The organism is Pantoea sp. GCM10028869, from assembly GCF_042666835.1.
GTDB lineage: Bacteria > Pseudomonadota > Gammaproteobacteria > Enterobacterales > Enterobacteriaceae > Pantoea > Pantoea leporis.
In genome coordinates this window covers 230,687-277,458 of record NZ_JBHTGO010000007.1, presented here as the reverse complement: position 1 = coordinate 277,458, position 46,772 = coordinate 230,687, and the positions used below count along the sequence as shown (strand labels likewise).

Below are 46,772 nucleotides of genomic sequence, written 5' to 3'. Positions count from 1 at the left end.
GTCAAACACTTTTTTCAGCGTTTTCATCCGGCGGGATGAATTTCTTCACTCCCTGCTGAGCCGTCTGCGTTGCCGCTTTGCCGTCTCAGTGGTGGCGCATTATAGGGAGTTATTCGGAGCTGACAAGGGTTAATTGCAAAAAAATGACTGAGCGCCTCTTTTTTAAACGAACGCGTTAAAAACGGACATTTCCCGGCGAAGAATCAGTCAAAATCGCCGCTTCATCGGCATAAATCAGCGCCATCACCTTAAACACCAATGCTATTCTCTTTAACCAAACGTAATTTCTTTGTCGCAGGCTGACAATTATTCGAGAAGGACTTTCAATGATTCGCTCCGCGCGCAGCATGGCCGGCTTGCCCTGGATCGCCGCCATGGCGTTTTTCATGCAAGCACTTGATGCCACCATCCTGAATACTGCGCTCCCTGCTATCGCCACCAGCCTTGAACGTTCCCCTCTTGCCATGCAATCCGCCATCATCAGTTACACGCTAACGGTAGCGATGCTGATTCCGGTGAGTGGCTGGTTAGCCGATCGCTACGGCACACGCAAAATCTTCATTCTTGCGGTATCGCTATTTACGCTGGGTTCGCTGGCCTGCGCCTTATCCGGCTCGCTGAGCATGTTGGTGGTCTCGCGCGTGGTACAAGGGATTGGCGGGGCGATGATGATGCCCGTCGCGCGCCTGGCGTTGTTACGCGCTTATCCACGCAGTGAACTGCTGCCGGTGCTGAACTTCGTTACCATGCCGGGTTTAGTGGGCCCGATTCTGGGCCCAATGCTGGGCGGATTGTTAGTAACCTACGCCAGCTGGCACTGGATATTCCTCCTCAACATTCCCATCGGTATCGCCGGCATCTTCTACGCACGCAAATATATGCCGGACTTCACTACTCCAAAACGCCGCTTCGACTTTTCAGGCTTCCTGCTGTTTGGTTTAGGTCTGGTGCTGATCTCGGTTGGTATCGAGTTGTTTGGTGAGCGCGTGGTATTGCCGTGGCAAGCATTGTTGGTGCTGTTTAGCGGCATTGCGTTACTTCTTCTCTATATAGTGCACGCGCGTCGCCATCCGGCACCGCTGATTAATCTGCCAATGTTTAAAACCCGCACCTTCTCGGTCGGCATCATTGGCAACATAGCTTCGCGCCTGGGTACCGGCTGCATTCCGTTCCTGATGCCGCTAATGTTGCAGGTGGGCTTTGGTTATCCCGCACTGATTGCCGGTTGCATGATGGGTCCAACGGCGATTGGCGCGCTGCTGGCGAAATCCACGGTGACGCAAGTGCTACGCCGCTTTGGTTATCGCCATACGCTGGTAGGTATCACCATTATTATTGGCATATTGATCGCCACCTTCTCACTGCAATCGCCGGGTGGCAGCGTGGTGATGTTGCTGGCGGCACTGTTGATTCTGGGGATGGCGATGTCAACGCAGTTCACCGCGATGAACACCATCACGCTGGCAGATTTAAATGATGAGAACGCCAGCGGCGGGAACAGTGTGCTAGCGGTAACGCAGCAGCTGTCGATCAGCTTTGGCGTGGCGGTGAGTGCCGCAGTGCTGCGTTTCTATCAGGATGTCGAGGCCACAACCGTCGCGCAATTCCACGCCACCTTCCTGACGATGGGCGTCGTCACGGTGTTGTCTGCCTTTACCTTTATGATGTTACGTCCGAGCGATGGGCGTAATCTGATCGCCAACCGTGAGAAAAAGAAGAAAGCGACTTAGACCGAACCGCGCTCCACCAGCTCCGGCGTCAGCACCAGCGTTTGCTGACTGGCGTCGGGATCGCCCATACGATGAATCAAGGTATCAATCGCCAGTTCACCTAACTCATCTTTCGGCTGATGGATGGTACTAAGCGGCGGAGTCAGGTAACGCGCCAGCTCAATGTTGTCATAGCCCATCACCGCAATATCCTGCGGCACGCGCAATCCGGCCTGGAACAAGGCGTGATAGACGCCAACCGCCATCGCATCGTTGCTGGTAAATATCGCTTCTGGCAGCGTATCCAGCGTCAGCAGTTGATTCATGGCGTTGAAGCCGCCCTGAAACTCGAAATCACCATCAACCACAAAACCCGGCAGAACCGATAATCCGCTGTTGGCCATCGCTTTATGGAAACCTTCAAGACGCAAACGCGCGGGGGTTTTATCCTGCGGCCCGGCAATACAGGCAATGCGCGTGTAGCCACGATCAATCAGATGCTGGGTTGCCAGTTCGCCGCCGAGCAGCGCGTTGTCCTGAATAATGTCGCCGCGTCCTTCAAATGGCGCCCAGTCCATCATCACCATCGGTACCGAGGGATAACGATTGAGGATCTCCGCCGACGGCAGATGGGTTTCGGTGCACATCATCAGTAAACCATCGACGCGCTTTTGCATCAGCGTTTCGAGGCTGCGATTCATACGCTCTTCATCGCCTTCGGTATTACACAGAATCAGGCTGTAGCCGCGTTCGTAGCAGCTGTTTTCTACGCCGCGCACCACTTCGGAATAGAACGGGTTACTGCTGGCGGTCAGCAGCATGCCGATGGTGCGGGTTTGTTTGATCTTCAGGCTACGTGCCAGCGCGGACGGCGCATAGTTCAGCTCACGAATTGCCTGTTCCACCTTTTCACGCACCTGCTCGCTGACAAAGCGATTGTTATTGATGACGTGTGAAACGGTGGAGGTAGAGACGCCCGCCAGGCGGGCGACATCTTTCATGGTAGCCAAGCGCTTAGCCCTGTTGTTGCAGGAAGGCGTCAATCTCAGTGCGCCACGGCACTGAGGGCTGCGCGCCCGGACGCGTCACCGCAATCGCAGCGGCGGCATGGGCGAAACGTACAGCATCATGCATCGCCACACCTTCCAGACGTGCGGTAATAAATGCCCCGTTGAAGGTATCGCCCGCTGCGATAGTATCGATGGCCTGCACGCTGAAGCCCGGAATGCGCACGCCGTTGCCTTGCTCACTCAGCCACACACCGCGACGGCCTAGCGTGATCAACACGGTAGCAATACCTTTCGCATGCAATGCCGCAGCAGCACGCGCGGCATCTTCATCGCTCTTTACCGCAATGCCGGTGAGAATTTCAGCTTCGGTTTCATTTGGCGTGATGATGTCGATAAGCGCGAGCAGCTCATCAGAGAGCGCCGTGGCCGGTGCGGGATTCAGGATCACTTGCGTCTGCTGCGCGCGAGCAATCTTCGCGGCGGCCAGAACGCTTTCCAGCGGAGATTCCAGCTGCATCAGCAACGCATCAGCATCGGCAATCACCTGCTGATGCTGCGCAACGCGAGCCGGCGTCAGCGCGGCATTGGCACCGGAATAGATGCCGATATTATTTTCGCCTTCGCCATTCACGAAGATCATCGCTACACCGGTCGATTCATCTGCGACAGTTTCAACCGGTGCGGTATCAATGCGGTCTTGCTGCAACTGCTGACGAATACGCTCGCCAATATCATCAGCGCCTACACAGGCAATAAAAGCAATGTCTGCACCGGCACGGCCCGCAGCCACAGCCTGATTGGCCCCTTTGCCGCCAAAAGCAATTTGATACTGTTTCCCGATCACCGTTTCGCCCGGACGTGGAAAATGGGCGAGGTTAAGGATGTGATCGGCATTGATGCTGCCGAGAACGGCCAGTTTTGCGCTTGTGGTCATTGGAATTCATCCAGAAAGATGCGCCACCAGGACGGTGGCGCGTTGCCCTGCTTTTCTTTACTTATTATTTGGTCACCAGCTTCAGGTCAACCGGATTAACCGCCTGCACCTTCTCGCCTTTCAATACTTTATCGGCAGTCTGCACGCCAATCACACCAATCTTGTCTGGCATCTGCGCCACAGTCGCGGTCAGTTTACCCGATTCTACGGCTTTCACACCGTCAGCGGTGCCGTCAAAACCCACCACCAGCACGTCGGTTTTACCCGCGGTTTGCAGCGCACGCAGCGCGCCCAGCGCCATTTCATCGTTCTGAGCGAAGACGGCCTGCACATCCGGATGTCCCTGCAGCAGGTTCTGCATGACGTTCAGACCTTTAGTACGGTCGAAGTCAGCAGGCTGGCTCGCCAGGATGTTGAATTTGTGGGCATCGGCTGCCTGTTTGAAGCCTTCGCCGCGCTCACGCGCCGCAGAGGTACCGGCAATGCCTTGCAGTTCAATAATTTTCGCGCCATCGCCCAGTTTTTTGGCGATGAAGTCACCGGCCATTTTGCCGCCGAAGCGGTTGTCAGAAGCTACGTGGCTCACCACGGTGCCTTGTGCTGCTACGCGGTCCAGCGTGATCACCGGAATATTTGCCTGGTTCGCCATCTTCACGGCGTTACCCACCGCATCAGAATCAGTTGGGTTGATCAGCAGCAGCTTGGTGCCGCGCACCGTCAGATCCTGCACGTTCGCCAGCTCTTTCGCCGGGTTGTTCTGCGAATCCAGCACTACGAGGTTATAACCCAGTTGGTCAGCTTCTTTCTGTGCGCCATCTTTCAGTGACACAAAGAACGGATTATTCAGCGTAGATACCACCAGAGCAATGGTGTCCTTTGCCATCGCGCCAGCACTGAGGGTGGCGCCAAGAATGACGGCCAATGCAGTTAACTTTTTCATTTTTAAATCCTGTGTGAAGGTCAGAGTTATTTACTGCTTTTGTTATCCACCAGCACCGCTAGCAGAATGACGACGGCTTTAACAATCATTTGGTAGTAAGACGATACGCCCATCAGATTCAGGCCGTTATTCAGGAAACCGAGGATCAACGCACCAATCAGCGTGCCCATGATGCGACCTTTACCGCCCGCCAGGCTGGTACCGCCCAGCACCACCGCAGCAATCGCATCCAGTTCATAACCGGTGCCCGCTGTAGGTTGTGCGGACGAGAGACGCGCCACTTCGATGGTGCCCGCCAATGCCGCCAGCAGGCCGCACAGCGAATAGACGATGATTTTAACGCGATTAACGTTGATGCCCGACAAACGCGTGGCCGCTTCGTTGCCACCCAGCGCATAGATGTAACGACCAAGGCGCGTGTGATGCAGCATGTACCACGCCAGCCCGAACACCGCGACCATCAGCCACACCGGCGTTGGAATGCCCAACGGGCGACCGATACCGAACCAGCCGAACAGATCGGCGTTATCGTTAAAACCGGTATTGATTGGGCTGCCGTTGGTGTAAACCATGGTGACGCCGCGCAGCAGCAACATCATCACCAGCGTGGCGATGAAAGCCTGCACCTTGCCGCGCGCTACAATCACGCCGGTAATACCGCCAATCGCCGCCCCCAGCGCCAGCGAAGCCGCAACGGCCACCAGCGCATTCACCTCTAATCCGACAATCGATGCCGCCACCGCGCCGGTCAGCGCCAGCAGCGATCCCACCGACAGATCAATGCCCGAGGTCAGAATCACCAGCGTCATGCCGACCGCCATGATGGCGTTGACCGACGTCTGCTGCAGAATGTTGAACATGTTGGCCAGCGTGAAGAAGTTCGGGCTCTGGCTGGCAACCACGGCGATCAGCACGATCAATGCAATCAGTGATTTCTGCTCCAGCAGCCAGGCTTTGCTGAACCAACGACGGCTGGCGGGTAAGGTTTGGGTGCTCATACTACTAACTCCTCGCTGTGTTGCTTACCGACTGCCGCCGCCATCAGGGATTCCTGGGTAGCTTGCTCACGGGAAAATTCGCCACTCAGATGGCCTTCATGCATCACCACGATGCGATCGCTCATGCCCAGCACTTCCGGCATTTCCGACGACACCAAAATGATGCTCAGCCCTTCGGCTTTAAACTGGTTTATTAACTGATAAATTTCTTTTTTTGCCCCGACATCGACGCCGCGTGTCGGCTCATCAAGAATCAGCACATCAGGGCGCGTCATCAGGCCACGCGCAATCGCCACTTTTTGCTGATTACCGCCAGACAGCAGACCAATCGGCTGCTCCATTGATGGGGTTTTAACGTTGAACAGGCGGATAAAATCGCCCACCGCCAGCTGCTCGTCGCTGTGGCGCAGGTTGCCCGCGCCAGTGCTGAAATAGCGCAGCGCGGTCAACGACATGTTCTCTTTCACCGACATGCCGAGCACCAGACCATCGCGCTTGCGATCTTCCGAGATATACACAATGCCGCTGGCGAGGCCATCCTGCGGAGAGCGGGTCACGATCTCGCGGCCGTTCAGCGTCACTTTGCCTTTGCTGCGCGGCAGCGCGCCGTACAGCACTTTCATCAGTTCAGTACGTCCTGCGCCCATCAGACCCGACACGCCAAGGATTTCCCCTTTGCGCAGCGTAAAGCTGACGTTATCAACGCCCGGACCGCTGAGATTTTCGACTTTTAAGCGGATCTCGCCCGGCTGTTGATCGATACGCGGATATTGATCTTCCAGCTTGCGGCCGACCATCATCTCGATCAGGCTCTCTTCGCTGAGATCGCACACCGCGCGTTCGGCAATAAACTGCCCATCGCGGAACACAGTGACGTCATCGCAAATCTCGAAGATCTCTTTCATGCGGTGCGAGATATAGACGATGCCGCAGCCCTGCGCTTTCAGTTCATTGATGACGCGGAACAGCGACAACGTTTCGGTATCTGTCAGCGCATCAGTCGGTTCATCCATAATGATGACTTTCGACTCGAAGCTGAGCACTTTGGCGATCTCGACCATCTGCTGATCGCCAATCGACAAATCGCCCACCAGCTTGTGGCTGTCGAAACGCAGATTGAGGCGCTTTAATAGCGCATCCGCTTCGGCATACATCTTTTTCCATTCGATGCGACCAAAGCGGTTAACACATTCGCGGCCAAGGAAGATATTCTCGGCAACAGTCAGCTGGGGAATCAGGTTCAGTTCCTGATGGATAATGCCAATGCCTGCTTCCTGCGACGCCTTTGGACCGGAGAACGCCACATCCTTACCCAGCCACTGCAGGGAACCGGCATCCATGCTGTAAATGCCGGTCAGCACTTTCATCATGGTGGATTTGCCCGCGCCGTTTTCACCCACCAGCGCCATCACGCGTCCCGGATAAACGGCCAGCGATGCGCCATTCAACGCCTTCACGCCAGGAAACGACTTTTCAATTCCTTTGAGTTGCAATAACGGTTGCATAGCGGCCTCAGAAGGTCACGCCGGCGCTCAGGATGACATTCGCATACGGAGAACACTCTCCGCTGCGAATGACCGCCTGACTACGCTGCGTATGTTGTTTGAATTGTTCATGGCTGGTGTAACGGATGGTGATGACATTCCCCTGGTGCTGTTGCAAGGCTTCGAGCACGGCGAGCAGTGCGCTGTGGAGCTGCGGATTGTGCTGCTTAATCTCCTCCGCCATCAGGGCGCTTTCGACCTGCATCTCCTGCGTGACAACGTCAACTACCTGTAGAAATTCGGGCGTACCCGGCGTTAACGCCAGATCGATGCGCTGTGGACCGGCCGGAATCGGCAAGCCTGCATCTGCAATCGTCAGCGTATCGGTGTGCCCCAGGCGAGCAATCACATGTGAGACTTCAGCGTTTAACAAGCGACCTTTTTTCATTTATTCCACTCCACAGCGAAACGTTTCGCTGATCGGGAGTGTATAAAATGCGCACGGCAACTCAATGACAGCATCACGGAAATGTGATCGCCATCGAAACGTTTCGCTTGTGCCAGAGAGAATTTGAGTTTGGTGGGATTTTGGAGCCGCTGCTGCGGCCCCGAAGATGGCATTACGGCAGTTTACGTACTTGTTTCACGTCCAGTTCGATGGAGTTGAAATCTTTATCCAGTTCGCCGGTCAGTTCTACCTGATCCTTCGGCGTGATGGTCAAACCGTTCCAGCGTTTATGATCGATTTCAACTTTCATGGTGCCGGTGGCATCACGGAACTGATAATCCTCATCACCGATTTGCTTCTCAAGCGTACCGCGCACGGTAATCCAGCTATCGTCTTTCATCTCTTCGGCCTGTTTCACCGTGACAACGCTGGTGTTATCGGCTTTGAACCCACCGGACTTCACCTGCGCGGATGGCGCATTGGGATCAACAAAGCCACCTTGCTGAGCGGCAAGAACCGGCGTGGCGGCCAGGGCGACAATCGCTAACAGAGCTGCAGACTTTTTCATAATTCACCTCTTTTCCATGAATGTGTCGGTTTACGGGAGCTATTTCACCATAAGGTTCTTAACAGGATCTTAAGAGAATCCGTTTGGCTAACATTCATGAAAAATAGTCTATTTGCCGGGATTTTCGCTGTACAAGAGCAATTGTGCTTCGTATAACTCCGCTTAACAGAAGGAGAGTTGATGCGCATTTTATTGATTGAAGATGACACGCTGATTGGCGACGGTTTGAAAGTCGGGTTGACCAAACTCGGTTTCAGCGTGGATTGGTTTGTCTCCGGCGAAGCCGGATTTCAGGCGTTGACCGCCGCGCCCTGGGACGCAGTGGTGCTGGATCTGTCGCTGCCCGAACGCGATGGTCTGGATATCCTGCGTCAGTGGCGCCAGCAAGGACACGATGTGCCGGTGCTGATTCTCACCGCGCGCGATGCGCTCGATCAGCGCGTACAGGGATTGCAACTCGGCGCCGACGATTACCTGTGCAAGCCGTTTGCATTAACAGAAGTGGCGGCACGCTTGCAGGCGTTGATCCGTCGCCGTCATGGGCAACTGCAGCCGGAACTGAAACACGGCAACGTGGTAATGGCGCCCGGCAGCCACAGCGTGCTGTGCGATGGCGAAGCCGTCAGCCTGAAGAGCCGCGAACTGGCGCTGCTGGAACTGTTTCTGCGTAATCCTGGCCGCGTGCTGACGCGCAGTCAGCTGGAGGAGAAGCTCTACAGCTGGGATGAAGATGTCTCCAGCAATGCGGTGGAAGTGCACATTCATCATCTGCGCAAGAAACTCGGCAGCCAGTTTATTCGTACCGTACACGGCGTCGGTTATACGCTGGGAGCGGCGGAATGAGTCTGTTTCTGCGCCTCGCCATCGGCTTTGTGCTGCTGATTATAGTGTGCGGCGGCCTGGCCGGCCTCAGCGCCTGGCATCAAACCCGCGATACAGTGAACGAGCTGTTTGATACTCAGCAAATGCTGTTCGCCAAACGGCTGATAGCGCTTGATCCCACCTCACTGCAGGACGTGACGTTGCCGAAAACCAAAGCGATCCTGCGCCATCACCGCGGCGATCAGGATGATGATGCGCTGGCATTTGCCATTTTCAGCGCGGCAGGCCAACCATTGTTGAACGACGGCGAAAACGGCCGCGATCTGCAATTCGATCATCAGCGCGATGGCTTTGTTGATGGACGACTGCGCGGCGATAAAGACAGCTGGCGCCTGGTGTGGCTCACCTCCGAGGATAAGCGCTATCGCGTGGTGGTCGGGCAAGAATGGGAATACCGCGAAGATATGACGCGCGATCTGGCGCTCAGCAGCCTGCTGCCGTGGCTGATTGCCATGCCCTTTATGTTGCTGCTGCTGCTGGCGCTGGTGTGGTTCGAGCTGCGCCCGTTGAAACGCCTCACGCTTTCCCTGCATCAGCGTGCGCCGGATGATGCCACGCCATTGCCGGACACGCGCTTGCCTAAAGAGGTGAAGCCGCTGGTGGTGGCACTTAACGGTTTGTTCAGTCGTATGGCGCATCTGGTGCAGCGTGAACGTCGTTTTACCTCCGATGCCGCCCATGAATTGCGCAGCCCGCTGGCGGCGCTGCGCGTGCAGAGTGAAGTGATTCAGTTGGCTGATGATGATGAGGCGATGCGCAAACGCGCCATTCAGCAACTGGATAGCGGCATCGTGCGCGCCACGCGTCTGGTGGATCAGCTCTTAACGCTGTCACGCGTGGAAGCAGACGATCTGCGCAGCGAGTTTCAACCGGTGGCGCTGGCGCCGCTGCTGCAAAACCTGCTGGCGGAGCACTTCCCGCAGGCAGAACAACAAACCACAGCTTTGCAGTTCACCAGCCATGCCGAACCGGTGATGAACGGTCATCCGCTGTTACTGGGGTTGATGGTGCGCAATCTGCTGGATAACGCGCTGCGCTATTCGCCGTCGGGCAGCACTATTGATGTGCAGCTCAATGCTCGCGCCATTACCGTTGATGATAACGGGCCTGGCGTCAGTGATGAGCAGTTGGCAAGGTTGGGTGAACGCTTCTGGCGACCGCCGGGTCAGGCGCAAACCGGCAGCGGATTAGGGCTTTCCATCGTGAAGAATATTGCCCAGCTGCACGGCGTAAGATTACAGTTCAGCCAGCGCGCCAGCGGAGGATTGCGCGTCACCTTGAGTTGGTGACGCGCACAACATTAAATCTCGACCTGGGTTCCCAACTCGATCACGCGGTTCGGTGGGATTTCAAACTGATCCGGCGCGCGCAGCGCATTGCGTTGCAGCGCGAGGAACAGCTTGCCACGCAGGCGCAGATACCACGGACGATCGCCGATAATCAGCGATTCATGCGACATAAAGAAGGAGGTTTCCATCATGCGGCAGTTCAGGCCTTCAAGACCGCAGCGGTGGAAAATCTCTTCGACGTTTGGCGTTTCGCGCCAGCCGTAACTCGCCACCACGCGCCAGAAAGTCGGCGACAACTGTTCGATGGTCACACGACGGACGTTGTGCACGTAAGGCGCATCTTCCGTACGCAGCGTCAGCAGCACTACGCGCTCGTGCAACACTTTGTTGTGCTTGAGGTTATGCAGCATGGCAAACGGAATCACATTCAGCGCACGCGACATATACACCGCGGTGCCCGGCACGCGTACCGGCGGCGATTTCTCCAGCGACGCAATCATCGCTTCCAGTGAATTGCCGTGCTCATGCATACGACGCAGCAGACGGAAACGCTCGCTTTTCCAGGTAGTCATGATGATGAACATCATCAGCGCCAGCGTCAGCGGCAGCCAACCGCCGGAGAACACCTTGATCAGGTTGGCGGAGAACAGCGACACGTCGATGATCAGCATGGCAATCAGAATCAGCACCACCAGATAGCGGTTCCAGTGCCAGTTTTGAATCGCTACGGTAGAACAGAGAATGGCGGTCAGCACCATGGTGCCGGTGACCGCGATGCCATAAGCCGCCGCCAGATTGCTGGAGTGCTCGAAGCCGACAATCACAATCACCACCGAGAAGTAGAGCAGCCAGTTAATCACCGGAATGTAGATCTGCCCGGACTCCTCTTCTGAGGTGTGCACAATGCGCATCGGCGGCAAATAGCCGAGACGCACTGCCTGACGCGTTAATGAGAACACGCCGGAAATCACCGCTTGCGAGGCGATCACTGTGGCTAAGGTGGCGAGAATCAACATCGGGATCAGCATCCAATCCGGCGCAAGCAGGAAGAACGGGTTTTTGATCGCTTCAGGATGTTTGAGCAGCAGCGCGCCCTGACCAAAGTAGTTGAGCACCAGTGAAGGCAGCACCACGATAAACCAGGCGAGACGAATCGGAAATTTACCGAAGTGGCCCATATCGGCATACAGCGCTTCCACGCCGGTAATCGCCAGCACCACCGCGCCCAGCGCGAAGAAAGAGACACTTTTGTATTGAATAAAGAAGTGCAGCGCCCAGTAAGGATTCATGGCGTGCAGCACGTCAGGATTATTAATGATGCTACGCGCACCCAATACGGCGAGGATGATAAACCACAGCAGCATCACCGGCGCGAACAGCTTACCGACAATGCCGGTGCCGTGCTTCTGGATGACAAACAGCAACGTCAGCACCGCAATCGCCAACGGCACGATGTAGGTATCGAGGCTCGGCGCGGCAATTTCCAGACCTTCTATCGCCGATAGCACCGACACCGCTGGCGTGATCACCACTTCCCCGTAGAAGAAGCTGCCGCCGATCAGGCCCATGATCACCAGTATCGCGGTGGCTCTGGCGCCGGTATTTCGTCCGGCCAGCGACATCAGCGTTAAAATCCCGCCTTCACCGGCGTTATCTGCACGCATCACGTAGCTGATGTACTTCAGCGACACCACCAGAATCAGCAGCCAGAAAATCAGCGACAGGAAGCCAAAAACCGCTTCGCGCTCCACGCCAAATCCAAACTGACCAGAGAGGCATTCACGCAATGTATAGAGTGGGCTGGTACCGATATCGCCATACACCACGCCAATTGCCGCCAGCGTGACTGCCCCAAGGGACTGTTTCTTATCCGAGCTCATAAGTTGTCTTTTGTTGGAGCCGGAGGCGCTTGCCTTCCGCTCAAGCCATCAAAAAGCGCACAGTATGCACATATTCCCAAAAAAACCTACTCTTACAAAGTGTCACCATCGCGTCGGTGACGCGGTTTTTCGCCGAAAATAGCGCCAAAAAACCGTTGGAAGCGGCGAGTTTTCTCGCATCAACCTTCTGAAACAAAAAAGCTGACGGCTATCAACGCAATCGCGCATGATAATCAGTAGAGTATTGCGCTCGCCAGACTATGACGGCACCAGTATCAAAAGGATAATGATGTGATTATGGCTCAACCCCATCTTTTGGCAGAAAGAATTTCTCGCCTGAGCAACGCTCTGGAAAAAGGGCTGTATGAACGCCATCATGCGATCCGCCTCTGTTTGCTGGCTGCCTTAAGTGGCGAAAGTGTGTTTCTGCTCGGGCCGCCGGGCATCGCCAAGAGTCTGATTGCCCGCCGATTGAAATATGCCTTCCAGCACGCCCGCGCATTTGAATACCTGATGACCCGTTTTTCCACCCCCGAAGAGGTGTTTGGCCCGCTGTCGATTCAGGCATTGAAAGATGAAGGGCGTTATCAGCGTCTGACCAAAGGTTATTTGCCGGATGCCGAAATTGTCTTCCTCGACGAAATCTGGAAAGCCGGCCCGGCGATTCTTAATACCTTGCTGACCGCCATCAACGAACGCCGCTTCCGCAATGGCGACAGCGAAGAAAAAATCCCAATGCGCCTGCTGGTTACCGCTTCCAACGAATTGCCGGAAGCCGATAGTGGCCTCGAAGCGCTGTATGACCGCATGTTGATTCGCCTGTGGCTGGATAACGTGCATGAGAAGCAGAACTTCCGCAGCATGCTCACCCACCAGCAGGATGAAAACGACAATCCAGTGGCGGAATCGTTGCGCATCAGCGACGAAGAGTATGAGCAGTGGCAGAAAGGCATCAGCCAGGTCAGTTTGCCGGATCATGTGTTTGAACTGATTTATCAGCTTCGTCAGCAGTTAGAAACGCTGCCGGACGCGCCGTACATTTCCGATCGTCGCTGGAAGAAAGCCATTCACCTGTTGCAGGCTAGCGCCTTTTACAGCGGTCGCGTGGCCATCGCGCCCATCGACTTAGTGCTGCTGAAAGATTGCCTGTGGCATGACGTGGCGTCGATGAAAATGCTGGATCGCGAAATCGATACGCTAATGTCGCAACATGCGTGGCAGCAACAGGCGCTGCTACATAAGCTGCAGCAGATCAAAAGCCGCCGGCTGGCGCTGCAACAGCAGCAAAGCGTGGCGCAAGCGCTGACGCTGGAGAAACACAGCGGCATGTTCAGCCGCAAACCGCACTACGAATTACCCGCTGCCATCACCGATGATCAACTGACGCTAATGCTGCAACAACCGTTGATGCTGCACGACATGCAGGTGACGCACATTCTGATTGGCCGCGAAGCGTTGGATCAGTGGCTGCTGAAGGGCGGTGAAATCCGTGGCAAGCTGAACGGCATCGGCTTTGGTCAGACGCTGGATATGCTGGTGGATACCCATCACTGTTTGACGCTGCGCGATGTCAGCCTGCAATCCACGCGTCTGACGCTGCCGGGCGCCAGCAGCAGCAGCGAGATGCCGCAGGAGATCGCTGATGAATATGACGCGCTGGAAACCCAGCTGCGCGCGCAGCGCACGCTGTTCAGCCAGCATCAGCGCTGTCTGTTCATTAGCGATGACTGGCTGGCTCGCATCGAAACCAGCCTGCAGGATGTCGCGGAACAGCTGAAACAGGCGAGAAAATGATCTCACTGGAGACGCTGAGTGCGCTGTTGTCGATTGGCGAAACCGAGTTAATCGAAGAGCTGATTATCGCGCTGCTCGCCTCGCCGCAACTGGCGCTGTTCTTTGAGAAATTTCCCCGCCTGAAACAAGCCATGATGCGCGATCTGCCGCGCTGGCGATTGGAGATCGCCGAGCAGATCAAAGTCACGCCGGTGCCAGAAGCGCTGGCGCAGGAATTTCAGCTGTTTCAACAGATGCAGCTACTCAGCACGCAACATTTCACCCAGCAGTTACCCAACATCATGGCGCAGCTGAAAAGCCTGCCGTCGCCGTTCATCGAAGAAGCCAGAAAACTGCTGCTGAATGCTGAAAGCGACCAGCTCAGCAACGCGCAACACACCTTGTTCCTGCAACGCTGGCGCCTCAGCCTGACGCTGCAAACGCTGACGCTGAATGAAACCCTTCTGGAAGAGCAGCGCGAACGCTTGATGGCCGAGCTGCAGCAGCGCATGGCGATCAGCGGTCAGCTGGCGCCGATCCTGACCGATGACGATGAAGCTGCCGCCGGACGCCTATGGGATTTAAGCAAAGCGCCGCTGCAGCACGGCGATTATGAACTTATCGTGCAGTACGGCGATTTCCTCGCCCAGCAGCCGGAATTGATGAAGCTGGCACAGCAGCTGGGTCGCAGCCGCGAGGCCAAATCGGTGCCGTCGCAGGATGCGCCGCTGGAAGCGTTTCACCAGCTGGTGCGCGAACCGGATAACGTGCCGGAAGAAGTCAGCGGCATTCATCAAAGCGATGATGTGCTGCGTCTGTTGCCACCTGAGCTAGCGGCATTGAGCATAAGCGAGTTAGAGCTGGAGTTTTATCGGCGTTTAGTCGAGAAACGCTTGCTGACTTATCGTCTACAGGGCGATGCGTGGCACGAAAAAATCACCATGAGTCCGGTCAGCCACCAGCAGCATGAAGAGCAACCGCGCGGCCCGTTTATCGTCTGCGTTGATACGTCCGGATCGATGGGCGGTTTCAATGAACGCTGCGCCAAAGCCTTTTGCCTGGCGCTGCTGAAAGTGGCGCTGGCGGATAAGCGCCGCTGCTATATCATGCTGTTCGCTCATGAAGTGATCGGTTATGAACTCACCGCTGATAACGGCATTGAGCAGGCGATCCGTTTCCTCAGCCAGCGTTTTCGCGGCGGTACCGATCTCGCTGCCTGCCTTGCGGCGGTGGTGAAACACATGGAAGGCAGCGCGTGGCAGGAAGCGGATGCGGTGATCGTTTCGGATTTTATTGCCCAGCGTTTGCCGGACGACATCGTCAGCACCATTAAGCAGCGTCAGCGCCAACATCAACAGCGCTTCCACGCGGTAGCAATGTCGCTGCATGGCAAACCCGGCATTCTGCGCATCTTCGATCACATCTGGCGCTTCGATACCGGCCTGAAAAGCCGTCTGCTGCGCCGCTGGCAGCGCTAATTCATCTGGCGGAAATGCTAATTTGCTATATTGATAAGTTCGAGCATTTAGCAAACTGGAGCACCTTGTGACGACCGCCCAACTTCCCGCACCGACCCGTACGCTGAAACTTTCCGGCCAACACTCCGAACAAAAACGGGCCGAGCTGCTGGCGTACTTCACCCAAACCTGGGAACTGTATGAAAGCCTGTTTGATTGCCTGGCGGACGAGCGCGCCTGGTTTAACAAAGCCATTTCGCTGCGCCATCCGCTGATCTTCTATTTTGGCCACACCGCAACCTTCTACATTAATAAGCTGATGGCGGGCCGCTACCTCGATCAACGCGTTGACGATCGTATTGAGGCGATGATGGCGATCGGCGTGGATGAGATGAGTTGGGACGATCTCAACGACAGCCATTACGACTGGCCGACCATCGCAGAAGTGCGCGACTATCGTGGCAAAGTGAAAAGCCTGGTGAGTGAGTTTATTCGCACCATGCCGCTGGAACTGCCGATCGACTGGAACAGCCCGGCGTGGGTGATTTTGATGGGCATCGAACACGAACGTATTCATCTGGAAACCTCCAGCGTGCTGATGCGCCAGTTGCCGATTGAATGGGTTAAACCGCAGCCGCACTGGCCAGTCTGCCCGCAGGCGCGTCACGATCGTCGATCGGTACCGGAAAATTCTCTGATCGCGATGCCCGGCGGCCGTGTGCAGCAGGGCAAAACCGACGACACTTATGGCTGGGATAACGAATACGGTAGCCAGCAAACCGAACTTAAGCCGTTTAAGGCCAGCAAAATGCTGGTCAGCAATGCCGAGTTTTATCGTTTTATTGCGGCGGACGGTTATAACGATCGCCGCTGGTGGGATGACGAAGGTTGGGGCTGGCGTGAATTTTCCGGTGCGCAGATGCCGACATTCTGGGTCGGTGACGAAAAGCTGCCCGATCAGCTAAAACTGCGCGTGCTGGCCGAAGAAGTGGCGATGCCGTGGGATTGGCCGGCGGAAGTGAATCAACTGGAAGCCGCCGCGTTCTGTCGCTGGCTGGCGGAAGAGACCGGTAAATCTGTTCAGCTTCCCTGCGAAGCCGAATGGGCGCAGCTGCGTGAGCAAGTTGGCGGCGATCAGCCGGACTGGACTGAAGCGCCGGGCAACATCAATCTGGCATACTGGGCTTCCTCCAGCCCGGTCGATCGCTTCGTACAAGGTGAGTTTTACGACATCGTCGGCAACGTCTGGCAGTGGACCACGACGCCAACCAACGGTTTCGAAGGCTTTAAGGTGCATCCGCTCTACGACGATTTCTCCACACCCACCTTTGATGGCAAACATGCGCTAATCAAAGGTGGCAGCTGGATTTCCACCGGCAATGAAGCGTTGAAATCTGCGCGCTACGCTTTCCGTCGTCACTTTTTCCAGCACGCCGGTTTCCGCTATGTCGTTTCTTCCCATGAAGAGAGCATGACGCTCAATCCTTATGAAACCGACAGCATGGTGTCGCAGTATCTCGATTTCCAGTACGGGCCGAGCTACTACAACGTACCCAACTACGCAGCTGCGCTGGTGGAAAAGCTGCTGCCGCACTGTACTGCGCGGGGTCAGGCGCTGGATATCGGCTGCGCCACCGGGCGGGCCAGCTTTGAACTGGCGCGACACTTCGAGTCAGTAACGGGCATGGATTACTCGGCGCGCTTTATTGATGTTGCGCTGCAGCTGACCTCCGGTGAGGATTTCCGCTATGTGGTGCCCGAAGAGGGCGATCTGGTGGAGTATCGTCAGGTGCGGCTGAAAGAGTTTGGTCTGGAAGCTGAGCAAGCGCAGCGTATTCAGTTTGTGCAGGGCGATGCCTGTAACCTGAAGCCGCAGCCGGACCGTTACGATCTGGTGCTGGCCTCTAACCTGATCGATCGTCTGCGTCAGCCAAAACGTTTCCTGCAGGATGTCACGCCGATGATCCGCGCCGGTGGTTTGCTGGTGCTGTCATCGCCGTATACCTGGCTGGAAGATTTCACGCCGAAAGAGAACTGGCTGGGCGGTGTTCGCGAAAATGGTGAAGCGCTGACAACCTATCAGGCGCTGCAGCGTCTGTTACGTGATGCCTTTGACGAAGTGGCACCGCCACAGGATGTCCCCTTTGTGATCCGCGAAACGGCGCGCAAATTCCAGCACACGCAGGCGCAAGTGACCTTCTGGCGTAAGCGCTAAAAAGCAGGCAGACAACGGCATGGCTGTTGTCTGCACCTTGCCTGCACCGCTAATTTGCTGCACATTCTCCTCTATTCATAGAAGAAGAACTCAACGAGGATGGACAATGGCGGAACACCTTCAGCTGGATAACCTGGATCGCGGCATTCTGAATGCGCTGCTACAGAATGCGCGTACCGCCTATGCCGAGCTCGCCAAGCAGTTCAACGTCAGCCCCGGCACCATTCATGTGCGGGTGGAGAAGATGCGTCAGGCGGGCATTATTTTGGGCACGCGCGTGGAGATCGATCCACGTCAGCTCGGCTTCGATGTGTGCTGCTTTATCGGCATTATCCTTAAAAGCGCGCGCGATTATCCGGCGGCTCTGAGCAAACTCGACGCGCTGGATGAAGTGGTGGAAGCCTGGTACACCACCGGTCATTACAGCATCTTTATCAAAGTGATGTGCCGATCAATCGATGCCTTGCAACAGGTGTTGATCAATAAGATCCAGACCATCGACGAAATTCAGTCCACCGAAACCCTGATCTCCCTGCAAAACCCGATCATGCGCACCATTAAGCCGTGATCCCTCTCTAATCTGTGCACAAACTTATCCCCGGCAGATCGCGCGTATAGCGCGACTTGCCGCCTGATGCTTTCTACTGTTAACCCTGTTTTCCACAGGTGGATCACGGCTTGATCACAGCGTACAATGCTCGCCTTTAGTGCGGGAGAGCATCATGGCCGATATTACGTTAATCAGTGGAAGTACCCTTGGCAGCGCCGAATATGTTGCTGAACATCTGGAAGAAAAACTGCAGGAAGCGGGCTTCTCAACCGAGGTGCTGCATGGCCCAGAGCTGGATGAGCTGCTACCGGAAGGGATTTGGCTGATCGTTACCTCCACGCACGGTGCCGGTGAACTGCCTGATAATTTGCTTCCTTTATATGAAGCACTGCAGGAAACAAAACCGGACCTCTCTGGCTTACGTTATGGCGCAGTCGGCATCGGTAATCATGAATACGATCTTTTCTGCGGCGCGATCAAGCTGCTGGAAGAGCAATTGAACCAACTGGGCGCCAAACGCATTGGCGATCGACTGGAGATCGACGTGCTGGAGCATGAGATCCCGGAAGACGCGGCCGAAGTGTGGGTCGCCACATGGAAAACGCAGATTTAAAACGATCTTTAGTGGCTAGGGATCGGGAAAATAGAATGATCCCCAGTTGATTGCGCTGTTTTTTTACCTTAAACCCGCGATCGACTGTGGATAACATGGCCTGTTTCATGCGTATAACCAGTAGTTATCCAAAGAACAACGCCTGTTTCTTTTTTAGTCTGTGCATAAGTAGCCATTTTGATCCCAGCTTATACGGATCAGGATCACCGATCATTCACAGCTAATGATCCTCGCTAATTTGCTGTTTAGCATGAACTTTTTGGGGTTATCAACAGCCGGATGCGATCCTAATAGTAGATCTAACAGAAAGATCATATAAAAGACTTAAGATCCTTTCTTTTAAACCTCGGGATCCCGCGACTTTCGCCGCCGACATTATTTCAGTAGAATCCACCGCCCAGGGCAACGATCCCTGTCCGAAACACTAACGAGGACCCACTTCATGTTTTATCCAGATCCTTTTGACGTCATCGTAATCGGTGGTGGTCATGCGGGCACAGAGGCCGCGATGGCCGCAGCCCGAATGGGTCAGCAAACCCTGTTACTCACCCATAACATTGATACGCTTGGACAAATGTCCTGTAACCCGGCGATCGGTGGCATCGGGAAAGGACATCTGGTGAAGGAAGTGGATGCCTTAGGCGGTTTGATGGCCACGGCAATTGACCAGGCAGGTATCCAGTTTAGGATACTAAACGCGAGTAAAGGCCCCGCCGTTCGCGCCACTCGTGCTCAGGCTGACCGTGTACTGTATCGCCAGGCGGTACGCACCGCATTAGAGAACCAGCCAAACCTGATGATCTTCCAGCAGGCGGTTGACGATCTGATTGTGGAAAACGATCGTGTCGTCGGTGCTGTGACGCAAATGGGCCTGAAGTTCCGCGCCAAAACCGTGGTGCTGACCGTCGGGACCTTCCTCGATGGCAAAATCCACATCGGGCTGGATAACTACAGCGGTGGCCGTGCAGGCGATCCGCCATCAATCCCATTGGCAAAACGCCTGCGTGCACTGCCGCTGCGCGTAAACCGTCTGAAAACCGGTACGCCGCCACGTATCGACGCACGCTCGATTGATTTTTCGGTGCTGACACCGCAGCACGGTGATAATCCGATGCCGGTGTTCTCGTTCATGGGCAAGGTTTCACAGCATCCACAACAAGTACCATGCTGGATCACCTACACCAACGAACAGACGCATGACGTGATCCGCAATAACCTCGATCGCAGCCCGATGTATGCCGGGATCATCGAAGGTATTGGTCCACGTTATTGCCCATCGATCGAAGACAAAGTGATGCGTTTTGCCGATCGTAATGCGCACCAGATCTTCCTGGAGCCGGAAGGCCTGACCAGCAACGAGATCTACCCGAATGGTATCTCCACCAGCCTGCCGTTTGACGTACAGATGCAGATTGTACGTTCGATGAAAGGACTGGAAAACGCGAAGATCATCCGTCCGGGTTACGCCATCGAGTATGATTTCTTCGATCCACGCGATCTCAAACCGACGCTGGAAAGCAAATTTATTCACGGCCTATTCTTTGCCGGCCAGATCAACGGCACCACTGGCTACGAAGAAGCGGCAGCGCAAGGTTTGCTGGCCGGCCTCAACGCAGCACGCGCTTCCGCCGACAAAGAGGGCTGGGCGCCACGTCGCGATCAGGCTTACCTTGGTGTGCTGGTTGATGATTTGTGCACATTGGGCACGAAAGAGCCGTACCGCATGTTTACATCACGCGCTGAATACCGCCTGATGCTGCGCGAAGACAACGCCGATCTACGTTTGACCGAAGCCGGTCGCGAACTCGGTCTGGTTGATGATGACCGCTGGGCGCGCTACAACCAGAAACTGGAGGCGATTGAGCAGGAGCGTCAACGCCTGCGCGATCTGTGGGTGCATCCAAAATCGGATAACGTGGCGGAAGTGAACGCGGTGATCAGTGCGCCGCTCACCAAAGAAGCCAGCGGTGAAGATCTGCTGCGTCGTCCAGAGATGACCTATCCGCTGCTGACGTCAATCGCCAGCTACGGTCCGGCACTGTCAGATGAGCAAGCTGCTGAGCAGGTGGAGATTCAGGTGAAATATGAAGGGTACATTGCGCGTCAGCAGGAAGAGATTGATCGCCAGCTGCGCAATGAAAACACCTTGTTGCCTGTCGAGCTCGACTATCGCCAGGTAAATGGCTTGTCGAATGAAGTGATCGCCAAACTCAACGATCACAAACCGACTTCCATCGGCCAGGCTTCTCGTATTTCGGGCATCACGCCTGCGGCCATCTCAATTCTGCTGATTTACCTGAAAAAACAGGGCTTGCTGCGTAAAAGCGCCTGATCGACTTTGGGGCGAGGCAACTCGCCCCCGTTAATGGAATTCTCGTTGTGATCAACAAACTCTCCTCGCTGCTAAAAGCGGCAAACATTTCCCTTACCGATCAACAAAAACAGCAGTTGGTTGGCTATGTTGAGTTGCTGCATAAGTGGAATAAGGCCTATAACCTGACATCAGTGCGCGACCCGCAGCAGATGCTGGTACGCCATATTCTCGACAGCGTGGTGGTTGAGCCACATTTGCAGGGCGAACGCTTTATTGATGTCGGCACCGGTCCGGGCTTGCCAGGCATTCCGCTGGCCATTGTGCGCCCGCAATCGCATTTCACCTTGCTGGATAGCCTCGGCAAACGCGTGCGATTCCTGCGTCAGGTACAACATGAGTTAGGACTTACTAACGTCACGCCGGTGCAGAGCCGCGTTGAAGAGTACCCGTCTGAGCCGCCATTCGACGGTGTTATCAGTCGTGCATTTGCTTCACTCGAGGATATGCTGACCTGGTGTCATCATCTGCCGGGTCCTGAAGGTCGCTTTTATGCCCTGAAAGGTGTGCGTCCGGATGATGAGATTGCTGCATTACCCGCTGGCTTTAGGGTGGAAAAAATTCAACCGCTGCAGGTACCCGAGCTGGATGGTGAACGTCATCTGGTGGTGATTACACACCAATAGCCATTAAAACGGTATGGATTTAAGCCGGTTCATGCCGTTTGTCTTAGTTATTGCCCTGAACGAAAAAGCAGCGATTGAACACTTTTAGGTAAAAGCTTTTATTTCGCAGGGCAGGGCGCGCGAGTTAACATCCCCGGCGGAAATTATCCGAAAAGCTCTGTTACATTTAACGAATAATTCACATTCTATTATCACTTAGATCACTTTATCGCGTGTATTTACCCAACCAAATAATCACTGGTGAAAATATAACTTTGCAATAAATTGGCGTACGTAATCTCAGTTTTGCGTTTTTATTGCAGCGCATGATGTCAATAGAGTGTTTTTCTCGAAAATCGTAGCGCAACTGTTAAATAATAAAATTAAAACTCTGATTTATAAGTGCTTAATGAAATTTAGAAATCTTATAAATCTTGTCTGAAACAAATTCAGTCAGGCATTCCTTGTTTATTATGTGATCTAAAGCACGCTTTAAAAGCAAGTCGGTCGGGCATTTTCAGACTTAAAGTCAGACATTGCCTGAAGACGATGTTTTGAAAAATAGCCCTTCAGAAAGAAATTTAAATAATTGTTCACCTTTTCGCTACTTACCGATTGAAATCGCAGGTGGCGCCCGTATAATTTGCACGGCTTTTGCTGCTTGACTCAAATGAGTAAAGGCAGTCTTATACGACACGCGACATACCCCGTTCGGGGCAGGAGAGTTCAGCGTCATGTCAGTGTCTCTTTACAGTGTGAAATTAGCCCGGGCCGTGCTGATCATTCAGCTGGTGACCTTTGTCATCATCGGTGCGCTCTTTACCCTGAAAGAGGTTACCTGGGGCGCCTCCGCCATCGCGGGTGGCGTGGCAGCCTGGCTGCCGAACGTGTTGTTTATGTTTTTGGCCTGGCGCCTGCAGGATCAAACGCCTGCGAAAGGACGTGTTGCCTGGAGCTTCGCCCTTGGTGAAGTGTTGAAGGTGTTCACAACCGTCATTTTCCTCGCGGTGGCGTTGGGTGTGTTTGGAGCGGTCTTCTGGCCACTCGCAATCACGTGGTTATCGGTGCTGGTGGTGCAGATCGTCGCTCCGGCTGTAATTAACAACAAAGGGTAAGAGGCATCATGGCTGCTGGAGAAATCTCTACTCCGCAAGAATACATAGGTCACCACCTGAATAACCTTCAGTTGGACCTGCGTACTTTCGAGTTGGTGAATCCGCACGACGCTCCCGCGACGTTCTGGGTATTAAATATCGATTCCATGTTTTTCTCTGTGGTGCTGGGACTGATTTTCCTGGTGTTGTTCCGCAAAGTGGCGAAAAGCGCTACCAGCGGTGTTCCAGGGAAATTACAAGCGGCTATCGAACTGGTTGTCGGCTTCGTTGATAACAACGTGCGCGACATGTACCACGGTAAAAGCAAACTTATCGCCCCGCTGGCTCTGACGATTTTCGTCTGGGTCTTCCTGATGAACTTCATGGATCTGCTGCCTATCGATTTGCTGCCGTTTATCGGCGAGCACTATTTAGGCCTGCCGGCGCTGCGCGTCGTGCCGTCTGCAGACGTGAACATCACGCTGTCTATGGCGCTGGGCGTATTTATTTTGATTCTGTTCTACAGCATCAAAATGAAAGGCATTGGCGGCTTCACCAAAGAGTTGACGCTGCAGCCTTTTAATCACCCGATCTTCATCCCCATTAACCTGATTCTTGAAGGTGTTAGCCTGCTGTCCAAGCCTGTTTCACTGGGTCTGCGACTGTTCGGCAACATGTATGCGGGTGAGTTGATCTTTATCCTGATTGCCGGCTTGCTGCCGTGGTGGTCGCAGTGGTTGTTGAATGTGCCTTGGGCCATTTTCCACATCCTGATCATTTCGCTGCAGGCTTTCATTTTCATGGTCCTCACGATCGTCTATCTGTCGATGGCATCTGAAGAACATTGATTTTTATCTCAACACTTAAGCTTTTAACTGAAACAAACTGGAGACTGTCATGGAAAACCTGAATATGGATCTGCTGTACATGGCTGCCGCTGTGATGATGGGCCTGGCGGCAATCGGTGCTGCGATCGGTATCGGCATCCTCGGAGGTAAATTCCTGGAAGGCGCCGCGCGTCAACCGGATCTGATCCCTCTGCTGCGTACGCAGTTCTTTGTTGTAATGGGTCTGGTGGATGCAATCCCGATGATCGCTGTAGGTCTGGGTCTCTACGTGATGTTTGCTGTCGCTTAAACCTGGTAGCCTTGTTCACTCATGGCACCTGGTGTGATGAGGGACGGATTCTGCCGTTTATCTCTGATAGCGGCAGAGCAAGTTAACTTAATAAGAGGCATTGTGCTGTGAACATTAATGCAACAATCCTCGGCCAGGCCATCGCGTTCATTCTGTTTGTCGCGTTCTGCATGAAGTACGTATGGCCGCCGATTATGGCTGCCATCGAAAAGCGCCAGAAAGAAATTGCTGAAGGCCTTGCTTCTGCTGAGCGCGCGAAGAAAGATTTAGATCTCGCGCAGGCCAATGCGACCGACCAGCTGAAAAAAGCGAAAGAAGACGCTCAGGTCATTATCGAGCAGGCGAACAAACGCCGTGCCCAGATTCTGGACGAAGCGAAAACCGAAGCTGAGACTGAACGTAACCGCATCGTGGCGCAGGCGCAGGCAGAAATTGATGCCGAGCGTTCGCGTGCCCGTGAAGAGCTGCGTAAGCAAGTCGCGTTGCTGGCATTAGCTGGCGCCGAGAAAATCATCGAACGTTCCGTGGATGAAGCTGCTAACAGCGACATCGTTGATAAACTGGTCGCTGAACTGTAAGGAGGGAGGGGCTGATGTCTGATCTGATTACTGTAGCTCGCCCCTACGCCAAAGCAGCTTTTGACTTTGCTGTTGAGCATCAAAGCATCGATCGCTGGCAATCCATGCTGGCGTTTGCCGCAGAAGTGGCTCGCAACGAACAGATCGCAGATCTTCTTTCCGGTGCGCTCGCACCGGAAGCTTTGTCTGCTTCTTTCATTGCAGTTTGTGGCGATCAACTTGATGAAAACGCCCAGAACCTGATTAAGGTAATGGCCGAAAACGGACGTTTGACAGCGCTTCCAGCCGTACTGGCTCAGTACATTCAACTGCGTGACGCTTATGAAGCGACAGCCGAAGTTGATGTGATTTCTGCCAGCACGCTGAGTGACAGTCAGCTGACTAAAATCAGCGCCGCGATGGAAAAACGTCTGTCACGTAAAGTTAAGCTGAATTGCAAAATTGATAAGTCTGTAATGGCAGGTGTGGTTATCCGTGCGGGTGACCTGGTCATTGATGGCAGCGTACGCGGCCGTCTTGATCGTCTGGCAGACGTCTTGCAGTCTTAAGGGGACTGGAGCATATGCAACTGAATTCCACCGAAATCAGCGAACTGATCAAGCAGCGCATTGCTCAGTTCAATGTCGTGAGTGAAGCTCACAACGAAGGTACTATTGTTTCTGTAAGTGACGGTATCATCCGCGTACACGGCCTGGCCGATGTCATGCAGGGTGAGATGATTGCCCTGCCGGGCAACCGTTACGCTATCGCACTGAACCTCGAGCGTGACTCGGTTGGTGCAGTAGTGATGGGCCCGTATGCTGACCTCGCGGAAGGCATGAAAGTAAAATGTACGGGTCGTATTTTAGAAGTTCCAGTTGGCCGTGGCCTGCTGGGCCGTGTGGTGAACACCCTGGGTGCACCGATCGACGGTAAAGGCGCAATTGAAAACGACGGCTTCTCGCCTGTTGAAGTGATTGCACCGGGCGTTATCGACCGTCAGTCAGTAGACCAGCCTGTTCAGACCGGTTACAAATCTGTCGATGCGATGATTCCAATCGGCCGTGGCCAGCGTGAGCTGATCATCGGTGACCGTCAGACCGGTAAAACTGCAATGGCAATCGACGCCATCATCAACCAGCGCGATTCAGGCATCAAGTGTGTCTACGTTGCGATTGGTCAGAAAGCGTCAACCATTTCTAACGTAGTTCGCAAACTAGAAGAGCACGGCGCGCTGGCTAACACCATAGTGGTTGTCGCTTCTGCTTCTGAATCTGCAGCACTGCAGTACCTGTCACCGTACGCCGGTTGTGCAATGGGTGAGTACTTCCGTGACCGCGGTGAAGATGCACTGATCGTGTACGATGACCTGTCTAAGCAGGCTGTTGCTTACCGTCAGATTTCTCTGCTGCTGCGCCGTCCACCAGGTCGTGAAGCATTCCCTGGTGACGTGTTCTATCTCCACTCTCGTCTGCTGGAGCGTGCATCACGCGTTAGCGCTGACTACGTTGAGCGCTTCACCAACGGTGAAGTGAAAGGCCAGACCGGTTCTCTGACCGCACTGCCAATCATCGAAACTCAGGCGGGTGACGTTTCTGCGTTCGTTCCGACCAACGTAATCTCGATTACTGATGGTCAGATCTTCCTGGAATCTAACCTGTTCAACTCCGGTATTCGTCCAGCCGTTAACCCGGGTATTTCGGTATCCCGTGTTGGTGGTGCTGCACAGACTAAGATCATCAAGAAACTGTCCGGTGGTATTCGTACCGCGCTGGCACAGTATCGTGAACTGGCTGCGTTCTCTCAGTTCGCTTCCGATCTGGACGATGCAACGCGTAAACAGCTGAGCCACGGTCAGAAAGTGACCGAGCTGCTGAAACAGAAACAGTATGCGCCGATGTCAGTCGCGCAACAGGGTCTGGTGCTGTTTGCTGCTGAGCGCGGCTATCTGAACGATGTTGAACTGGCGAAAGTCGGCAGCTTCGAAGCCGCTCTGCTGGCGTTCGCGGATCGCGATCACGCTGAGCTGATGGCTGAAATCAACCAAGCGGGTAACTTCAATAACGAAATCGAAGAGAAGCTGAAAGGCCTCCTCGAAACGTTTAAAGCAACCCAGTCCTGGTAATGTCTGGCGGCTTGTCTGAAAAGGCAGGCCGCAAGGCTTTGAGGAGAAGCTAATGGCCGGCGCAAAAGAAATACGTAGTAAGATCGGAAGCGTAAAAAATACGCAGAAGATCACCAAAGCGATGGAAATGGTCGCCGCCTCCAAAATGCGTAAAACGCAGGAACGCATGGCGGCCAGCCGTCCGTATGCAGATACCATGCGCAAAGTGATTGGTCACCTTGCCTTGGGTAATCTGGAATACAAGCACCCTTACCTGGATGAGCGTGACGTTAAGCGCGTCGGCTACCTGGTCGTTTCGACTGACCGCGGGCTTTGTGGTGGTTTGAACATTAACCTGTTCAAAAAATTGCTGGCAGATATGAAAAGCTGGGCGGATAAAGGCGTACAGAGCGATCTGGCTGTTATCGGTTCGAAAGGCAATTCATTCTTCGGCTCTGTAGGTGGCAACATCGTGGCACAAGTCACCGGTATGGGCGATAAGCCTGCACTGTCTGATTTGATCGGCCCGGTAAAAGTGATGTTGCAGGCCTACGATGAAGGTCGCATCGACAAGCTGTATATCGTTGCCAACAAGTTTAATAACACCATGTCTCAGACTCCGACCATTACCCAACTGCTGCCGTTACCGCCAGCGGAAGGTGAAGAAGAGATGAAGGCGAAGACCTGGGATTACCTGTACGAACCCGATCCGAAAGCGCTGCTGGATACCCTGCTGCGTCGTTACGTCGAATCGCAGGTTTATCAGGGTGTGGTGGAAAACCTGGCCAGTGAGCAGGCCGCACGTATGGTTGCGATGAAAGCTGCAACCGACAACGGCGGAAACCTGATCAAAGAGCTGCAGTTGGTTTACAACAAAGCTCGTCAGGCCAGCATCACCCAGGAACTTACCGAGATCGTCTCGGGAGCCTCCGCGGTTTAACCAGGCATATATCCTGTCGCGCGAGCGCGGCTGGGTATTTTCGTATTAGGTAGAGGATTCAAGATGGCAGCTGGAAAGATTGTCCAGATTATCGGCGCCGTAGTTGACGTCGAATTCCCTCAGGACGCGGTACCGCAGGTATACAGCGCTCTCGAGGTGAAAAATGGTGATGCTCGTCTGGTGCTGGAAGTTCAGCAGCAGCTGGGTGGTGGCGTGGTTCGTACCATCGCCATGGGTACTTCTGACGGCCTGAAGCGCGGTCTGGAAGTTACCGACCTGAAAAAACCTATCCAGGTTCCGGTTGGTAAAGCAACCCTCGGCCGTATCATGAACGTATTGGGTGAGCCAATCGACATGAAAGGCGACCTGCAGAATGACGACGGCACTGTAGTAGAGGTTTCCTCTATTCACCGTGCAGCACCTTCGTATGAAGATCAGTCTAACTCGCAGGAACTGCTGGAAACCGGCATCAAGGTTATCGACCTGATGTGTCCGTTCGCTAAGGGCGGTAAAGTTGGTCTGTTCGGTGGTGCGGGTGTAGGTAAAACCGTAAACATGATGGAGCTGATCCGTAACATCGCGGCTGAGCACTCAGGTTATTCGGTATTTGCTGGTGTGGGTGAGCGTACTCGTGAGGGTAACGACTTCTACCACGAAATGACTGACTCCAACGTTATCGATAAAGTAGCGCTGGTGTATGGCCAGATGAACGAGCCGCCGGGTAACCGACTGCGCGTAGCACTGACCGGTTTGACCATGGCGGAAAAATTCCGTGATGAAGGCCGTGACGTTCTGCTGTTCATCGACAACATCTATCGTTACACCCTGGCCGGTACTGAAGTATCAGCACTGCTGGGTCGTATGCCATCTGCGGTAGGCTATCAGCCAACGCTGGCAGAAGAGATGGGTGTGTTGCAGGAGCGTATTACCTCCACGAAGACCGGTTCAATCACCTCTGTACAGGCCGTTTACGTTCCTGCGGATGACTTGACTGACCCGTCACCAGCAACCACCTTTGCTCACTTAGACTCAACCGTTACGCTGAGCCGTCAGATCGCCTCTCTGGGTATCTACCCAGCCGTTGACCCGCTGGATTCTACCAGCCGTCAGCTGGATCCACTGATCGTGGGTCAGGAGCACTATGACGTTGCGCGTGGCGTGCAGTCTCTGCTGCAGCGTTACCAGGAACTGAAAGACATCATCGCCATCCTGGGTATGGACGAGCTGTCTGAAGAAGACAAGCTGCTGGTGGCACGTGCGCGTAAGATTCAGCGCTTCCTGTCTCAGCCGTTCTTCGTTGCTGAAGTCTTCACCGGTTCTCCAGGTAAGTACGTCACCCTGAAAGACACCATCCGTGGCTTCAAAGGCATCATGGAAGGCGAATTCGACCACCTGCCAGAGCAGGCGTTCTACATGGTCGGCGCTATCGAAGAAGCCGTAGAAAAAGCGAAGAAACTGTAATTTAGGTTTCCCAGGAGGAATGGTATGGCTATGACTTATCATCTGGACGTGGTCAGCGCGGAGCAACAAATGTTCTCCGGTCTGGTCGAGCGTATCCAGGTGTCAGGTAGCGAAGGTGAGCTGGGGATTCGTCCTGGCCACGCCCCGCTGCTGACAGCCATCAAGCCTGGTATGATTCACATCGTGAAACAGCACGGCGAAGAGGAGTTTATTTACCTCTCTGGCGGCGTGCTGGAAGTTCAGCCTGGCAGCACCACCGTTCTGGCCGACACCGCGATTCGCGGTGAAGACCTCGACGAAGCGCGCGCGCTGGAAGCGAAACGTAAAGCGGAAGAGCACATGAACAGCAGCCACGGCGACGTGGATTATGCTCAGGCTTCTGCGGAACTGGCGAAAGCCATCGCGAAACTGCGTGTCATCGAGCTGACCAAAAAAGCGATGTAATCAGGCTTTATGCGTCACGAAATGCCAGCCCTTTGGGTTGGCATTTTTTTTGCCCCAAATTTGCCGCCTGGCGCTGAGCCCGGCTAATTTCGACCCGAGAAAAATGTAGTAATCTCGGGGTTAAACCTTACACTTTCGAAAGTTGAAGAGAATCAGGATAGTTATGTCTACGAACGCGATGAGTGTGGTGATCTTAGCCGCTGGCAAAGGCACCCGAATGTATTCCGACCTGCCCAAAGTTCTGCATACTCTTGCAGGTAAACCAATGGTTCAGCACGTTATTGATGCCGCAACCGGTTTGGGCGCCCAGCAGATCCATCTGGTTTACGGCCACGGCGGAGATTTACTGCAGTCAACGTTAGCGCATAACGCACTCAACTGGGTGCTGCAGGCTGAGCAACTGGGTACTGGTCATGCGATGCAGCAGGCGGCACCCTTCTTTGCCGATGACGAAGATATTCTGATGCTGTACGGCGACGTGCCGCTGATCTCGCAGGCCAGCTTGCAACGTCTGCGCGACGCGAAACCCGCGGGTGGCATTGGCTTACTCACCGTAGTTCTGGATAACCCAACCGGCTACGGTCGTATCGTGCGTGAAAACGGCACGGTGATCGGCATCATTGAGCAGAAAGATGCCTCGCCAGAACAGCTTAAAATTCAGGAAATTAACACCGGCATTCTGATTGCCAACGGTGGCGACCTCAAGCGCTGGCTGGCACAACTTAACAACAACAATGCGCAGGGCGAATTCTATATCACCGACATCATCGCCATGGCGCACCACGAAGGCCGCGTGATCAATGCGGTGCATCCGGCGCGCATCAGCGAAACCGATGGCGTCAACAATCGCCTGCAGCTGGCAACGCTTGAGCGTGTCTACCAAAGCGAGCAGGCAGAAAAGCTGCTGCTGGCGGGTGTGATGCTGCGCGATCCGGCGCGTTTCGATCTGTGCGGTGCGTTGCAACACGGCCGCGATGTGGAGATCGACACTAACGTGATCATCGAAGGCAAGGTCACGCTCGGCAACCGCGTAAAAATCGGTGCCGGCTGCATCATTAAAAACAGCGTGATTGCTGACGACTGTGAAATCAGCCCTTATTCGGTGATCGAAGATGCCACGTTAGCCGCTGCTTGTACGGTTGGGCCTTTTGCGCGTCTGCGTCCCGGCAGCGAGTTGGCGGAAGCGGCGCACGTGGGCAACTTTGTAGAGATGAAGAAAGCCACGCTCGGCAAAGGCTCCAAAGCCGGTCATCTCTCTTATCTCGGCGATGCGGAAATTGGCGCGGGCGTGAATATCGGTGCGGGTACCATTACCTGTAACTACGATGGCGCCAACAAATCCAAAACCATCATTGGCGACAACGTGTTTATCGGTTCGGATACCCAGCTGGTGGCGCCAGTCAGCGTGGCGAGCGGTGCGACCATCGCCGCGGGCACCACGATAATGAAAGATGTGTTAGCTGCGGATCTGGTCTACAACCGTAAAGAACAGAATCAAAAATCGGGCTGGCAGCGTCCTGTTAAGAAAAAATAAATTTAAAAGGCCGACAACGATCGGCCTGTTAGCAGTGCCATAAAAAAATATCCCCACTCTCTACAAGGCTCGGGGAAATCAGGTCGTATGACAACGCAATGGCCGAAAGCCATGAAGTCAGGAAATTACTATGTGTGGAATTGTTGGTGCAGTAGCGCAGCGTGACATCGCAGAAATTCTGCTGGAAGGTTTGCGTCGTCTTGAGTATCGCGGTTATGACTCCGCGGGATTAGCCGTCGTCGATCGTCAGGGCCATATGACGCGCCTGCGTCGTCTGGGTAAAGTGCAGAACCTGGCGGAAGCCGCAGAGCAGCAGCCGCTGATTGGCGGCACCGGTATCGCACACACGCGCTGGGCGACACACGGTGAACCGTCGGAGGCCAATGCGCATCCGCACGTTTCCGAGCACATCATCATCGTGCACAACGGCATCATTGAAAACCATGAGCCGCTGCGCGCGCAGTTGCTTGAGCGCGGCTATCACTTTGCCTCAGAAACCGACACCGAAGTGGTGGCGCATCTGGTGCATTGGGAGCAGAAGCAGGGCGGCACGCTGCGTGAAGTAGTGCTGCGCGTCATTCCGCAGCTGCGCGGTGCGTATGGCATGGTGATCATGGACAGCCGCGATCCTTCGCTGCTGGTGGCGGCGCGCTCCGGCAGTCCGCTGGTGATTGGCCGTGGCGTGGGCGAAAACTTTATCGCTTCCGATCAGCTGGCACTGCTGCCGGTGACGCGTCGCTTCATCTATCTGGAAGAGGGCGACATTGCCGAGATCACCCGCCGCGAAGTCACCATTATCGATCGTGACGGTAAAACGGCTAAGCGCGCTGAAATCGAATCGACCGCGCAGTACGATGCCGGCGACAAAGGCATCTATCGTCACTACATGCAGAAAGAGATTTACGAGCAGCCGAACGCGATCAAAAACACCATCACCGGTCGTTTTAATCACGGCGAAGTCGATCTCAGCGAGCTGGGCTCGGATGCTGAGACGCTGTTGAGCCAGGTCGAACATATTCAGATCATCGCCTGCGGTACGTCATACAACTCCGGCATGGTTTCGCGTTACTGGTTTGAGTCGCTGGCTAACCTGCCTTGTGATGTGGAAATTGCTTCAGAATTCCGTTATCGCAAATCTGCAGTGCGTAAAAATAGCCTGCTGATCACGCTGTCACAATCGGGTGAAACCGCCGATACGCTGGCGGCGCTGCGCCTGTCGAAAGAGCTGGGTTATCTCGGTTCGCTGGCCATCTGTAATGTGGCCGGTTCATCGCTGGTGCGTGAATCCGATTTAGCGCTGATGACCAAAGCCGGCACTGAAATTGGCGTGGCATCCACCAAAGCCTTCACCACGCAGCTGGCAGTATTGCTGATGCTGGTGGCGAAACTCGGTCGTCTGCACGGCATGAAAGCCGAAACCGAGCACGAGATTGTGCACGCGCTGCAGGCCTTGCCGAGCCGCATCGAACAGATGCTGGCGCAGGACAAAGTAATCGAAAACCTGGCGGAAGGTTTCTCTGATAAGCATCACGCGCTGTTCCTTGGCCGTGGCGATCAGTATCCGATCGCGATGGAAGGCGCGCTGAAGCTGAAAGAGATCTCCTATATCCACGCCGAAGCCTATGCGGCGGGCGAGCTGAAGCACGGCCCGCTGGCGCTGATTGATGCGGATATGCCAGTGATCGTGGTCGCGCCCAACAACGAACTGCTGGAGAAGCTGAAATCCAATATTGAAGAGGTACGCGCGCGCGGCGGTTTGCTGTATGTGTTTGCCGATCAGGATGCCGGTTTCAGCGACAGCGATGGCATGAAAATCATCTCCCTGCCGCACGTAGAAGAGGTGATTGCACCGATCTTCTACACCGTGCCGTTACAGCTGCTCTCATACCATGTGGCGCTGATTAAAGGTACCGATGTTGACCAGCCGCGTAACCTGGCGAAATCGGTTACCGTTGAATAATCAGTAACAAGAGTGGGCCCGCAATGGGCCCGCTTCATTTCTGTACGCTGTCATATAACTGTCACATTTCGTACATTTCACTGTCATCAAACTGTCCTATTTTCCCTCCAGCAGCAATCACTGACTCCTACTAAAAAGGCATTGAGCCTGATTTTTTTGAATCCCCTGGAGGGAACATGACACTGATGCGTAGCACCGTAGCCCGAATCCTCGCCGCCACCTTCGCAGTAAGCGCGGTTTCTGCTTTTGCAGCCACCGATCTGACGGGCGCAGGCGGGACATTCCCGGCGCCGGTTTATGCCAAGTGGGCAGCCGAGTACCAGCAAGCCACCGGTAGCAAAATCAACTATCAGGGTATTGGTTCTTCCGGCGGCGTGAAGCAAATCATCGCGAAAACCGTCGATTTCGGTGCGTCTGATGCGCCAATGAAAGAAGAAGATCTGCAGAAAAACGGCCTGTTCCAGTTCCCTACCGTCATTGGTGGTGTGGTGCTGGCGGTTAACATCCCAGGTGTGAAATCCGGTGAACTGACTCTTGACGGTAAAACCGTGGGCGACATCTACCTCGGCACCATCAAAAAGTGGAATGACCCGGCGATCACTAAACTGAACCCAGGCGTGAAACTGCCAGATTCCAACATCAACGTGGTTCGCCGCGCTGACGGTTCCGGTACTTCCTTCGTCTTCACCAGCTACCTGGCAAAAGTGAACGAAGAGTGGAACAGCAAAATTGGTAAAGGTAACACCGTTAACTGGCCAACCGGTCTGGGCGGTAAAGGTAACGACGGCGTGGCCGCTTTTGTACAGCGTCTGCCGGGTTCAATTGGCTATGTGGAATACGCTTACGCCAAGCAGAACAACCTGACCTACACCAAACTGGTTGATGCCGACGGTAAAGCGGTTGCACCAAGCGAAGAGAGCTTTGCTAACGCCGCGAAAGGCGCAGACTGGAGCAAAACCTTTGCTCAGGATCTGACCTTCCAGAAAGGCAACGATGCATGGCCGATCACCTCAACCACCTTCATCCTGATTTACAAAGATCAGGCGAATGCGGAGAAAGGTAGCGAAGTGCTGAAGTTCTTCGACTGGGCATACAAAGGTGGCAGCAAAACCGCAACCGACCTGGATTACGCCGCGCTGCCAGAAAGCGTAGCTAACCAGATTCGTGCAGCGTGGAAAGCGAACATCAAAGATAGCTCCGGTAAAGCGCTGTACCAGTAACAGATTGACCCGGCCAGCCGAGACGGTTGGCCAACCCCAATGGGCGGCCTGCGTGCCGCCCTGACATCCCCCTGAGAACAGAGAATTCTATGGCTGCCACTAAGCCGACGTTCAAAGCCCCCGGTAAACAAGGCGACATGATTTTCGGCGCGCTGGTGAAGCTATCCGCGCTTATCGTGTTGCTGTTGATGGGCGGCATTATCGTCTCCCTGATTTTCTCCTCCTGGCCAAGCATCCAAAAATTTGGTTTCTCTTTCCTGTGGAACAAAACCTGGGATGCGCCAAACGAACAATTTGGTGCGCTGGTACCGATTTACGGCACCCTCGTCACCTCGATTATTGCCTTGATCATTGCCGTGCCGGTGAGCTTCGGCATCGCGCTGTTCCTGACCGAACTGGCGCCAGGCTGGCTGCGTCGCCCGTTGGGCACCGCCATTGAGCTGCTGGCGGCGATCCCCAGCATCGTGTACGGCATGTGGGGCCTGTTTGTTTTCGCGCCGCTGTTCGCCGAATATTTCCAGACGCCGGTTGGCAACGTGATGGCGAATATCCCGATTGTCGGCACGCTATTCTCTGGCCCGGCATTCGGTATCGGTATTCTGGCGGCGGGCGTGATTCTCGCCATCATGATCATCCCGTACATCGCCTCGGTGATGCGCGACGTATTTGAACAAACGCCGGTGATGATGAAAGAGTCGGCTTACGGTATCGGCTGCACCACGTGGGAAGTGATCTGGCGCATCGTGCTGCCGTTCACCAAAAATGGCGTGATCGGCGGCGTGATGCTTGGCCTGGGCCGCGCGTTGGGTGAAACCATGGCGGTGACCTTTATCATCGGTAACACCTACCAGCTCGACAGCGCCTCGCTGTTTATGCCGGGCAACAGCATCACCTCCGCGCTGGCCAACGAATTCGCCGAAGCGGAATCCGGTGTCCATGTTGCGGCTCTGATGGAGCTGGGTCTGATTCTGTTCGTGATTACCTTTATCGTGCTGGCGATCTCCAAACTGATGATCCTGCGTCTGGCGAAGAGTGAAGGAGCCCGTTCATGACCGCTATTGAAGTTCAGGCTCGCGCTGAGCTGGAAGCCTCGCGCCGCAAAATGCAGGCATGGCGCAGTACCAAAAACAAAATTGCCCTGACGCTGTCGCTGATGACCATGGCATTCGGTCTGTTCTGGCTGGTGTGGATTCTGTTCACCACTGTTACGCGCGGCGTTGATGGGTTGAGCTGGGAGCTGTTTACCGAATCGACACCGCCGCCCAACACCGCAGGCGGTGGTTTAGCCAATGCCTTACTCGGCAGCGGTTTACTGATTTTCTGGTCAACGATCATCGGAACGCCGCTCGGCATCATGGCTGGGATTTATCTGGCGGAATATGGCCGTAAACACTGGCTGGCGGAAGTGATTCGCTTCATCAACGACATTCTGCTGTCAGCACCGTCGATTGTGGTGGGGCTGTTTGTTTACACCATTGTGGTATCGCAGATGCAGCACTTCTCCGGTTGGGCGGGCGTAGTAGCGCTGGCGCTGCTGCAAATCCCGATTGTGATTCGTACCTCCGAAAATATGCTGCGTCTGGTACCCGACAGCATGCGTGAAGCGGCTTATGCGCTGGGTACGCCGAAGTGGAAGATGATTTCGGCGATTACGCTGAAAGCCTCGGTTTCCGGCATCATCACCGGTGTGCTGTTGGCCGTGGCGCGTATCGCCGGTGAAACCGCACCGCTGCTGTTTACTGCGCTGTCGAACCAGTTCTGGAGCACCGACATGATGCAGCCGATCGCTAACCTGCCGGTCACCATCTTTAAATTCGCCATGAGCCCGTTTGCCGAGTGGCAAAGCCTGGCGTGGGCGGGTGTGCTGATTATTACCGTGTGCGTGCTGCTGCTAAACATTGTGGCGCGTGTGGTTTTCGCCAAGGGCAAACACTAATTTCCCGGCGCGGCTTCGGCGGCGCTGCTTATGAGAGACGAGAATGAGTAACGTGACTTCATCAGCCGGTAAAATTCAGGTCCGTAATCTGAACTTCTATTACGGTAAGTTTCACGCGCTGAAAAACATCAATCTGGATATCACCAAAAACCAGGTGACCGCGTTTATCGGCCCATCAGGCTGCGGTAAATCCACTTTGCTGCGCACCTTCAACAAAATGTACTCGCTCTATCCGGAGCAGCGTGCTGAAGGTGACATCCTGCTGGATGGCGATAACATTCTGGCTTCCAATCAGGATATCGCCCTGCTGCGCGCCCGCGTCGGTATGGTGTTCCAGAAGCCGACGCCATTCCCGATGTCGATTTATGACAACATCGCCTTCGGCGTGCGGCTGTTTGAGAAGCTGTCGCGTGCCGATATGGATGAGCGCGTACAATGGGCGCTGACCAAAGCCGCGCTGTGGAATGAAACCAAAGACAAGCTGCATCAGAGCGGTTACAGTCTTTCCGGCGGTCAGCAGCAGCGTTTGTGCATCGCCCGCGGCATCGCGATTCGCCCGGAAGTGCTGTTGCTGGATGAGCCTTGCTCCGCGCTGGATCCGATCTCAACCGGTCGTATTGAAGAGCTGATCACCGAACTGAAGCAGGATTACACTGTGGTGATCGTGACTCACAACATGCAGCAGGCTGCGCGTTGTTCTGACCACACCGCTTTTATGTATCTGGGCGAGCTGATTGAGTTCAGCGATACCGATACCTTGTTCACTAAGCCCGCAAAGAAGCAGACCGAAGATTACATCACCGGTCGTTACGGCTGATTCAGGAGACGCACATGGATAATTTAAATCTGAACAAACACATCTCCGGTCAGTTCAACGCGGAGCTGGAGCACATTCGCACGCAAGTGATGATCATGGGCGGCATGGTTGAGAAGCAGCTGATGGACGCCATCACCGCGATGCACAACCAGGATGGCGAGCTGGCGCGTCACGTCATCGACGGCGACCAGAAGGTCAACATGATGGAAGTGGAGATTGATGAAGCCTGCGTGCGCATCATCGCCAAACGCCAACCGACCGCCAGCGATTTGCGCCTGGTAATGGCGATCATCAAGACCATTTCTGAGCTGGAACGCATTGGCGACGTGGCAGAAAAAATCAGCCGCACTGCGCTGGAGAAGTTCAGCCAGCAGCATCTGCCGCTACTGGTGAGCCTTGAAGCGCTTGGTCATCACACTGTGCAGATGCTGCACGACGTGCTGGATGCGTTCGCGCGCATGGATCTCAACGAAGCCATCAAAATTTACCGCGAAGATAAGAAGGTGGATAAAGAGTACGAAGGCATCGTGCGTCAGCTGATGACCTACATGATGGAAGATCCGCGCACTATCCCAAGCGTGCTGACAGCGCTGTTCTGCGCCCGCGCCATCGAGCGTATCGGCGATCGCTGCCAGAACATTTGCGAAATTATCTTCTATTTCGTTAAAGGTCAGGATTTCCGTCATGTGGGCGGCGACAAGCTGGATGAACTGCTGTCGGGCGATGACGGCAGCAATAAACCCTCTTGATTGATGCGTCGGCGGCCCGTTGCCACTGTGGCTAACGGGCCGCCTGCTTAAATTCTGTCTGTTCTCGGCGATTCCCTCTCTTTATACTTGGCGCACTTTTTTCTGCCAGGTGCTGTTACATGTCTTCCCCAACTCCTAAAAAACAAGCCATTACACCGGCGAAAGCCATGGTGGCTGCTATCAGCGGCTACGCGATGGACGGATTTGATCTGCTGATTCTTGGTTTTATGCTGCCGGCGATCAGCGTCTCGCTGGCGCTCGATCCTTCTCAGGCCGGTTCGCTGGTCACCTGGACGCTGATCGGCGCGGTGATCGGCGGCATCGTGTTTGGCCATCTCAGCGATCGCTATGGTCGCATCCGTATCCTTACCGTCACTATTCTGGTGTTCTCGGTATTCACTGGCTTGTGCGCTGTGGCGCAGGGTTATTGGGATCTGCTGGTGTACCGCACGCTGGCGGGCGTGGGATTGGGCGGAGAGTTCGGCATCGGCATGGCGCTGATTGCCGAAGCCTGGCCGAAAGAGAAGCGCAACCGCGCCTCGGCGTGGGTGGGCATTGGCTGGCAGCTCGGTGTGCTGCTGGCGGCCTTTATCACGCCGCCGCTGCTGAGCGTGATTGGCTGGCGCGGCATGTTCCTCGTCGGTTTGCTGCCGGCGCTGGTCTCCTTTGTGATTCGCCGCAGCATGGGCGAGCCGGAGAGCTTTACCCGCCACGTGGAGAAAACGCCGCAGCTCTCGTTTGGCGCACGTCTTAAATTGCTGTTTGCCGATCGTGCCACCAGCAAAGCCAGCCTGGGGATTTTCATTCTCTGCTCGGTGCAGAACTTTGGTTACTACGGATTGATGATCTGGATGCCGAGCTATCTGTCGTCCAGCTTCGGTTTCAGCCTGACCAAATCTGGCCTGTGGACCGCGGTGACGGTGGTGGGCATGACGTTCGGCATCTGGCTGTTTGGTGTGCTGGCCGATCGCTTCGCGCGCTGGAAAATCTTCCTGCTGTATCAGTTCGGCGCGGTGGTGATGGTGGTGGTGTATGCTCAGCTGCGTGATCCTACGGTGATGCTGTTTACCGGCGCGCTGATGGGGATGTTTGTGAACGGCATGATCGGCGGCTACGGCGCGCTGATTTCCGATACTTTCCCACCGCAGGCGCGCGCAACAGCGCAGAACGTGTTGTTTAATTTGGGGCGTGGCGTGGGCGGATTTGGTCCATTGGTGATTGGCCTGCTGGCGACCAATATCTCTTTCACCGCGGCGATCACGCTGCTGGCGCTGATTTATCTGCTGGATATCGCCGCCACGCTGTTCCTGCTACCGAAGAAGCAGAGCAACGAGGATTCGTTAGGGGCGATTGGCTGATTTGGATTGTGCTGGCTGTCCCCCTCCTCGGTCCTCCCCCATGAATGGGGGAGGAAGATGCTGCAATATGTGGGTTGGGAGTTGCATGTGGCAGCATCTCCTTCCCCCATTCATGGGGGAAGGCCGGGATGGGGGACAGCCAGCACGAACCGAGGAGGGGGAAAACGAGCACTACCCCACCAAATCCCAGCCACGCGCGCGCCACAAATCCGGCAACTGCGCCATATCATCAAAGCGCGTCACCAGCGGATGATCGAGTTCGGGATTGTGCGCATCGGCGCAGTAGTAAAACACCGGAATCCCGGCCGCGATCCCGGCACGCGCGCCCGCTTCGGAATCATCCACCAGAATGCACTTCTCAATCGGCACCTGCATCTGCTCGGCGGCGTGATACATCAGTTCCGGATCCGGCTTCCAGTGGTTAATGTCATACCCGCTGTACAGCTTGCCATCGAGATACGGCAGCATGCCGGTCAATCCCAGCGAATGCTGCATCTTCTTCACCGTGCCGTTTGAAACCACACACATTGGTACTTTCACGCGCTCCACCAGCGCTTTGGCACCGGCAATCGGCTTCAAATCGAGATCAAACAATCTCGCCACTTCGGCGCGATAGGCGGTTTCCACCTCTTCGAGTGGTAACTCAACCTGATGTTCGGCCGCCACATCGCGGATGATGTCGTAGAGTTTCACCCCTTTGTACTGCTCAAACATCTGCTGCAGAGAGCGTTCAATACCGTAGCGGGCAAAGGTGTTGACGTAAGCTTGCGTACAGATCACTTCGCTGTCGACCAGCGTGCCGTCGCAATCAAAAAAAATACATTCCACCGGCATCGCACATCATCCTTTTGTTAAACAATAAGCTGACACTCTAGCGCACTGAGCGTAGAAAGCGACCCTGAGCAACCGGTTGCGAAAAATCAGTGTTTTGCCGCGCTAAACTCTATAGGATACGCGGCGATAAATTTTTTAGCGGAACAGTGGAATGACTAATCAGGGCCTTTTGCAGCGCATCTTCAAACTGCAGGAACACGGAACCACCGTGCGTACCGAAGTGATTGCCGGTTGCACGACTTTCCTGACGATGGTGTACATCGTTTTCGTTAACCCGCAAATTCTCGGTGTAGCGGGCATGGATACGCAGGCAGTGTTTGTTACTACCTGCTTGATTGCCGCGTTCGGCAGTATTCTGATGGGGCTGGTGGCGAATTTGCCGGTAGCACTGGCACCGGCGATGGGCCTGAACGCCTTCTTCGCCTTTGTGGTGGTCGGGGCCATGGGATACTCGTGGCAGATTGGTATGGGCGCGATTTTCTGGGGCGCGCTGGGTCTGCTGATCCTCACACTGCTGCGCGTGCGTTACTGGATGATTGCCAACATTCCGCTCAGCCTGCGTGTTGGCATCACTGCCGGTATTGGTCTGTTTATCGCCATGATGGGGCTGAAAAACGCCGGAATTATCGTGCCAAACGCCGATACCATTGTAGCTGTGGGTAATCTGACCTCGCACAGCGTGCTGCTTGGGGCGCTGGGTTTCTTCATCATCGCAATTCTGGCTTCCCGCAATATCCATGCGGCGGTGCTGGTGTCGATTGTGGTGACGACCGCGCTGGGCTTGATCATTGGCGATGTGAAATTCAGCGGCGTGTTCGCCGCTCCGCCAGCGATCACTTCTGTTGTGGGCCAGGTTGATATCAAAGGCGCGTTCAACATCGGCATGGCCGGGGTGATCTTCTCCTTTATGCTGGTGAATCTGTTCGACTCCTCCGGCACGCTGATTGGCGTGACCGATAAAGCCGGGCTGACTGACGAGAAAGGTACTTTCCCGCGCATGAAGCAGGCGCTGTACGTCGATAGCATCAGTTCGGTGACCGGTTCGCTGATTGGTACCTCATCGGTAACCGCCTACATTGAAAGTTCGTCCGGTGTGGCGATCGGCGGTCGTACCGGCTTGATGGCGGTGATCACCGGGATTCTGTTCCTGCTGGTGATGTTCCTGTCACCGCTGGCGGCGATGGTGCCCTCTTATGCGGCGGCGGGTGCGCTGATTTACGTTGGCGTATTGATGACGGCGTCGCTGTCACGCGTGCAGTGGGACGATCTCACCGAAGCGGTGCCAGCGTTTGTTACTGCGGCGATGATGCCGTTCAGCTTCTCGATCACGGAAGGTATCGCGCTGGGCTTTATCTCTTACTGCGTGATGAAGTTGGGAACCGGCCGCTGGCGTGAAATCAGCCCGTGCGTGGTGGTGGTCGCGCTACTGTTCGTGCTGAAAATCGTCTTTATCGATGCCCACTAAACAGTAAAGGCCGCTGATGCGGCCTTTTTTACGGATGTCCCATCTCATGCGGCGTGACCAAACTGGTCAGGCGCAGCGTATGCGGCCCTATATTGGGTTTACTCATCTCGACATCGCGCAGTGCTTGCCACTGCTGCGCGCCATCAATCTCCCACAGATGTAAGCGTTCGGTGCCGGGCGACAGCGCGCACGACCACACCAGCGTGGGCTCAGCATCACACACCGCCTGAATATCGGGGAACACGGTGGAACGCAGCCGACCGGCCGCAGGATGCAAACGCAGTGAATCAATACCGCTATCGGTTTCGCCGGTGAGCTTGAGAATGCTTTGGCGCAGCGTCCAGATTTGCGTCAGCGCTTCCATGAAATCCTGCTGCGCGTTAATCCATGCTTTTTCGCCGGAGGAGAGATCCTGTGTCAGCATATCCTGTGTTTGGCGACTGTGTGCGCGCACAATTTCCATATCCAGTCCGGCGCGGCCGCCTTCTTCGGCCAGCAGCACACCGATAGTGTTTCCGGCGTAGGAGATGCTGAAATCGGGCAGGTTGGCATCGGCAAAACAGGGACGTCCGCTGCTGCTGGTCGTTAGCGCGGGGAGTTCGCGGATACCGTAGACGCGTAACATCAGCTGAGCCAGCAGTTCGCGTGCGGCGAGAAAGCGTCCGCGACGCTTGTCAGCGAAGCGCTGAGCGCTGTTGATTACTTCTTGTGGCACCCGCATGTTCTCAGAAGAAAAGGGCGGATTACCTATCCAACGTACAAAATGACTAGCCATCTGTCGCTCCATGAAAATGGTCGAATAATCATCAGTGCTATTGTAAGAATTTTCTCATGGGTTTGCATCCGGCTTAAGATGGAATAGGCGATATTTCAGATAAGGACGAAGCCATGCGGCAATCCCATTTGGCAACTTTGCATAGAACGCTTTTGCAGAAACCTGCCGGATTGAGTGCCTAACTGTGTGATGTGGTGTAGGATTTGGGCAGTAAAACAGCACATCAAAGTGCGCTAACTCTTCATTCATCTGCCCATTGTGCGCATGGTTAAAACAGGCACGTCGGAGTTTTTTATGTCAGATACCGCTATTTCTCGCCAGGAATCGATCTCGCTTGATGAGTTTCGTCACGGCATGCGTCGCTTAACCGCGGGTGTTTCTCTGGTTACCACCGAATTTCAGGGCGAAAAGCTGGGGCTGATTGCCACGTCGGTCAGTTCGCTTGCGGCTGAGCCACCCAGCCTGCTGGTGTGCGTGAATCGTAGCGCGTCCAGTCATGATGCTTTTATCGCAGCCGGCCATTTTGCCGTGAACGTGCTGCGTGAGCAGCATGACGACTTATGTGCCCAGTTCAGCCAATCCTCACGCCGCGCCGAGCGTTTTCAAAACGGTACGTGGCAGACGCTGAATACCGGCGCGCCGATTCTGGCTGATGCGCTGGTGAGTTTTGATTGCCAGCTGGAGAAGGTAGTGGAGTGGAACACGCACAGCGTGCTGCTGGCGCGTATCGTGGGCATTGCTCTGCCAGGTGAAGCTGCAGAGCCGATGATCTACTTCAACAGCGGCTTCCATTCACTGGGATAACCGCTTGAAACGGGCGTCGTGGGCTAAGCCCGACGCCTTTTCTCAATCAGGCAAAGGTGCTGGCTTCATCAAAGCCGAGACGCGGCAGACGCGCGTGCAGTTTGCTGGCTTCGCCATAGCCGAGATTGATCAGTAAGTTCACCTGCCATTTGCTCTCGCTAAAGAAGGCGTCGTTCACTTTTGTCGGATCGAAACCGGACATCGGGCCGGCATCCAGGCCCAGCGAACGCGCGGCCAGAATCAAATAACCTGCCTGCAAGCTGCTGTTACGGAACGCGGTCTCTTTCGCCAGATCCGGGCTGCTGGTAAACCAGCTGCGCGCATCACCATGCGGGAACAGCTTCGGCAGCGCTTCGTAGAACTCAGGATCCCACGCCACGATCACCGTTACCGGAGCGGACATGGTTTTGTCGACGTTGCCGGAGGAAAGCGCGGGTTTCAGCTTCTCTTTGCCTTGCTGCGAGGTCACAAACACAAAACGGCCCGGCGAGCAGTTAGCCGAGGTTGGGCCCAGCGCGGTCAGGTGATAGAGCTGCTCCAGCACCTCCCGAGAAACCGGTTTGTCCTGCCAATAGCTGTGGGTGCGGGCTTCAATGAACAGCGTGTTCAGCGCCACGCTGTCGAGCGTTGTACTCATGTTTCTCTCCTGTTCAGGCAGCAACTTGCGCCCAATATTTAGCATGAATAATGAATGTACCCAGCAGGACCTGTTCGCCGGGCAATGATCGTTATACTGCAAAGGCGTGGGAGAGCCAAATAACAAAGACGCATGTCTACCGGGCGCCAGATGCGCATGAATGCGCACCCGACATGAGAACGCCGCAGGCCATTACTTACCAATACAGAAACTGGAGAAGATTCTGCCCAGCAAATCGTCTGAGGTGAATTCACCGGTGATTTCGCTCAGCGCTTGCTGCGCTAAACGTAACTCTTCTGCCAGTAATTCGCCGGCCCACGCGCCTAACAGCTGATGCTTGCCCTGCTGCAAGTGCGTTGCGGCTAACTCCAGTGCTTGCAGATGGCGGCGGCGTGCGAGAAATCCGCCTTCCATATTGCCGGCAAATCCCATGCTCTGTTTCAGGTGATCGCGCAGCGCTTCCACACCTTCCCCGGTGCGCGCCGAGAGACGAATCAGTGAGTGACCGTTCACTTCAGTGAGGCCCAGCTCTTCGCCGGTCATATCCGCTTTGTTACGCACCACGGTAATTGGCAGCGCTTCCGGCAAACGGGCAACAAAATCTGGCCAGATGGCGGCGGCTTCAGTCGCGTCGGTGGTGGTGCCATCGACCATAAACAGCACGCGGTCGGCCTGCTCGATCTCCTGCCACGCGCGTTCAATACCAATGCGCTCGACCTCGTCGCTGGCTTCACGTAAACCGGCAGTATCGATGATGTGCAGCGGCATGCCGTCAATATGGATGTGCTCGCGCAGGACGTCGCGCGTGGTGCCAGCGATATCAGTAACAATCGCCGCTTCGCGTCCGGCTAAGGCATTCAGCAGGCTCGATTTTCCGGCATTGGGACGACCGGCAATCACCACTTTCATCCCTTCACGTAGCAGGCTGCCCTGACGCGCTTCGGCACGCACGCCGTTGAGGTCGCCGATCACCACATTGAGCTGTGCTTCAATTTTGCCGTCGGAAAGGAAATCGATCTCCTCATCCGGGAAGTCGATGGCCGCTTCCACATAGATGCGCAGGTGAGTAAGTGCTTCCACAAGTGCGTTGATGCGCAGGGAAAACGCGCCCTGCAGCGAGTTTACCGCCGAGCGGGCGGCTTGCTCTGAGCTGGCATCGATCAGATCGGCAATCGCTTCGGCTTGCGCCAAATCGAACTTGTCGTTAAGGAAGGCGCGTTCGGAGAATTCACCCGGTTGTGCAATGCGTAAGCCGGGCAGCGCCACGATGCGCTTGAGCAGCAGGTCGAGAATCACCGGGCCGCCGTGGCCTTGCAGTTCCAGCACATCTTCACCGGTGAAGGAGTTCGGGCCAGGAAACCACAGCGCAATGCCCTGATCCAGCACGCTGCCATCGGCGTCGGTAAAGGGCAGATAGTCGGCATAGCGCGGCTTTGGCAGCTTGCCGAGCACGGCTTGCGCTACCTCAGCGGCTTTGCCGCCGGAGATACGCAGAATGCCAACGCCGCCACGGCCGGGAGGCGTCGCCTGGGCAACGATAGTGTCGCTGTGGCTCATGATTCCACCTTAAACTTTTAGGGTATTAATAAATAAAAATAGGGCGACATAAATGTCGCCCTTTGATTATACGCTGCAGCTGGTCGCAGTCAGGCGTTACGCTTTCTTCTTGTCGCGGCTATGCAGACCACGTTTTTCCAGGCCGCGATAAATCAGCTGCTGCTGGAGAATGGTCACCAGGTTGCTGACGATGTAGTACAGCACCAGACCTGATGGGAACCACAGGAAGAACACGGTGAAGATCACCGGCATGTAGGTCATGATCTTCTGCTGCATCGGATCGGTCACGGTGGTCGGTGACATCTTCTGAATGAAGAACATGGTGATACCCATGATGATCGGCAGAATGTAGTACGGATCCTGCGCTGACAGGTCATGAATCCACAGAATAAACGGCGCATGACGCAGTTCAACCGAGCCTGACAGCATGTAGTACAAGGCCAGGAAGATTGGCATCTGGATAACCAGTGGCAGACAGCCGCCCAGCGGGTTCACTTTCTCCGCTTTATACAGCGCCATCATTTCCTGGCTCTGTTTCTGCTTATCATCGCCCAGACGTTCACGCATCGCCTGAATCTTTGGCTGCAGCATACGCATCTTCGCCATCGAGGTGTACTGCGCTTTGGTCAGCGGGTACATGATGCCACGCACGATGAAGGTGATAACGATAATGGAGAAGCCCCAGTTACCGATAAAGCTGTGGATGAACTTCAGCAGCTTAAACAGCGGCTGCGAGATGAACCACAACCAGCCGTAATCCACGGTCAGATCCAGGTGAGCCGCGATGGCTGCCATCTGGTCCTGAATTTCCGGGCCTACCCACAGCGTTGCGCCGAGATCTTGCTGTGCGCCTGCGCCAACGGTCACAGGAGCAGATTTGTAGCCAATTGCTGCGACGCCATTGCCGAGGTTAGTGGTGTACAGCGTGTTATTACCCTGCGTGCGCGGCACCCAGGCGGTAGCAAAGTACTGCTGCAGCATCGCCACCCAACCATTGCTGGTGGTGGTGTTCAGGTTCTCGTTATCCGCGATGGTGTCGAATTTATATTTTTCGTATTTCGCATCGCTGGTTGAGTACGCTGCGCCACGGAAGGTGTGCAGAGCAAAGTTGTTGCTGCCGGTATCGCGGTGCTTAGGCACCTCGATGGTCTGCTTCAACTGACCAAACATCGACACTTCCAGCGGCTGCTGAGTGGTGTTGTTGATGTTGTAGTCAACGTTTACCGCATACTCACCGCGCTTGAAGACGAAAGTCTTGGTGTAAACCACGCCGTTTTCACCGGTCCAGGTCAACGGTACGCGCAGTTCGCTCTGGCCATCTGCCATCACGAAGCTATCTTGCGAAGTGGTATACAGCGGACGTGCGCCATTGTTCGGGTTATCCGGGCCGTTGCGGCCAGTTAAGCCACTCTGCGCCTGATAAACGAAGGCCGGTGTAGTTTCAAGCAGCTGGAACGGTGCATCTGAACCCAGTTTGTCCGGGTAAGTCAGCAGCTGAGCCTGCTCAATATCGCCACCACGCGTATTGATGTTGAGTGACAGGACATCTGTCTTAACGGTGATCGTTTTGCCCTGTCCGCTAGCCGGCACGCCGGAAGTGGCGGCATCACCCGCTGCGCTGTTTGTGTTTTGCGTGGTCTGGGTTTGCTGTGGCTGCGGAGCG

43 protein-coding genes (1 of these 43 cut by a window edge) are annotated in these 46,772 nt (G+C 55.0%); 29 read left to right on the top strand and 14 right to left on the bottom strand.

Annotated features, from left to right (window positions below):
* Nucleotides 1–175 precede the first annotated feature (175 nt).
* On the bottom strand, nucleotides 176–388 hold the full coding sequence (locus ACFQW4_RS18825; RefSeq protein WP_167391204.1) for a hypothetical protein: 213 nt from the start codon (nucleotides 386–388) through the stop codon (nucleotides 176–178).
* Between ACFQW4_RS18825 and mdtD the strand changes: the two genes are divergently transcribed.
* Nucleotides 327–1,730 carry a multidrug transporter subunit MdtD gene (mdtD, locus tag ACFQW4_RS18820; protein WP_222185609.1) on the top strand — a complete coding sequence of 468 codons (1,404 nt, stop codon included), beginning with the start codon at nucleotides 327–329 and terminating at the stop codon, nucleotides 1,728–1,730. The two genes, ACFQW4_RS18825 and mdtD, sit on opposite strands and share 62 nt — an antisense overlap.
* On the opposite strand, the gene rbsR is transcribed toward mdtD, so the two are convergent.
* From rbsR to ACFQW4_RS18785, 7 genes are all read right to left on the bottom strand, one after another.
* Nucleotides 1,727–2,719: a ribose operon transcriptional repressor RbsR gene (gene rbsR, locus ACFQW4_RS18815; RefSeq protein WP_368734931.1), complete on the bottom strand. Its 993-nt coding sequence runs from the start codon at nucleotides 2,717–2,719 to the stop codon at nucleotides 1,727–1,729. The genes mdtD and rbsR overlap by 4 nt on opposite strands.
* Nucleotides 2,720–2,723: 4 nt before the next feature.
* Nucleotides 2,724–3,653, bottom strand: a complete 930-nt coding sequence (rbsK, locus tag ACFQW4_RS18810; RefSeq protein WP_192236788.1) for a ribokinase — start codon at nucleotides 3,651–3,653, stop codon at nucleotides 2,724–2,726.
* A gap of 64 nt (nucleotides 3,654–3,717) precedes the next feature.
* Complete coding sequence (rbsB, locus tag ACFQW4_RS18805) at nucleotides 3,718–4,593, bottom strand: ribose ABC transporter substrate-binding protein RbsB (RefSeq protein ID WP_008106759.1); 876 nt, start codon at nucleotides 4,591–4,593, stop codon at nucleotides 3,718–3,720.
* Nucleotides 4,594–4,619: 26 nt separating this feature from the next.
* Nucleotides 4,620–5,591: a ribose ABC transporter permease gene (gene rbsC / locus ACFQW4_RS18800; protein WP_008106756.1), complete on the bottom strand. Its 972-nt coding sequence runs from the start codon at nucleotides 5,589–5,591 to the stop codon at nucleotides 4,620–4,622.
* Nucleotides 5,588–7,096 (bottom strand): ribose ABC transporter ATP-binding protein RbsA, encoded by a 1,509-nt coding sequence (gene rbsA, locus ACFQW4_RS18795; RefSeq protein WP_101763923.1) that lies wholly within the window; start codon nucleotides 7,094–7,096, stop codon nucleotides 5,588–5,590. Before rbsA ends, rbsC begins: the two co-directional genes overlap by 4 nt.
* Nucleotides 7,097–7,103: 7 nt before the next feature.
* Complete coding sequence (gene rbsD / locus ACFQW4_RS18790) at nucleotides 7,104–7,523, bottom strand: D-ribose pyranase (RefSeq protein ID WP_101763922.1); 420 nt, start codon at nucleotides 7,521–7,523, stop codon at nucleotides 7,104–7,106.
* A 172-nt stretch (nucleotides 7,524–7,695) separates the two neighbouring features.
* Nucleotides 7,696–8,091: a YgiW/YdeI family stress tolerance OB fold protein gene (locus tag ACFQW4_RS18785; RefSeq protein ID WP_176973313.1), complete on the bottom strand. Its 396-nt coding sequence runs from the start codon at nucleotides 8,089–8,091 to the stop codon at nucleotides 7,696–7,698.
* Nucleotides 8,092–8,271: 180 nt separating this feature from the next.
* On the opposite strand from ACFQW4_RS18785, the gene qseB reads away from it, so the two are divergent.
* Together qseB and qseC are read left to right on the top strand one after the other, a co-directional pair.
* Nucleotides 8,272–8,934, top strand: a complete 663-nt coding sequence (gene qseB / locus ACFQW4_RS18780; protein WP_101763920.1) for a quorum sensing response regulator transcription factor QseB — start codon at nucleotides 8,272–8,274, stop codon at nucleotides 8,932–8,934.
* Nucleotides 8,931–10,262, top strand: a complete 1,332-nt coding sequence (gene qseC / locus ACFQW4_RS18775) for a quorum sensing histidine kinase QseC (RefSeq protein ID WP_350261309.1) — start codon at nucleotides 8,931–8,933, stop codon at nucleotides 10,260–10,262. The genes qseB and qseC overlap by 4 nt, the downstream gene beginning before the upstream one ends.
* 11 nt (nucleotides 10,263–10,273) lie before the next feature.
* Here the strand turns inward: qseC and kup are convergent, their stop codons facing one another.
* A complete protein-coding gene (gene kup, locus ACFQW4_RS18770; protein ID WP_101763918.1) occupies nucleotides 10,274–12,142 on the bottom strand; it encodes a low affinity potassium transporter Kup in 1,869 nt (622 codons plus the stop codon).
* 297 nt (nucleotides 12,143–12,439) lie between these two features.
* On the opposite strand from kup, the gene ravA reads away from it, so the two are divergent.
* The 24 genes from ravA to ACFQW4_RS18650 all read left to right on the top strand — a co-directional run bounded on the left by ravA (nucleotide 12,440) and on the right by ACFQW4_RS18650 (nucleotide 39,037).
* Nucleotides 12,440–13,936 carry an ATPase RavA gene (gene ravA / locus ACFQW4_RS18765; protein WP_101763937.1) on the top strand — a complete coding sequence of 499 codons (1,497 nt, stop codon included), beginning with the start codon at nucleotides 12,440–12,442 and terminating at the stop codon, nucleotides 13,934–13,936.
* Nucleotides 13,933–15,393 carry an ATPase RavA stimulator ViaA gene (viaA, locus tag ACFQW4_RS18760; protein ID WP_377726597.1) on the top strand — a complete coding sequence of 487 codons (1,461 nt, stop codon included), beginning with the start codon at nucleotides 13,933–13,935 and terminating at the stop codon, nucleotides 15,391–15,393. The genes ravA and viaA overlap by 4 nt, the downstream gene beginning before the upstream one ends.
* A gap of 67 nt (nucleotides 15,394–15,460) precedes the next feature.
* Nucleotides 15,461–17,587 carry a 5-histidylcysteine sulfoxide synthase gene (gene ovoA, locus ACFQW4_RS18755; protein WP_377726595.1) on the top strand — a complete coding sequence of 709 codons (2,127 nt, stop codon included), beginning with the start codon at nucleotides 15,461–15,463 and terminating at the stop codon, nucleotides 17,585–17,587.
* A gap of 106 nt (nucleotides 17,588–17,693) precedes the next feature.
* Nucleotides 17,694–18,155 (top strand): transcriptional regulator AsnC, encoded by a 462-nt coding sequence (gene asnC, locus ACFQW4_RS18750; RefSeq protein ID WP_008106733.1) that lies wholly within the window; start codon nucleotides 17,694–17,696, stop codon nucleotides 18,153–18,155.
* A 154-nt stretch (nucleotides 18,156–18,309) separates the two neighbouring features.
* Entirely contained in the window at nucleotides 18,310–18,750 is a 441-nt protein-coding gene (gene mioC, locus ACFQW4_RS18745) for an FMN-binding protein MioC (RefSeq protein ID WP_101763915.1), read from the top strand.
* Between the two features lie 442 nt (nucleotides 18,751–19,192).
* Nucleotides 19,193–21,082 (top strand): tRNA uridine-5-carboxymethylaminomethyl(34) synthesis enzyme MnmG, encoded by a 1,890-nt coding sequence (gene mnmG / locus ACFQW4_RS18740; protein WP_377726592.1) that lies wholly within the window; start codon nucleotides 19,193–19,195, stop codon nucleotides 21,080–21,082.
* A gap of 47 nt (nucleotides 21,083–21,129) precedes the next feature.
* Complete coding sequence (gene rsmG / locus ACFQW4_RS18735; protein WP_377726590.1) at nucleotides 21,130–21,747, top strand: 16S rRNA (guanine(527)-N(7))-methyltransferase RsmG; 618 nt, start codon at nucleotides 21,130–21,132, stop codon at nucleotides 21,745–21,747.
* A gap of 713 nt (nucleotides 21,748–22,460) precedes the next feature.
* Complete coding sequence (gene atpI, locus ACFQW4_RS18730; protein ID WP_064738312.1) at nucleotides 22,461–22,841, top strand: F0F1 ATP synthase subunit I; 381 nt, start codon at nucleotides 22,461–22,463, stop codon at nucleotides 22,839–22,841.
* Between the two features lie 8 nt (nucleotides 22,842–22,849).
* Complete coding sequence (gene atpB / locus ACFQW4_RS18725) at nucleotides 22,850–23,668, top strand: F0F1 ATP synthase subunit A (RefSeq protein ID WP_007893608.1); 819 nt, start codon at nucleotides 22,850–22,852, stop codon at nucleotides 23,666–23,668.
* 49 nt (nucleotides 23,669–23,717) lie between these two features.
* Nucleotides 23,718–23,957 carry a F0F1 ATP synthase subunit C gene (gene atpE / locus ACFQW4_RS18720; RefSeq protein WP_003849523.1) on the top strand — a complete coding sequence of 80 codons (240 nt, stop codon included), beginning with the start codon at nucleotides 23,718–23,720 and terminating at the stop codon, nucleotides 23,955–23,957.
* Nucleotides 23,958–24,064: 107 nt separating this feature from the next.
* On the top strand, nucleotides 24,065–24,535 hold the full coding sequence (gene atpF, locus ACFQW4_RS18715) for a F0F1 ATP synthase subunit B (RefSeq protein WP_007893603.1): 471 nt from the start codon (nucleotides 24,065–24,067) through the stop codon (nucleotides 24,533–24,535).
* A 14-nt stretch (nucleotides 24,536–24,549) separates the two neighbouring features.
* Nucleotides 24,550–25,083 (top strand): F0F1 ATP synthase subunit delta, encoded by a 534-nt coding sequence (atpH, locus tag ACFQW4_RS18710; RefSeq protein ID WP_008106723.1) that lies wholly within the window; start codon nucleotides 24,550–24,552, stop codon nucleotides 25,081–25,083.
* A 14-nt stretch (nucleotides 25,084–25,097) separates the two neighbouring features.
* Entirely contained in the window at nucleotides 25,098–26,639 is a 1,542-nt protein-coding gene (gene atpA / locus ACFQW4_RS18705; protein ID WP_008106721.1) for a F0F1 ATP synthase subunit alpha, read from the top strand.
* Nucleotides 26,640–26,691: 52 nt separating this feature from the next.
* Entirely contained in the window at nucleotides 26,692–27,558 is an 867-nt protein-coding gene (atpG, locus tag ACFQW4_RS18700; RefSeq protein WP_101763910.1) for a F0F1 ATP synthase subunit gamma, read from the top strand.
* Between the two features lie 63 nt (nucleotides 27,559–27,621).
* Nucleotides 27,622–29,019, top strand: coding sequence for a F0F1 ATP synthase subunit beta (atpD, locus tag ACFQW4_RS18695; protein WP_008106718.1), 1,398 nt, complete (start codon nucleotides 27,622–27,624; stop codon nucleotides 29,017–29,019).
* 24 nt (nucleotides 29,020–29,043) lie between these two features.
* Nucleotides 29,044–29,463 (top strand): F0F1 ATP synthase subunit epsilon, encoded by a 420-nt coding sequence (locus tag ACFQW4_RS18690; RefSeq protein ID WP_008106717.1) that lies wholly within the window; start codon nucleotides 29,044–29,046, stop codon nucleotides 29,461–29,463.
* Nucleotides 29,464–29,626: 163 nt separating this feature from the next.
* Entirely contained in the window at nucleotides 29,627–30,997 is a 1,371-nt protein-coding gene (gene glmU / locus ACFQW4_RS18685; RefSeq protein ID WP_377726581.1) for a bifunctional UDP-N-acetylglucosamine diphosphorylase/glucosamine-1-phosphate N-acetyltransferase GlmU, read from the top strand.
* A gap of 130 nt (nucleotides 30,998–31,127) precedes the next feature.
* Nucleotides 31,128–32,957, top strand: a complete 1,830-nt coding sequence (gene glmS / locus ACFQW4_RS18680; protein ID WP_354467589.1) for a glutamine--fructose-6-phosphate transaminase (isomerizing) — start codon at nucleotides 31,128–31,130, stop codon at nucleotides 32,955–32,957.
* 176 nt (nucleotides 32,958–33,133) lie between these two features.
* Nucleotides 33,134–34,177: a phosphate ABC transporter substrate-binding protein PstS gene (pstS, locus tag ACFQW4_RS18675; protein WP_049852409.1), complete on the top strand. Its 1,044-nt coding sequence runs from the start codon at nucleotides 33,134–33,136 to the stop codon at nucleotides 34,175–34,177.
* Nucleotides 34,178–34,266: 89 nt separating this feature from the next.
* Nucleotides 34,267–35,229, top strand: coding sequence for a phosphate ABC transporter permease PstC (gene pstC / locus ACFQW4_RS18670; protein WP_101763907.1), 963 nt, complete (start codon nucleotides 34,267–34,269; stop codon nucleotides 35,227–35,229).
* The gene (gene pstA / locus ACFQW4_RS18665; protein ID WP_101763906.1) at nucleotides 35,226–36,113 is read left to right on the top strand and encodes a phosphate ABC transporter permease PstA; all 888 of its coding nucleotides are present in this window, start codon (nucleotides 35,226–35,228) and stop codon (nucleotides 36,111–36,113) included. The genes pstC and pstA overlap by 4 nt, the downstream gene beginning before the upstream one ends.
* Before the next feature lie 43 nt (nucleotides 36,114–36,156).
* Nucleotides 36,157–36,930, top strand: a complete 774-nt coding sequence (gene pstB, locus ACFQW4_RS18660; protein ID WP_101763905.1) for a phosphate ABC transporter ATP-binding protein PstB — start codon at nucleotides 36,157–36,159, stop codon at nucleotides 36,928–36,930.
* Nucleotides 36,931–36,944: 14 nt separating this feature from the next.
* Complete coding sequence (gene phoU / locus ACFQW4_RS18655; protein ID WP_007893583.1) at nucleotides 36,945–37,679, top strand: phosphate signaling complex protein PhoU; 735 nt, start codon at nucleotides 36,945–36,947, stop codon at nucleotides 37,677–37,679.
* A gap of 119 nt (nucleotides 37,680–37,798) precedes the next feature.
* Nucleotides 37,799–39,037, top strand: a complete 1,239-nt coding sequence (locus tag ACFQW4_RS18650; protein ID WP_101763904.1) for an MFS transporter — start codon at nucleotides 37,799–37,801, stop codon at nucleotides 39,035–39,037.
* A 171-nt stretch (nucleotides 39,038–39,208) separates the two neighbouring features.
* Here the strand turns inward: ACFQW4_RS18650 and yieH are convergent, their stop codons facing one another.
* A complete protein-coding gene (gene yieH / locus ACFQW4_RS18645; protein WP_377726577.1) occupies nucleotides 39,209–39,871 on the bottom strand; it encodes a 6-phosphogluconate phosphatase in 663 nt (220 codons plus the stop codon).
* Between the two features lie 151 nt (nucleotides 39,872–40,022).
* Here yieH and ACFQW4_RS18640 point away from each other — a divergent pair, with 151 nt between their 5' ends.
* The gene (locus tag ACFQW4_RS18640) at nucleotides 40,023–41,336 is read left to right on the top strand and encodes an NCS2 family permease (RefSeq protein WP_101763902.1); all 1,314 of its coding nucleotides are present in this window, start codon (nucleotides 40,023–40,025) and stop codon (nucleotides 41,334–41,336) included.
* 28 nt (nucleotides 41,337–41,364) lie between these two features.
* Here the strand turns inward: ACFQW4_RS18640 and ACFQW4_RS18635 are convergent, their stop codons facing one another.
* Nucleotides 41,365–42,111, bottom strand: a complete 747-nt coding sequence (locus ACFQW4_RS18635; RefSeq protein WP_110868240.1) for a 4'-phosphopantetheinyl transferase superfamily protein — start codon at nucleotides 42,109–42,111, stop codon at nucleotides 41,365–41,367.
* A gap of 294 nt (nucleotides 42,112–42,405) precedes the next feature.
* Between ACFQW4_RS18635 and ACFQW4_RS18630 the strand changes: the two genes are divergently transcribed.
* Entirely contained in the window at nucleotides 42,406–42,915 is a 510-nt protein-coding gene (locus ACFQW4_RS18630; protein WP_101763900.1) for a flavin reductase family protein, read from the top strand.
* A gap of 46 nt (nucleotides 42,916–42,961) precedes the next feature.
* Here ACFQW4_RS18630 and ACFQW4_RS18625 read toward each other — a convergent pair whose 3' ends face one another.
* The 3 genes from ACFQW4_RS18625 to yidC form a co-directional block, all read right to left on the bottom strand.
* Entirely contained in the window at nucleotides 42,962–43,552 is a 591-nt protein-coding gene (locus tag ACFQW4_RS18625; RefSeq protein WP_222235016.1) for a malonic semialdehyde reductase, read from the bottom strand.
* 192 nt (nucleotides 43,553–43,744) lie between these two features.
* Complete coding sequence (gene mnmE / locus ACFQW4_RS18620; protein ID WP_377726573.1) at nucleotides 43,745–45,109, bottom strand: tRNA uridine-5-carboxymethylaminomethyl(34) synthesis GTPase MnmE; 1,365 nt, start codon at nucleotides 45,107–45,109, stop codon at nucleotides 43,745–43,747.
* Nucleotides 45,110–45,205: 96 nt separating this feature from the next.
* Nucleotides 45,206–46,772, bottom strand: the 3' portion of a protein-coding gene (gene yidC, locus ACFQW4_RS18615) for a membrane protein insertase YidC (protein WP_377726571.1). Its footprint extends 80 nt past the window's final position; the window shows 1,567 of its 1,647 coding nt (coding positions 81–1,647); the start codon falls outside the window, past its right edge — the gene reads right to left on this strand; its stop codon occupies nucleotides 45,206–45,208.

What these genes read in the sequence shown, in the direction of transcription:
- ACFQW4_RS18635 (WP_110868240.1), bottom strand. Translation starts at nt 42,111, where the DNA reads ATGGCTAGTCATTTTGTACGTTGGATAGGTAATCCGCCCTTTTCTTCT.
- viaA (WP_377726597.1), top strand. Translation starts at nt 13,933, where the DNA reads ATGATCTCACTGGAGACGCTGAGTGCGCTGTTGTCGATTGGCGAAACC.
- rbsK (WP_192236788.1), bottom strand. Translation starts at nt 3,653, where the DNA reads ATGACCACAAGCGCAAAACTGGCCGTTCTCGGCAGCATCAATGCCGAT.
- rbsD (WP_101763922.1), bottom strand. Translation starts at nt 7,523, where the DNA reads ATGAAAAAAGGTCGCTTGTTAAACGCTGAAGTCTCACATGTGATTGCT.
- rbsB (WP_008106759.1), bottom strand. Translation starts at nt 4,593, where the DNA reads ATGAAAAAGTTAACTGCATTGGCCGTCATTCTTGGCGCCACCCTCAGT.
- mdtD (WP_222185609.1), top strand. Translation starts at nt 327, where the DNA reads ATGATTCGCTCCGCGCGCAGCATGGCCGGCTTGCCCTGGATCGCCGCC.
- qseB (WP_101763920.1), top strand. Translation starts at nt 8,272, where the DNA reads ATGCGCATTTTATTGATTGAAGATGACACGCTGATTGGCGACGGTTTG.
- pstB (WP_101763905.1), top strand. Translation starts at nt 36,157, where the DNA reads ATGAGTAACGTGACTTCATCAGCCGGTAAAATTCAGGTCCGTAATCTG.
- atpB (WP_007893608.1), top strand. Translation starts at nt 22,850, where the DNA reads ATGGCTGCTGGAGAAATCTCTACTCCGCAAGAATACATAGGTCACCAC.
- pstA (WP_101763906.1), top strand. Translation starts at nt 35,226, where the DNA reads ATGACCGCTATTGAAGTTCAGGCTCGCGCTGAGCTGGAAGCCTCGCGC.
- yieH (WP_377726577.1), bottom strand. Translation starts at nt 39,871, where the DNA reads ATGCCGGTGGAATGTATTTTTTTTGATTGCGACGGCACGCTGGTCGAC.
- mnmE (WP_377726573.1), bottom strand. Translation starts at nt 45,109, where the DNA reads ATGAGCCACAGCGACACTATCGTTGCCCAGGCGACGCCTCCCGGCCGT.
- atpH (WP_008106723.1), top strand. Translation starts at nt 24,550, where the DNA reads ATGTCTGATCTGATTACTGTAGCTCGCCCCTACGCCAAAGCAGCTTTT.
- mnmG (WP_377726592.1), top strand. Translation starts at nt 19,193, where the DNA reads ATGTTTTATCCAGATCCTTTTGACGTCATCGTAATCGGTGGTGGTCAT.
- mioC (WP_101763915.1), top strand. Translation starts at nt 18,310, where the DNA reads ATGGCCGATATTACGTTAATCAGTGGAAGTACCCTTGGCAGCGCCGAA.
- pstC (WP_101763907.1), top strand. Translation starts at nt 34,267, where the DNA reads ATGGCTGCCACTAAGCCGACGTTCAAAGCCCCCGGTAAACAAGGCGAC.
- rbsA (WP_101763923.1), bottom strand. Translation starts at nt 7,096, where the DNA reads ATGCAACCGTTATTGCAACTCAAAGGAATTGAAAAGTCGTTTCCTGGC.
- atpE (WP_003849523.1), top strand. Translation starts at nt 23,718, where the DNA reads ATGGAAAACCTGAATATGGATCTGCTGTACATGGCTGCCGCTGTGATG.
- atpG (WP_101763910.1), top strand. Translation starts at nt 26,692, where the DNA reads ATGGCCGGCGCAAAAGAAATACGTAGTAAGATCGGAAGCGTAAAAAAT.
- qseC (WP_350261309.1), top strand. Translation starts at nt 8,931, where the DNA reads ATGAGTCTGTTTCTGCGCCTCGCCATCGGCTTTGTGCTGCTGATTATA.
- atpI (WP_064738312.1), top strand. Translation starts at nt 22,461, where the DNA reads ATGTCAGTGTCTCTTTACAGTGTGAAATTAGCCCGGGCCGTGCTGATC.
- ACFQW4_RS18640 (WP_101763902.1), top strand. Translation starts at nt 40,023, where the DNA reads ATGACTAATCAGGGCCTTTTGCAGCGCATCTTCAAACTGCAGGAACAC.
- glmU (WP_377726581.1), top strand. Translation starts at nt 29,627, where the DNA reads ATGTCTACGAACGCGATGAGTGTGGTGATCTTAGCCGCTGGCAAAGGC.
- ACFQW4_RS18625 (WP_222235016.1), bottom strand. Translation starts at nt 43,552, where the DNA reads ATGAGTACAACGCTCGACAGCGTGGCGCTGAACACGCTGTTCATTGAA.
- atpA (WP_008106721.1), top strand. Translation starts at nt 25,098, where the DNA reads ATGCAACTGAATTCCACCGAAATCAGCGAACTGATCAAGCAGCGCATT.
- ACFQW4_RS18690 (WP_008106717.1), top strand. Translation starts at nt 29,044, where the DNA reads ATGGCTATGACTTATCATCTGGACGTGGTCAGCGCGGAGCAACAAATG.
- rbsC (WP_008106756.1), bottom strand. Translation starts at nt 5,591, where the DNA reads ATGAGCACCCAAACCTTACCCGCCAGCCGTCGTTGGTTCAGCAAAGCC.
- ACFQW4_RS18825 (WP_167391204.1), bottom strand. Translation starts at nt 388, where the DNA reads ATGAAAAACGCCATGGCGGCGATCCAGGGCAAGCCGGCCATGCTGCGC.
- ACFQW4_RS18785 (WP_176973313.1), bottom strand. Translation starts at nt 8,091, where the DNA reads ATGAAAAAGTCTGCAGCTCTGTTAGCGATTGTCGCCCTGGCCGCCACG.
- pstS (WP_049852409.1), top strand. Translation starts at nt 33,134, where the DNA reads ATGACACTGATGCGTAGCACCGTAGCCCGAATCCTCGCCGCCACCTTC.
- asnC (WP_008106733.1), top strand. Translation starts at nt 17,694, where the DNA reads ATGGCGGAACACCTTCAGCTGGATAACCTGGATCGCGGCATTCTGAAT.
- ACFQW4_RS18630 (WP_101763900.1), top strand. Translation starts at nt 42,406, where the DNA reads ATGTCAGATACCGCTATTTCTCGCCAGGAATCGATCTCGCTTGATGAG.
- kup (WP_101763918.1), bottom strand. Translation starts at nt 12,142, where the DNA reads ATGAGCTCGGATAAGAAACAGTCCCTTGGGGCAGTCACGCTGGCGGCA.
- glmS (WP_354467589.1), top strand. Translation starts at nt 31,128, where the DNA reads ATGTGTGGAATTGTTGGTGCAGTAGCGCAGCGTGACATCGCAGAAATT.
- atpD (WP_008106718.1), top strand. Translation starts at nt 27,622, where the DNA reads ATGGCAGCTGGAAAGATTGTCCAGATTATCGGCGCCGTAGTTGACGTC.
- ACFQW4_RS18650 (WP_101763904.1), top strand. Translation starts at nt 37,799, where the DNA reads ATGTCTTCCCCAACTCCTAAAAAACAAGCCATTACACCGGCGAAAGCC.
- ravA (WP_101763937.1), top strand. Translation starts at nt 12,440, where the DNA reads ATGGCTCAACCCCATCTTTTGGCAGAAAGAATTTCTCGCCTGAGCAAC.
- phoU (WP_007893583.1), top strand. Translation starts at nt 36,945, where the DNA reads ATGGATAATTTAAATCTGAACAAACACATCTCCGGTCAGTTCAACGCG.